The organism is Streptomyces sp. WG5 (genome assembly GCF_049974565.1).
Lineage (GTDB): Bacteria > Actinomycetota > Actinomycetes > Streptomycetales > Streptomycetaceae > Streptomyces.
In genome coordinates, this window is the sequence record NZ_JBNGGC010000012.1 from 113,196 (window position 1) to 170,158 (window position 56,963).

General features: G+C 68.8%; 53 protein-coding genes, 1 pseudogene and 1 riboswitch (2 of these 55 cut by a window edge). Of the genes and pseudogenes, 25 read left to right on the forward strand and 29 right to left on the reverse strand.

From position 1 onward, the window contains the following. Positions 1-672: the 5' portion of a precorrin-4 C(11)-methyltransferase gene (cobM, locus tag ACP4IX_RS14975; RefSeq protein WP_426555868.1), read on the reverse strand. 123 nt of this gene lie to the left of the window's left edge; 672 of the gene's 795 nt are visible here — the first part of the coding sequence; its start codon is at positions 670-672; its stop codon lies beyond the left edge, outside the window. Between the two features lie 287 nt (positions 673-959). On the opposite strand from cobM, the gene ACP4IX_RS14980 reads away from it, so the two are divergent. Further along, complete coding sequence (locus ACP4IX_RS14980) at positions 960-1,688, forward strand: ZIP family metal transporter (RefSeq protein ID WP_426519335.1); 729 nt, start codon at positions 960-962, stop codon at positions 1,686-1,688. 23 nt (positions 1,689-1,711) lie between these two features. Here ACP4IX_RS14980 and cobI read toward each other — a convergent pair whose 3' ends face one another. From cobI to ACP4IX_RS15025, 9 genes are all read right to left on the reverse strand, one after another. Further along, positions 1,712-2,443: a precorrin-2 C(20)-methyltransferase gene (gene cobI, locus ACP4IX_RS14985; protein ID WP_426519337.1), complete on the reverse strand. Its 732-nt coding sequence runs from the start codon at positions 2,441-2,443 to the stop codon at positions 1,712-1,714. Further along, entirely contained in the window at positions 2,440-3,840 is a 1,401-nt protein-coding gene (locus ACP4IX_RS14990) for a cobyrinate a,c-diamide synthase (RefSeq protein ID WP_426555764.1), read from the reverse strand. The genes cobI and ACP4IX_RS14990 overlap by 4 nt, the downstream gene beginning before the upstream one ends. After that, positions 3,837-4,445, reverse strand: coding sequence for a cob(I)yrinic acid a,c-diamide adenosyltransferase (gene cobO, locus ACP4IX_RS14995; RefSeq protein WP_426519341.1), 609 nt, complete (start codon positions 4,443-4,445; stop codon positions 3,837-3,839). The genes ACP4IX_RS14990 and cobO overlap by 4 nt, the downstream gene beginning before the upstream one ends. Next, positions 4,445-6,460 carry a putative cobaltochelatase gene (locus ACP4IX_RS15000; protein ID WP_426519343.1) on the reverse strand — a complete coding sequence of 672 codons (2,016 nt, stop codon included), beginning with the start codon at positions 6,458-6,460 and terminating at the stop codon, positions 4,445-4,447. Before ACP4IX_RS15000 ends, cobO begins: the two co-directional genes overlap by 1 nt. Then, positions 6,457-10,110: a cobaltochelatase subunit CobN gene (gene cobN, locus ACP4IX_RS15005; protein WP_426555765.1), complete on the reverse strand. Its 3,654-nt coding sequence runs from the start codon at positions 10,108-10,110 to the stop codon at positions 6,457-6,459. The genes ACP4IX_RS15000 and cobN overlap by 4 nt, the downstream gene beginning before the upstream one ends. After that, positions 10,107-11,615 carry a cobyric acid synthase gene (locus tag ACP4IX_RS15010; RefSeq protein WP_426555766.1) on the reverse strand — a complete coding sequence of 503 codons (1,509 nt, stop codon included), beginning with the start codon at positions 11,613-11,615 and terminating at the stop codon, positions 10,107-10,109. The genes cobN and ACP4IX_RS15010 overlap by 4 nt, the downstream gene beginning before the upstream one ends. Then, a complete protein-coding gene (locus ACP4IX_RS15015) occupies positions 11,612-12,577 on the reverse strand; it encodes a cobalamin biosynthesis protein (protein WP_426555767.1) in 966 nt (321 codons plus the stop codon). The genes ACP4IX_RS15010 and ACP4IX_RS15015 overlap by 4 nt, the downstream gene beginning before the upstream one ends. A gap of 102 nt (positions 12,578-12,679) precedes the next feature. Continuing rightward, positions 12,680-12,818, reverse strand: a riboswitch (cobalamin riboswitch). Positions 12,819-13,052: 234 nt separating this feature from the next. Further along, positions 13,053-13,274 (reverse strand): hypothetical protein, encoded by a 222-nt coding sequence (locus ACP4IX_RS15020; RefSeq protein WP_426519351.1) that lies wholly within the window; start codon positions 13,272-13,274, stop codon positions 13,053-13,055. A gap of 34 nt (positions 13,275-13,308) precedes the next feature. Continuing rightward, positions 13,309-14,544: an anion permease gene (locus tag ACP4IX_RS15025; RefSeq protein ID WP_426519353.1), complete on the reverse strand. Its 1,236-nt coding sequence runs from the start codon at positions 14,542-14,544 to the stop codon at positions 13,309-13,311. 224 nt (positions 14,545-14,768) lie between these two features. Here ACP4IX_RS15025 and ACP4IX_RS15030 point away from each other — a divergent pair, with 224 nt between their 5' ends. The 6 genes from ACP4IX_RS15030 (at position 14,769) to ACP4IX_RS15055 (ending at position 21,816) form a co-directional block, all read left to right on the forward strand. Beyond that, positions 14,769-15,452, forward strand: coding sequence for a class II aldolase/adducin family protein (locus tag ACP4IX_RS15030; protein ID WP_426555768.1), 684 nt, complete (start codon positions 14,769-14,771; stop codon positions 15,450-15,452). Between the two features lie 370 nt (positions 15,453-15,822). Next, positions 15,823-16,950 carry an alpha/beta hydrolase gene (locus tag ACP4IX_RS15035; protein ID WP_426555769.1) on the forward strand — a complete coding sequence of 376 codons (1,128 nt, stop codon included), beginning with the start codon at positions 15,823-15,825 and terminating at the stop codon, positions 16,948-16,950. Between the two features lie 168 nt (positions 16,951-17,118). Then, the gene (locus ACP4IX_RS15040; RefSeq protein ID WP_426519359.1) at positions 17,119-18,534 is read left to right on the forward strand and encodes a hypothetical protein; all 1,416 of its coding nucleotides are present in this window, start codon (positions 17,119-17,121) and stop codon (positions 18,532-18,534) included. A gap of 165 nt (positions 18,535-18,699) precedes the next feature. Continuing rightward, the gene (locus ACP4IX_RS15045; protein ID WP_426519361.1) at positions 18,700-20,298 is read left to right on the forward strand and encodes an ABC-F family ATP-binding cassette domain-containing protein; all 1,599 of its coding nucleotides are present in this window, start codon (positions 18,700-18,702) and stop codon (positions 20,296-20,298) included. Between the two features lie 334 nt (positions 20,299-20,632). After that, positions 20,633-20,854, forward strand: coding sequence for a helix-turn-helix domain-containing protein (locus ACP4IX_RS15050; RefSeq protein ID WP_053128672.1), 222 nt, complete (start codon positions 20,633-20,635; stop codon positions 20,852-20,854). Between the two features lie 158 nt (positions 20,855-21,012). After that, positions 21,013-21,816 (forward strand): enoyl-CoA hydratase/isomerase family protein, encoded by an 804-nt coding sequence (locus ACP4IX_RS15055; protein ID WP_426555770.1) that lies wholly within the window; start codon positions 21,013-21,015, stop codon positions 21,814-21,816. An 87-nt stretch (positions 21,817-21,903) separates the two neighbouring features. Here the strand turns inward: ACP4IX_RS15055 and ACP4IX_RS15060 are convergent, their stop codons facing one another. The 10 genes from ACP4IX_RS15060 to ACP4IX_RS15105 all read right to left on the reverse strand — a co-directional run bounded on the left by ACP4IX_RS15060 (position 21,904) and on the right by ACP4IX_RS15105 (position 33,512). After that, positions 21,904-22,659 (reverse strand): SDR family oxidoreductase, encoded by a 756-nt coding sequence (locus ACP4IX_RS15060; RefSeq protein ID WP_426519365.1) that lies wholly within the window; start codon positions 22,657-22,659, stop codon positions 21,904-21,906. A gap of 4 nt (positions 22,660-22,663) precedes the next feature. Continuing rightward, the gene (locus tag ACP4IX_RS15065) at positions 22,664-24,451 is read right to left on the reverse strand and encodes a glycoside hydrolase family 15 protein (protein ID WP_426519367.1); all 1,788 of its coding nucleotides are present in this window, start codon (positions 24,449-24,451) and stop codon (positions 22,664-22,666) included. Positions 24,452-24,516: 65 nt separating this feature from the next. Continuing rightward, positions 24,517-25,308 carry an SURF1 family protein gene (locus ACP4IX_RS15070; RefSeq protein WP_426519369.1) on the reverse strand — a complete coding sequence of 264 codons (792 nt, stop codon included), beginning with the start codon at positions 25,306-25,308 and terminating at the stop codon, positions 24,517-24,519. Positions 25,309-25,496: 188 nt separating this feature from the next. After that, entirely contained in the window at positions 25,497-25,730 is a 234-nt protein-coding gene (locus tag ACP4IX_RS15075; RefSeq protein WP_404033823.1) for a hypothetical protein, read from the reverse strand. Positions 25,731-25,832: 102 nt separating this feature from the next. Next, on the reverse strand, positions 25,833-26,819 hold the full coding sequence (locus tag ACP4IX_RS15080; protein WP_426555771.1) for a DEDDh family exonuclease: 987 nt from the start codon (positions 26,817-26,819) through the stop codon (positions 25,833-25,835). Between the two features lie 347 nt (positions 26,820-27,166). After that, complete coding sequence (locus ACP4IX_RS15085) at positions 27,167-28,174, reverse strand: CopD family protein (protein ID WP_426519373.1); 1,008 nt, start codon at positions 28,172-28,174, stop codon at positions 27,167-27,169. Between the two features lie 130 nt (positions 28,175-28,304). Then, positions 28,305-29,696 (reverse strand): CoA transferase, encoded by a 1,392-nt coding sequence (locus tag ACP4IX_RS15090; RefSeq protein WP_426555772.1) that lies wholly within the window; start codon positions 29,694-29,696, stop codon positions 28,305-28,307. Between the two features lie 7 nt (positions 29,697-29,703). Beyond that, positions 29,704-30,240 (reverse strand): hypothetical protein, encoded by a 537-nt coding sequence (locus tag ACP4IX_RS15095; RefSeq protein ID WP_426555773.1) that lies wholly within the window; start codon positions 30,238-30,240, stop codon positions 29,704-29,706. Between the two features lie 73 nt (positions 30,241-30,313). Next, positions 30,314-31,855 (reverse strand): S8 family peptidase, encoded by a 1,542-nt coding sequence (locus tag ACP4IX_RS15100; protein ID WP_426555774.1) that lies wholly within the window; start codon positions 31,853-31,855, stop codon positions 30,314-30,316. 82 nt (positions 31,856-31,937) lie between these two features. Then, positions 31,938-33,512 (reverse strand): S8 family serine peptidase, encoded by a 1,575-nt coding sequence (locus ACP4IX_RS15105; RefSeq protein ID WP_426519381.1) that lies wholly within the window; start codon positions 33,510-33,512, stop codon positions 31,938-31,940. A gap of 264 nt (positions 33,513-33,776) precedes the next feature. On the opposite strand from ACP4IX_RS15105, the gene ACP4IX_RS15110 reads away from it, so the two are divergent. The 3 genes from ACP4IX_RS15110 (at position 33,777) to moaA (ending at position 36,937) form a co-directional block, all read left to right on the forward strand. Continuing rightward, positions 33,777-34,133: a DUF485 domain-containing protein gene (locus ACP4IX_RS15110; RefSeq protein ID WP_426519383.1), complete on the forward strand. Its 357-nt coding sequence runs from the start codon at positions 33,777-33,779 to the stop codon at positions 34,131-34,133. Continuing rightward, positions 34,130-35,764 (forward strand): solute symporter family protein, encoded by a 1,635-nt coding sequence (locus ACP4IX_RS15115; protein WP_426519385.1) that lies wholly within the window; start codon positions 34,130-34,132, stop codon positions 35,762-35,764. The genes ACP4IX_RS15110 and ACP4IX_RS15115 overlap by 4 nt, the downstream gene beginning before the upstream one ends. A 183-nt stretch (positions 35,765-35,947) precedes the next feature. Then, a complete protein-coding gene (gene moaA / locus ACP4IX_RS15120) occupies positions 35,948-36,937 on the forward strand; it encodes a GTP 3',8-cyclase MoaA (protein ID WP_426519387.1) in 990 nt (329 codons plus the stop codon). Positions 36,938-36,944: 7 nt separating this feature from the next. On the opposite strand, the gene ACP4IX_RS15125 is transcribed toward moaA, so the two are convergent. Continuing rightward, positions 36,945-37,178 carry a hypothetical protein gene (locus tag ACP4IX_RS15125; protein ID WP_426519389.1) on the reverse strand — a complete coding sequence of 78 codons (234 nt, stop codon included), beginning with the start codon at positions 37,176-37,178 and terminating at the stop codon, positions 36,945-36,947. A gap of 279 nt (positions 37,179-37,457) precedes the next feature. Then, positions 37,458-37,856 carry a DUF3099 domain-containing protein gene (locus tag ACP4IX_RS15130; RefSeq protein WP_426519391.1) on the reverse strand — a complete coding sequence of 133 codons (399 nt, stop codon included), beginning with the start codon at positions 37,854-37,856 and terminating at the stop codon, positions 37,458-37,460. A gap of 261 nt (positions 37,857-38,117) precedes the next feature. Here ACP4IX_RS15130 and ACP4IX_RS15135 point away from each other — a divergent pair, with 261 nt between their 5' ends. Further along, positions 38,118-38,399, forward strand: a complete 282-nt coding sequence (locus ACP4IX_RS15135) for a GlsB/YeaQ/YmgE family stress response membrane protein (RefSeq protein WP_361737914.1) — start codon at positions 38,118-38,120, stop codon at positions 38,397-38,399. Positions 38,400-38,506: 107 nt separating this feature from the next. Here the strand turns inward: ACP4IX_RS15135 and tyrS are convergent, their stop codons facing one another. The 3 genes and pseudogenes from tyrS to ACP4IX_RS15150 form a co-directional block, all read right to left on the reverse strand. Next, positions 38,507-39,775, reverse strand: coding sequence for a tyrosine--tRNA ligase (tyrS, locus tag ACP4IX_RS15140; protein WP_426555775.1), 1,269 nt, complete (start codon positions 39,773-39,775; stop codon positions 38,507-38,509). Positions 39,776-39,836: 61 nt separating this feature from the next. Continuing rightward, a complete protein-coding gene (locus ACP4IX_RS15145) occupies positions 39,837-41,231 on the reverse strand; it encodes a metallopeptidase TldD-related protein (protein ID WP_426555776.1) in 1,395 nt (464 codons plus the stop codon). After that, positions 41,228-41,497: pseudogene (locus ACP4IX_RS15150) on the reverse strand (metallopeptidase TldD-related protein); the annotation flags it as partial. The gene ACP4IX_RS15145 and the pseudogene ACP4IX_RS15150, both read right to left, overlap by 4 nt. 136 nt (positions 41,498-41,633) lie before the next feature. Here ACP4IX_RS15150 and ACP4IX_RS15155 point away from each other — a divergent pair. The 14 genes from ACP4IX_RS15155 to ACP4IX_RS15220 all read left to right on the forward strand — a co-directional run bounded on the left by ACP4IX_RS15155 (position 41,634) and on the right by ACP4IX_RS15220 (position 51,646). After that, complete coding sequence (locus tag ACP4IX_RS15155) at positions 41,634-41,855, forward strand: hypothetical protein (RefSeq protein ID WP_426555777.1); 222 nt, start codon at positions 41,634-41,636, stop codon at positions 41,853-41,855. A 418-nt stretch (positions 41,856-42,273) separates the two neighbouring features. After that, entirely contained in the window at positions 42,274-42,450 is a 177-nt protein-coding gene (locus ACP4IX_RS15160; protein ID WP_426555778.1) for a hypothetical protein, read from the forward strand. Between the two features lie 221 nt (positions 42,451-42,671). Further along, positions 42,672-42,842 carry a hypothetical protein gene (locus ACP4IX_RS15165; RefSeq protein ID WP_426555779.1) on the forward strand — a complete coding sequence of 57 codons (171 nt, stop codon included), beginning with the start codon at positions 42,672-42,674 and terminating at the stop codon, positions 42,840-42,842. A gap of 2,168 nt (positions 42,843-45,010) precedes the next feature. Then, positions 45,011-45,139: a hypothetical protein gene (locus ACP4IX_RS15170; RefSeq protein ID WP_426555780.1), complete on the forward strand. Its 129-nt coding sequence runs from the start codon at positions 45,011-45,013 to the stop codon at positions 45,137-45,139. A gap of 75 nt (positions 45,140-45,214) precedes the next feature. Then, positions 45,215-45,532 carry a hypothetical protein gene (locus ACP4IX_RS15175; protein ID WP_426555781.1) on the forward strand — a complete coding sequence of 106 codons (318 nt, stop codon included), beginning with the start codon at positions 45,215-45,217 and terminating at the stop codon, positions 45,530-45,532. A gap of 94 nt (positions 45,533-45,626) precedes the next feature. Beyond that, positions 45,627-45,905 carry a hypothetical protein gene (locus tag ACP4IX_RS15180; protein WP_426555782.1) on the forward strand — a complete coding sequence of 93 codons (279 nt, stop codon included), beginning with the start codon at positions 45,627-45,629 and terminating at the stop codon, positions 45,903-45,905. A gap of 205 nt (positions 45,906-46,110) precedes the next feature. Then, a complete protein-coding gene (locus ACP4IX_RS15185; RefSeq protein WP_426555783.1) occupies positions 46,111-46,296 on the forward strand; it encodes a hypothetical protein in 186 nt (61 codons plus the stop codon). A gap of 178 nt (positions 46,297-46,474) precedes the next feature. Next, positions 46,475-46,654: a hypothetical protein gene (locus tag ACP4IX_RS15190; protein ID WP_426555784.1), complete on the forward strand. Its 180-nt coding sequence runs from the start codon at positions 46,475-46,477 to the stop codon at positions 46,652-46,654. Between the two features lie 42 nt (positions 46,655-46,696). After that, positions 46,697-47,041 carry a hypothetical protein gene (locus ACP4IX_RS15195; protein ID WP_426555785.1) on the forward strand — a complete coding sequence of 115 codons (345 nt, stop codon included), beginning with the start codon at positions 46,697-46,699 and terminating at the stop codon, positions 47,039-47,041. Positions 47,042-47,394: 353 nt separating this feature from the next. Continuing rightward, the gene (locus tag ACP4IX_RS15200; protein ID WP_426555786.1) at positions 47,395-47,628 is read left to right on the forward strand and encodes a hypothetical protein; all 234 of its coding nucleotides are present in this window, start codon (positions 47,395-47,397) and stop codon (positions 47,626-47,628) included. 764 nt (positions 47,629-48,392) lie between these two features. Then, complete coding sequence (locus ACP4IX_RS15205) at positions 48,393-48,776, forward strand: hypothetical protein (RefSeq protein WP_426555787.1); 384 nt, start codon at positions 48,393-48,395, stop codon at positions 48,774-48,776. A gap of 321 nt (positions 48,777-49,097) precedes the next feature. Then, positions 49,098-49,331, forward strand: a complete 234-nt coding sequence (locus tag ACP4IX_RS15210; RefSeq protein ID WP_426555788.1) for a hypothetical protein — start codon at positions 49,098-49,100, stop codon at positions 49,329-49,331. A 569-nt stretch (positions 49,332-49,900) separates the two neighbouring features. Continuing rightward, positions 49,901-51,223 carry a DUF3987 domain-containing protein gene (locus ACP4IX_RS15215; RefSeq protein WP_426555789.1) on the forward strand — a complete coding sequence of 441 codons (1,323 nt, stop codon included), beginning with the start codon at positions 49,901-49,903 and terminating at the stop codon, positions 51,221-51,223. A 201-nt stretch (positions 51,224-51,424) separates the two neighbouring features. After that, the gene (locus ACP4IX_RS15220) at positions 51,425-51,646 is read left to right on the forward strand and encodes a hypothetical protein (RefSeq protein ID WP_426555790.1); all 222 of its coding nucleotides are present in this window, start codon (positions 51,425-51,427) and stop codon (positions 51,644-51,646) included. Between the two features lie 1,199 nt (positions 51,647-52,845). Here the strand turns inward: ACP4IX_RS15220 and ACP4IX_RS15225 are convergent. From ACP4IX_RS15225 to ACP4IX_RS15240, 4 genes are all read right to left on the reverse strand, one after another. Continuing rightward, positions 52,846-53,919, reverse strand: a complete 1,074-nt coding sequence (locus ACP4IX_RS15225) for a peptidoglycan-binding protein (protein ID WP_426555791.1) — start codon at positions 53,917-53,919, stop codon at positions 52,846-52,848. Further along, complete coding sequence (locus ACP4IX_RS15230) at positions 53,919-54,227, reverse strand: hypothetical protein (RefSeq protein WP_426555792.1); 309 nt, start codon at positions 54,225-54,227, stop codon at positions 53,919-53,921. Before ACP4IX_RS15230 ends, ACP4IX_RS15225 begins: the two co-directional genes overlap by 1 nt. A gap of 92 nt (positions 54,228-54,319) precedes the next feature. Further along, entirely contained in the window at positions 54,320-55,789 is a 1,470-nt protein-coding gene (locus ACP4IX_RS15235) for a glycosyl hydrolase family 28-related protein (RefSeq protein ID WP_426555793.1), read from the reverse strand. Positions 55,790-55,914: 125 nt separating this feature from the next. After that, a protein-coding gene (locus ACP4IX_RS15240) for a hypothetical protein (protein WP_426555794.1) crosses the window boundary here: on the reverse strand, positions 55,915-56,963 show its 3' portion. Its footprint extends 13 nt past the window's final position; 1,049 of the gene's 1,062 nt are visible here — the last part of the coding sequence; its start codon lies beyond the right edge, outside the window — the gene reads right to left on this strand; its stop codon occupies positions 55,915-55,917.

The following is a 56,963-nucleotide window of genomic DNA, read 5'->3' on the forward strand; positions in this document are numbered from 1 at the left end:
GACCAGGAACAGCGTGTGCTTCCAGAGCTTGTGCTCCTTGACCGTCTCCTCCAGCGTGCCGATCGTGCACCGCACGACCAGCTCCTCCGGCCACGTGGCCTGGTACGCGACGACGACCGGCGTCTCGGTGGGGTAGCCGCCCTCCAGCAGCTCCCGCACCAGCTGGCCGCTGCGGGCCGCCGACAGGAAGATCGCCATGGTGGTGCCGTGCTTCGCGAACTCGCGGACCTCCTCCCCGGGCGGCATCGGCGTCTTGCCGCCGCCGAGCCGGGTCAGGACGACGGACTGCGCGACCTCCGGGACGGTCAGCTCCCGCTGCGCGAGCGCGGCGACCGCGGAGAAGGCGGAGACGCCGGGCACGATCTCGGTCGCGATGCCGATCTCCGCGCACCGGTCGAGCTGTTCCTGCGTACCGCCCCACAGGGCCGGGTCGCCGGAGTGGATGCGGGCCACCCGCAGCCCCTCCCGACGCGCCCGCCGGTAGACGGCGACGACGTCCTCCAGCGACATCGTCGCCGAGTCCAGCACCTCCGCGTCCCCCCGCGCGTGCTGGAGGACCTCCGCCTGGACCAGGCTCGCCGCCCAGATCACGACGTCGGCCTCGGCGATGGCACGCGCGGCGCGGAACGTCAGCAGGTCGGCGGCGCCGGGGCCGGCACCGACGAAGGTCACCTTGCCGCCGGGGGCCTCGGCCGCGGCAGCCGGGGCGGCCGGAGAAACCTCGGAAGCCTCGGTGGCCACGGAAGCCTCGCAAGTCACGGAAGCCGTCGACGTAGTCACGGAGGCTTCGGGAGTCACGGAAGCCGTCGAAGCAGTCACGGAGGCTTCGGGAGTCACGGAAGCCTCGGGAGCCGCGGAAGCCTCGGGAGCCATGGGAATCGGTCCTCTCCTACGCATATTTACTGCGGTTGCTGCTGTGGTGCGCACGGATACGCGCTCTGATCGGATAGCAAGGGCCCATGGCGGTCTTCGTAGCGCTCGGCGCGTTCCTGATGACGCTGGCCGGCGGCTGGACGGCACAGCGCGTGACCGACCGGCGCCACCTGGTCCTGGGCCTGGCCGGCGGCCTGATACTGGGCGTGGTCGGCCTCGACCTGCTGCCGGAGGCGCTTCAGGCGGCGGGCGGCGAGGTGTTCGGCGTGCCCGAGGCGCTGCTGCTCTTCGTCGCCGGATTCCTGCTCGCGCACCTCGTGGAACGCCTGCTGGCCGCCCGCCGCGCCGCGCACGGCGCCGACGAACACGGACAGCGCTCGCCCCAGGTGGGCCTGACGGCCGCCGCCGCGATGGTCGGCCACAGCGCGATGGACGGCGTGGCGATCGGCGCGGCCTTCCAGGTCGGCGGCGGGATGGGCGCGGCGGTCGCGATGGCCGTGATCGCCCACGACTTCGCGGACGGCTTCAACACCTACACGCTGACCAGCCTGTACGGGAACGCCCGCCGCCGCGCGATCGCGATGCTGGTCGCCGACGCCCTGGCACCCGTGGCCGGGGCCGCCTCCACCCTGCTCTTCACGATCCCGGAAGGCGCGCTCGGCGCGTATCTCGGCCTCTTCGGCGGCGTGCTGCTCTACCTCGCCGCCGCCGAGATCCTCCCCGAGGCCCATCACGAGCACCCCGCCCGCCCGACCCTGCTGTGCACGGTCGCCGGCGCGGCCTTCATCTGGCTGGTGGTGGGCATCGCCGAGTGAGCGGCGGCCTCCCGGACGGACGGTCACAGCTTCCCGCCCCGCCCGCCCTCGCGCCGGGCGGGCGCGATGAGCGTCGACAGATAGGGCAGCGGCGCCCCGTCCAGGTCCGCCGCCGCCCGCAGGGACTCCTCCGGCAGCCCCAGCGCCGACCCCCACACGGCGTCGTCCAGCCGCCCGGTCTCCCGCAGCGCCTCGGCGACCTCGGCGGCCTGCCGGCCGAACTTGTAGGCGACGACCGTGCCGGGCCCGTTCAACGCGTCCTTGAGCACGGCGGACCCCGCGGTGACCGGCACCAGGGTCAGCGGCTCGGTGCCCTCCGTCAGCACGGCACCCGACCGCGCCGCGAGGTCCTGCATGGCGGTGATGCCGGGCACGGTCTCCACGACGGTGCCCGGCACGAGGCCGCCGACGGTCTGCGCGAGATAGGTGAAGGTCGAGTACACGTTGGGGTCGCCGATGGTGGCGAAGGCGACGCGGCCGTGCTCCCGCAGCAGCCCGGCCACCCGCTCCCCGGCCGCGTCCCAGGCCGCCTCGCGCCGCGCCCGGTCGGTGCGCTCGTTGAGCGCGAACACGACCCGTACGACCTTCTCGGCGCCCACGTAGTGCAGCACGGTGGCCTCGGCCCGCCCCCGCTCTCCCGTGTCCATCACGGGTACGACGACGACGTCGGCGGCCCTCAGCGCGTTGACCCCCTTGACGGTCACCAGCTCCGGGTCCCCGGGCCCGACTCCCACACCGATCAGCCTGCTGCTCATGACGTCCGGCACCTCTCCACGAACCGACGGGCGACACCGGGCTCGGACGCCCAGTGCGTGTGCAGATAGCTCGCGTGCACACCGCGCTCCACAAATCCCTCGACGCGCCGCTCGGGCGCCCGTATCCCCCACGCCGGCGCCGCCCCGGCCCCCGGCTCCACGACCGTCCGGTGGAACTCGTGCCCCCGCATCCGCGTCCCCGCGACGGCCAGCGCGCCGCCGGACACGGCGACGGCGTCCCGGTAACCCAGCGTCAGCCGCTCCGACATCCGCGCGGACGCGTCCAGCACCCCGCACATGGGCAGCCCGTCCAGCTCCCGGCACAGGTACAGCAGCCCCGCACACTCGGCGGCGACCGGCGCGCCGCTCAGCGCCAGCCCGGCGACGGACTTCCGCAGCCCTTCGTTGGCGGACAGCTCCGCGGCGTACACCTCGGGGAACCCGCCTCCGATCACCAGCCCCCGGGTCCCCTCGGGCAACTCCTCGTCCCGCAGCGGATCGAAGACGACGACCTCGGCCCCGGCGGCGGCGAGCAGCTCGGCGTGCTCGGCGTACGAGAACGTGAACGCCGCCCCACCGGCCACAGCGACCACCGGCGCGCGCGGGGGTTCCTCCACCGGGGGAGCCGCGGGGAGCACCTCGCCCGCGTCCCAAGCCGCGCAGGAGAGCGCCCCGGCGCCGCGCGCCAGCGCGACCAACGCCTCCAGGTCGCACCCGTCGGCGACTTGCGCGGCCATCGCGGCAACGGCCTCGACCGCCTGCGAACCCCGCTCGGCGACCGGTACCAGTCCCAGGTGCCGCGACGGCGTCTCGACCTGGGCGGCCCGCCGCAGGACCCCGAGCACCGGCACCCCCGCCGACTCCAGCGCCTCCCGCAGCAGCGCCTCGTGCCGGTCCGACCCGACCTTGTTGAGGATCACGCCCCCGACCCGCACCTCCGGGTCCCAGGACGCGAACCCGTGCACCAGCGCCGCCACCGACCGCGACTGCGACGACGCGTCGACGACGAGTACGACGGGCGCCCGCAGCAGCTTGGCGGCCTGGGCGGTGGACGCCAGCTCGCCTTCGCCGGCGGCCCCGTCGTAGAGCCCCATCACGCCCTCGACGACGGCGATGTCGCAGCCGCGCGCCCCGTGCAGGAACAGCGGCCCGACCAGCTCGGGTCCGCACAGGTAGGCGTCCAGGTTCCGCCCCGTCCGCCCGGTGGCGAGCGCGTGGTAACCGGGGTCGATGTAGTCGGGGCCGACCTTGTGCGGGGACACGGCGAAGCCGCATGCGGCGAGAGCGGCCATCAGCCCGGTGGCGACGGTGGTCTTGCCGCTGCCCGAGGAGGGGGCGGCGATGACCAGCCGGGGCACGGACGCGGCCGGCGAGGAGGGCGGAGCCGGCGAGGTCACCACTCGATGCCCCTCTGCCCCTTCTGCCCCGCGTCCATCGGGTGCTTGACCTTGGACATGTCGGTGACGAGGTCGGCGAACCCCACCAGCTTCTCCGGAGCGTTCCGCCCGGTGATCACGACGTGCTGCGTCCCGGGCCGCTCCCGCAGCACGGACACGACCTCGTCGGTGTCGATCCACCCCCAGTGCATCGGGTAGGCGAACTCGTCCAGCACGTACAGCCTGTACGTCTCGGCGGCCAGGTCGCGCTTGACCTGCTCCCAGCCCTCCCGGGCCTTCTCCTCGTTGGTCGAGTTGTCACCCTGGATGTCCCGCTGGACCCAGGACCAGCCCTCGCCCATCTTGTGCCAGTCGACGGACCCGCCCTCACCGCTGGCGCCCAGCACCCGCAGCGCGTTCTCCTCGCCGACCTTCCACTTCGCCGACTTGACGAACTGGAACACCCCGATCGGCCACCCCTGGTTCCAGGCCCGCAGCGCCAGCCCGAAGGCGGCGGTGGACTTGCCCTTGCCGATGCCCGTGTGCACGACGACCAGCGGACGATTACGGCGCTGACGCGTCGTCAGGCCGTCGTCCGGTACGACACTCGGCTGTCCCTTCGGCACTACGCGGCCCTCCTCGTTCCTTGCACGTCCCTGACCAGCCCGGCGATCGAATCCGCCCGCAGCCCGTCCAGCGTCACCGCCGTACCGCCCAGCTCACCCGCGAGCCGCCCGGCCAGCCCGAGCCGCACCGGCCCCGCCTCGCAGTCCACGACCACCGAGGCCGTGCCCTCGGCGGCGAACAACCGGGCCGCCCGTCCGGCGAGGGCGACCGGCTCGGGGCCGCCGGTGGCCCGCCCGTCGGTCACCACGACCACCAGCGCCCGCCGTGCGGGGTCCCGCAGCCGCTCCACCCGCAGCACCTCATGGGCGCGCAGCAGCCCGGCCGCCAGCGGCGTCCGCCCGCCCGTCGGCAGCGACTCCAGCCGGACCGCCGCGGCGTCCACCGAAGACGTCGGCGGCAGCGCCACGTCGGCCGCCGACCCGCGGAAGGTCACCAGCCCCACCTTGTCCCGCCGCTGGTAGGCGTCCAGCAGCAGGGACAGCACGGCGCCCTTGACGGCGCTCATCCGCTGCCGCGCGGCCATCGACCCGGAGGCGTCGACCACGAACAGCACGAGGTTGCCCTCACGCCCTTCCCTCGTCGCCTGTCGCAGATCGTCGCGCCGCACCACCAGCCCCGGGCCGCTGCGCCCCCGCGCCCGCTGGTGCGGGGCGGCGGCCTGCACGGTCGCCGCCAGGTGCAGCTTGGTCAGTGCCCCCTGCGGCCGGCGGGCCCCGGTCGTCCGCCCGTGCTCGGTCCGCGCCCGCGACCGCCGCCCGGCGGCCCCCTCGCCCAGCCCCGGCACGCTCAGCACCTTGGCGCGGAACGGCTCGGCGGCCCGTACGGGGGACTGCTCACCGGCACCACCGGAAGGCCGCGGCTCCCCGCCCTCCCCGGCCTCGGGGCGCGCGGCGGCGTCACCGTCACCGGCCGGGGCGTCGTCGGGCTCCGGCTGACCACCCGGGCCGCCGGGACCGTCGGGGCCCGGGTCGGGATCGTCGTCCCCGCCGCCGTCCCCGTCCTGCCCGCCGAACTCCTCCATCGTCTCGTCGAGCTTGTCCTCGTCGAGGCCCGGCGCGTCGAACGGATTGCGCCGCCGCCGGTGCGGCAGCGCCAGCAGCGCGGCCTGCCGCACGTCCTCCGCGAGCACGTCCGTCCGCCCGGCCCAGGCCGCCAGCGCGGTCGCGGTCCGCGCCATCACGATGTCGGCGCGCATGCCGTCCACCTCGAACGCGGCACAGGTCGCCGCGATCTGCCGCAACGCCCCGTCCCCGAGCCGCACCGACGGCAGCAGCTCCCGCGCCGCCACGATCCGCGCCCGTACGGCGGCCTCCTCGTCCGCCCAGCGCGCGGCGAAACCGGCCGGGTCGTCGTCGTACGCCAGCCGGCGCCGTACGACCTCCACCCTCAGGTCGGGCTCGCGCGAGGCGGCGACCTCGACGGTGAGGCCGAACCGGTCCAGCAACTGGGGCCTCAGTTCGCCCTCTTCAGGATTCATGGTGCCGACGAGCAGGAACTTCGAGGCGTGCCGCACCGACACGCCCTCGCGCTCGACGTACGAGGCGCCCATCGCCGCCGCGTCCAGCAGCAGGTCCACCAGGTGGTCGTGGAGCAGGTTGACCTCGTCGACGTACAGGATGCCCCGGTGGGCGTCGGCCAGGAGGCCCGGCTCGAAGGCCTTCACGCCCTCCGCGAGCGCCCGCTCGATGTCCAGGGCGCCCACCAGCCGGTCCTCGGAGGCGCCGACGGGCAGCTCGACCATCCGGGCCGGCCGGGAGCCCGAGGCGCCCGGCTCGTGCGGTCCGTCCGGGCAGCCGGGGTCGGGGGAGTGCGGGTCGCAGGAGAAGCGGCACCCGGAGACGACGTCCACCTCCGGCATCAGCGCCGACAGCGCACGCACGGCCGTGGACTTGGCGGTGCCCTTCTCGCCGCGCACCAGCACGCCGCCGACCGCCGGGGAGACGGCGTTCAGCAGCAGCGCGAGCCGCAGGTCGTCCTGCCCCACGACGGCCGTGAACGGGAACGGGGTACTCACTTCTCGTCGCCCTCCAAGTCGCCCTCGAGCTCCAGATAGGTGGCGCGCAGCCGCTCCAGGGTCTCCGCGTCCGGTTCGGCCCACAGGCCGCGGTCGGCCGCTTCCAGCAGCCGCTCCGTGATGCCCCGCAGCGCCCACGGGTTGGACTTCTTCATGAAGTCCCGGTTCTCCGCGTCGAAGACGTACTCGGCGCTGAGCTTCTCGTACATCCAGTCGTCCACGACCCCGGCCGTGGCGTCGTACCCGAAGAGGTAGTCGACGGTCGCCGCCATCTCGAAGGCGCCCTTGTAGCCGTGCCGGCGCATCGCCGCCATCCACCGCGGATTGACGACCCGCGCGCGGAAGACCCGGTGCGTCTCCTCGCCCAGCGTCCGCGTCTTGACCTGGTCGGGAGTGGCCGAGTCGCCGACATACGCCTCGGGGGACTCCCCGGTGAGGTGCCGCACCATCGCCACCATGCCGCCGTGGTACTGGAAGTAGTCGTCCGCATCCGCGATGTCATGTTCGCGCGTGTCGACGTTCTTCGCCGCCACCGCGATCCGCCGGAACGCCGTCTCCATGTCCCCGCGCGCCGCCCGCCCGTCGAGTCCCCGCCCGTAGGCGTAGCCGCCCCACACCGCGTACACCTCGGCGAGGTCCGCGTCGGAGCGCCAGTTGCGGGCGTCGATCAGCGGCAGCAGCCCGGCACCGTACGCGCCCGGCTTGGAACCGAAGATGCGCGCGGTCGCCCGGCGCCGGTCGCCGTGCTCGGCGGTGTCCTCGTCGGCGTGGGCGCGCACGTAGTTCTGGTCGGCGGGTTCGTCCAGCTCCGCGACCGCCCGCACCGCATCGTCGATCAGCCCCACGACGTGCGGGAACGCGTCGCGGAAGAAGCCCGAGATGCGCACCGTGACGTCGACGCGCGGCCGGCCCAGCTCCGCCGGGGGCACGATCTCGAAGCCGGTGACCCGGCGCGACGCGTCGTCCCAGACCGGACGGCAGCCCAGCAGGGCCAGGATCTCGGCGATGTCGTCGCCCTGGGTGCGCATCGCGGACGTGCCCCACACCGTGAGGCCGACGGACTGCGGGTACTCGCCGGTGTCGCTCAGGTACCGCTGGATCAGCGAGTCGGCGAGGGACTGGCCGACCTCCCAGCTCAGCCGGGACGGGATCGCCTTCGGGTCGACGGAGTAGAAGTTCCGGCCGGTCGGCAGGACGTTGACCAGGCCGCGGGTCGGGGAGCCCGACGGTCCGGCCGGGACGTAGCCGCCGTCCAGGGCCCGCAGGATGTGCCCGATCTCGTCCGTGGTCCGGGCGAGCCGCGGCACGACCTCGGTGCAGGCGAACTCCAGCACGGCCACCGCGTCGGGCAGTTCGGCGCGCAGCACCTCGCGCACCAGGGCCGGTACGGCCGCGGTGTCCCACGCCCGCGCCTCCATGCCCTCCGCGAACCGCCGGCACAACTGCTCCAGCAGGTCGATCGCGTCGGCGGCCGACCGCGCCGGGCCGTCCACCAGGTCCGTCAGCTCCACCGGCACCTTCACGGGAGCGCCGGGCTCGGCCAGCAGCTCCTTCTCCACCAGCCCGAAGTGCTCGGCGAGGGACGCCCGCAGACCCGGCAGCGCGTTCGCCTGCCCGCCCCACACCTGCGAGGCGCGCAGCACCGCCAGCACGAGGTTGACGCGCGGCTCGCCGACCGGGCCGCCGCCCAGGATGTGCAGGCCGTCGCGGATCTGCACGTCCTTGATCTCGCACAGGTAGCCGTCGATGTGCATGACGAACTCGTCGAACGCGTCGTCGTCCGGCTGGTCGTCCACGTGCAGGTCGTGGTGGAGCTCGGCCGCCTTGACCAGCGTCCAGATCTGCGCGCGGACCGCCGGTGCCTTCACCGGGTCCAGGTCGGAGACGAGCGCGTACTCGTCCAGCAGCTGCTCCAGCTTGGCCAGGTCGCCGTAGGTGTCGGCACGCGCCATCGGCGGCACGAGGTGGTCGACGACCGTGGCGTGTCCGCGCCGCTTGGCCTGGGTGCCCTCGCCGGGGTCGTTGACGATGAACGGGTAGATCAGCGGCAGGTCGCCCAGCACCGCGTCCGGCGCGCAGCCGGCGCTCAGCCCGAGGCCCTTGCCGGGCAGCCACTCCATCGTGCCGTGCTTGCCCATGTGCACGATCGCGTCGGCGCCGAAACTGTTGTCCAGCCAGCGGTACGCGGCCATGTAGTGGTGCGACGGCGGCATGTCGGGGTCGTGGTAGATCGCGATCGGGTTCTCGCCGAAGCCGCGCGGCGGCTGGATCATGACGACGACGTTCCCGAACTGGAGCGACGCGAGCACGATGTCGTCCCCGTCCACGTACAGCGAGCCCGGCGGCTCGCCCCACGCCTCCCGCATGGCTCCCTTGAGGTCCGGGTCGAGCTTCTCGAACCACGCCCGGTAGTCGGCCAGCGGCACCCGCGCGGGCGCGGCGGCCAGCTGGTCCTCCGTCAGCCACTCGACGTCGTGGCCGCCCGCCTCGATGAGCCGGTGGATCAGCTCGTCGCCGCCGGACGGGTACTCGGTCAGCGCGTACCCGGCGTCCCGCAGCGCGTCCAGGACCCGCACCGCCGACGCCGGGGTGTCGAGACCGACCGCGTTGCCGACGCGGGAGTGCTTGGTCGGGTACGCGGTGAAGACCAGCGCGAGCTTCTTGTCGGCGTTCGCCTTGTGCTTCAGGGCCGCGTGCCGTACGGCGATCCCGGCGACCCGGCCGGCCCGCTCGGGGTCGGCGACGTACACCGGCACCTCGTCCGGCCCCTGCTCCTTGAAGGAGAACGGCACCGTGACCAGGCGCCCGTCGAACTCCGGGATGGCGACCTGCATCGCCGCGTCCATGGGGGAGAGGGCGGCGTCGGACGCCTCCCACGCGGCGCGCGACGAGGTCAGGCAGAGCCCTTGCAGCACCGGGACGTTCAGGTCGGCCAGCGCGCCGATGTCCCAGGCCTCCTCGTCGCCGCCCGCCGACGCCTGCGAGGCGTGCGTGCCGCCCGCCGCGAGGACGGTGGCGACCAGGGCGTCGGCCCGGCCCAGCAGCTCGTACAGCCCGGCGTCCGCGCCGCGCAGCGAACCGCAGTACACGGGCAGCGCGTTGGCGCCGTGGGCCTCGATCGCGTCGCACAGCGTGTCGACGAAGGCGGTGTTGCCGCTGAGCTGGTGGGCGCGGTAGAAGAGCACGCCGACCGTCGGGCGGCCCTCGGTGAACGCCCGCTCGCCGTGGAGGCCGTACTCCGGCATCTTCTCCGGCTCGTCGAAGCCCTCGCCGGTCAGCAGCACCGTGTCCGACAGGAAGCGCGCCAGCTGCGTGAGGTTGGCGGGGCCGCCCTCGACGAGGTAGCGCAGCGCCTCCGCCACGACCCCGGCCGGCACCGACGACTCCGCCATGAGCTCCGCGTCCGGCACGCTCTCGCCGCCGAGCAGGACGGTCGGGACGCCGGCGGCCTTCAGCGCGGCGAGCCCGTCCTCCCAGGCGCGCTTCCCGCCGAGCAGGCGTACGACGGCGACGTCCGCGCCCTCGACGAGCCCCGGCAGCTCCTCCGTCACGTCGACCCGGGTCGGGTTGCCGATGCGGTAGGCGGCGTCCGACGCTCGGGCCGCCAGCAGGTCCGTGTCGGCGGTGGACAACAACAACACTGTGCTCATGCGGGCGCTCCTGGTGGAATGAAGGGCAGTCCTCGGGGCGCGCCGGACTCGATGAGCCGCCACAGCGCGTCCGTGTCCGCGTGCTGGTCGATGAGGTCGCCGAGCCGGTCGAGCTGCTCCTCGCGGAGCGCGGCGAACGAGGTGTCGGGAGCCGGTACGAAGCGGCGGCCCGCGGCGGCGGCCACCTCGCGCAGGAACGCCCTGCGGAAGCCGTCCGACTCCAGTGAGCCGTGCCAGTGCGTGCCCCAGGCCTGGCCGACCCGGCAGCCGTCCAAGAAGGGCTCGCCCCCGGTCACTTCGGCGACCCCGTGGTGGATCTCGTACCCCTCGACGTGTTCGCCGAGGGCCTCGCCCACCGGCCGCGTGAGGGTCTTCTCGCGCGCGAACCGCACGCGCACGGGCAGCAGTCCGAGCCCGTCCACGTGCCCGGCGCGGGACTCGACGTCGTCCTCGATGTGCTCGCCGAGCAGCTGGAAACCGCCGCAGATGCCGAGCACGGGCCGCCGCTCGGCCACCCGGCGCGCGATGGCGTCCGCGAGCCCCCGCTCCCGCAGCCACTCCAGCGCCCGGACCGTCCCCCGCGTCCCCGGCACGATGACGAGATCCGCGTCGGCCAGCTCCTCCGGCCGGTCCACGAAGCGCACCACGACACCCGGCTCGGCGGCCAGCGCGTCGACGTCGGTGAAGTTGGACATCAGCGGGACCGCGCAGACGGCGACCCGCAGCACGTCCTCGCCGACGGGCGGCGTGACGACCGACTCCCGCACCGTCCCCCGCAGCGAGACGCGCAGCCCGTCCTCCTCGTCGATGCCGAGCCCGTGCCGGAAGGGCAGCACGCCGTACGTCCGCCGCCCGGTCAGGCCGTGCAGCATCTCCAGCCCCGGCTCCAGCAGCGAGACGTCACCGCGGAACTTGTTGACGAGGAACCCGGCGACCAGCGCCTGGTCCTCGGGCGCCAGCAGCGCCACCGTGCCGAAGAAGGACGCGAAGACGCCCCCGCGGTCGATGTCGCCGACGACGAGGACGGGGAACCCGGCGCCCCGGGCGATCCCCATGTTCACGATGTCGGTCCGGCGCAGGTTGATCTCGGCCGGACTGCCCGCCCCCTCGCAGATCACCGCGTCGTACGTGGCCCGCAGTTCGGCCAGACAGTCCAGCACGGTGCCGAGCAGCCGCTGCTGCCGTCCGCCGTGGTAGCCGCGGGCGCTCATCTCACCGACCGGCTTGCCGAGCAGCACGACCTGGCTGCTCTGCTCGCCGCCCGGCTTGAGCAGCACCGGGTTCATCTGCGCGGTCGGCTCCACGCGGCACGCCTGGGCCTGCATGGCCTGCGCCCGCCCGATCTCGGCGCCCTCGCGGGTGACGAAGGAGTTCAGCGACATGTTCTGCGCCTTGAAGGGCGCGACCTTGACGCCCTGACGCACCAGCCAGCGGCAGATCCCGGCGGTGACGACGCTCTTGCCGGCGTCGGAGGTGGTGCCGGCGACGAGGAGGCCACCGCTCATGAGTCACGTCCCTGTGTGAGTACCCGGCGGCCGAGCAGCCGCGCGCCCGCGCACACGCCGAGCGCCAGCCAGCCCACGCGCCGGGAGAGCCGCACGGCACGGTCGATGTCGCCACCACCGGCCCGGACGGCGCGTCCCGCCGCCCCGTTGAGGACGGGCCGGTGCTCGACCCGCCCGCCGTAGGAGAGCGTCCCGCCGAGCCGCACGCCCAGGGCGCCCGCGAAGGAGGCCTCCACGGGACCGGCGTTGGGGCTCGGGTGCTGCGCGGCGTCGGCGCGCCAGGCCCGTACGGCACCCCGCGGATCGCCGCCGGCCACGGTGGCCAGGACGGCGGTCAGCCGGGCGCCGGGCCACCCCGCGAGGTCGTCGAGGCGGGCCGAGGCCCAGCCGTAGCGGCGGTACTCGGTCGACTTGTGGCCGACCATCGCGTCCAGCGTGTTCACGGCCCGGAAGCCGACCAGCCCCGGCACCCCGGCCACGGCACCCCACACCAGGGCGCCCACCACCGCGTCCGAGGTGTTCTCGGCGACGGACTCCACGACGGCCCGGGCGATCCCGTCGGCGTCCAGCGCCTGCGGGTCCCGCCCGCACAGGTGCGGCAGCCGCGCGCGGGCCGCCTCGACGTCGCCGGCCTCCAGGGCACGGCCGATGGCGCTCGCCTCGCGGGCGAGCGAGGTGCCGCCGACCACCGACCAGGTGGCGGCGGCGGTCAGCGCGACGGAGGCGGCGGGGGAGCGGCGTACGGCGCGGGTGGCGGCCAGCCCGAGGGCGGCGGCGCCACCGGCGCACACGGCGGTGTGCAGCGCGCCCCACCCGCGGTGGTCACGCCACAGCACCCGTTCCACGGCACCGGCGGCACGGCCGAACGCGGCGACCGGGTGTCCGCGGCGCGGATCGCCGAGGAGGAGGTCACCGAGGAGGCCGGCGGCGGCGCCGTACGCGAAGACGCGTTCGGCACGCACGGGGCTCAGCCGGTCACACGGTCAGGGAAGAACCTGGTGCTGAACGTCGATCGGCAGCCGAGCATGGCGGTATGTCCTCACTCAGGGTGTCCGCGCCCTGGTTCGAAGAGACCGGCGGTGAGAGTTCCTGGCTCCCGGGGATCCTTCCCCGGTCACAGTGGCGGGACCGCGCCGGATTCGCACCGGGCTTCCTCTCCTGCCGCCGTATTGGCTCCGGAAGTCCACCACGGCCCGCGAACACCAGTCAACCTGGCGTTGACCTGCGGCGGGGGAGTGTGCGAAGGCCCACACGCGGGCGGTGTGCGCCGGCACGAGAAGAAGGCGGGGCGCGGGACGGTCGGAGTCCGTCCCGCGCCCCGCCTCACGGGTGTGCGCGGAGGGTCGGGTGACGTGCGTCGGTCGTACGGCCCTCGCGGGCGGGCGGCCTTCGCGGTCGGGTGACGACCGTCGTGGACCGGGCGACGACCGGCGTGGGTCAGGCGACGATCAGATAGATCCCGTACGCCACCGCCGCCGCGCAGGCCGCGAAGCACGCGTACGCGCCGGTGACCGCGAGGGCCGCGGAGCCGCCCTGCGCGGCGGCCCGCTCCTGGCGGGAGAGGCCGGTGATGCCGAGGGTGAACAGGCCCACCAGGACCACGGTGGCCACGAGGCTGACCCCGAAGACGGAGCCGAGAGCTGCCCAGTCGATGCTCATGGAGGTTCGCTTCCTTCGTACCCGGGGCGCGGGCTCAGACGGTGGTGGTGGCCGACGGGGCCTTGGAGTCGGACGCGGAGGCCGCGACGGTGCCCGCCAGGTCCTCGGTGACGCCCGCCGGGGGCGGGGACACGGCGGCCATCGCCGTGGTCACCACACCGGACGGCTCGGGCTCGTCGACGACGTTGGTGTGGTCGACGACCTCGCGCCGGGAGACCTTCCAGATGGCGGCGCTGGAGGCGACCAGGAAGACGGCGACGAGGGCGGTGCCCCAGTCACCCAGGCCGCAGACCCACTCGGCGATCGCGGCGACCAGGGCCGCGGCCGGCAGGGTCAGACCCCAGGCGACGAACATCCGGGTGGCCGTGGACCAGCGCACCACGCCGCCCTTGCGGCCGAGGCCCGCGCCCATCACCGCGCCGGAGACCGAGTGGGTGGTGGAGAGGGAGAAGCCGAGGTGCGAGGAGGCCAGGATGACCGTGGCGGCACTGGTCTGTGCGGCGAAGCCCTGCTGCGGCTGAAGGTCGGTCAGGCCCTTGCCCATGGTGCGGATGATGCGCCAGCCGCCGAGGTAGGTGCCGAGCGCGATGGCGACGCCCGCGGAGAGGATGACCCACAGGGGCGGGTCGGAGTCGGGGGCGAGGGAGCCGCCGGCGACCAGGGCCAGGGTGATGATGCCCATCGTCTTCTGCGCGTCGTTGGTGCCGTGCGCCAGCGAGACCAGCCCGGCGGAGGCGATCTGCCCGGCGCGGTAGCCCTTCGCGGCGGCCCGGCCGTCGGCCTTGCGGCCGAGCTTGTACGTCAGTCGCGCGCCGAGCAGCGCCGCGACTCCCGCGACGATCGGGGCGGCGATCGCCGGGATCAGCACCTTGGTGACGAGCGCGTCGCCGTTCACCGCGCCGACGCCCGCCGAGGCGACCGCGGCACCGATCAGGCCGCCCATGAGGGCGTGCGAGGAACTGGACGGGAGCCCGACCAGCCAGGTCAGCAGGTTCCAGAGGATCGCGCCGACCAGGGCGGCGAAGATGACCTCGGGACGGATGCCGGTCTCGTCGACGAGACCCTTGGAGATCGTGTTGGCGACCTCCACCGAGAGGAAGGCGCCGACAAGGTTGAGGACGGCGGACATCGCCACCGCCACCTTGGGCTTGAGCGCACCGGTCGAAATGGTCGTTGCCATCGCGTTCGCGGTGTCGTGGAAACCGTTCGTGAAATCGAACGCGAGTGCGGTTACCACCACAATCGCGAGGATCAGCGAGAAGCTTTCCATTTACCCAGGCAATCGTTCGAGGTCATTGGCTGGACGAACGTAGGTAACCAGAGTGAACGGAAGATGAACTGGGCTGGGCGCCACAGTGACCGGAACCGGCGCCTCCCCCTCCCTCTGCGTGTCCGGTCCGATGCTCTCCGGAGACGTGCCTGGCAGGATCGCCGCGAGGCCGGCCGGCGGCGGCACGGCAGGGGGCTCCAGATGCCCGGAAGGAGACGGTGACTGTGACGTATTCGCGGGTCACAGAGGTGCGGGGCGACGAGGAACGGTCCAGGGAGGCCGCCTGGGAGGCACTCGTCGCGACGGCCCGGCGGACGGTGGCGGACGGGCTGGTGGTCGGCACTTCCGGCAACGTATCGGTACGCGTCGACGACACGGTGCTGGTCACTCCTTCGGGTGTGCCCTACGACCGTTTGGCCCCGGGTGACGTGACCGGCGTCGACCTCGACGGGCGGCAGGTGCTCGGCACGCTGGTGCCCACCAGCGAACTGCCCCTGCACCTCGCCGTGTACCGCGCCACCGACGCCCGGGCCGTCGTCCACACCCACGCCGTCCATGCCACGGCGGTCTCCGTCCTCGTCCCCGAGCTCCCGCCGGTCCACTACATGACCGCCGCCCTCGGCGGCCCCGTCCGGGTCGCCCCCTACGCGACCTACGGCACCGACGAACTGGCCCGCAACATGCTCGATGCCCTCACCGACCGCACCGGCTGCCTCCTCCAGAACCACGGCACGATCACCTACGGCACCTCCCTCGGCCAGGCGTACGACCGCACGGCCCAGCTGGAGTGGATGTGCCGCCTCTGGCTGACGGCCTCCTCCGTGCCGGGCCGCACACCGTCGCTGCTGACGGACCACCAGCTGACGGAGGTGACGGAACGGCTCCGGGGGTACGGGCAGCGGGGCTGACGAACGGGCGGTCGGCCACCGGTACGGAGGGCCCGTCCACCGGCAGAGGGCCCGTCCACCGGCAGAGGGCCCGTCCACCGGCAGAGGGCCCGTCCACCGGCACGGAGGAGGCCCGTCCACCGGCACGGAGGAGGCCCGTCCACCGGCACGGAGGCCGGCCACCCGGTCGCCGGTACGGGGCCCGGCCGCTGTTCCGTCGACGGAACCCGGCTCCGGCGTTCCGGCACGGCGCGTACCGCGCGGCTTCGGGGGTACCGGCAAGCAGGACCGACTCATGGCTCCCGGCCCGGCAGGCGCCCCCGGCGGGGCACGTCACCCCCCGCCGCCCGCCCCACTGGCCGCCCGAGGACTCCCCCAGGAGACTGGCCCCATGCGCACTGTCACAGCGACGGCCGCCGCCGTCACCGCAGCCCTGGCGGCCGGAGCGGCGAGCGTCGTCGCCGGCCGGCTCGCCGCCGACGTCGCGCTCAAGGCGCCCCCCGGCAGGCCCCTGCCCACCGAGCCCCGGCTCACCGTGCACGGCACCGCCGCCGGGCAGATCACCCTCACCCGGGATCTGGCCGCGCTGCGCCCCGGCCGCTACGGCCTCGCCGGGGACGGCTCGCACGCGGTGGTCGGCGAGGTCCTCGACACGGCCGAGCACGGCGCCGACACCGTCGTACGCCGCCTCGAACGCGTCACGCACGGCACCCTCGCGGCCGGCGACCGGGCCTGGTTCACCCCGAACCTGTACGTCGGCGATCCGGGCACCGCCCTGGACCTCGAACACGCCGACGTCGAGGTCCCCGGCGAACTCGGACCCCTCCCGGCCTGGTTCCTGCCCGGCGCCCGCCCGACCTGGATCATCGCCGTGCACGGCCTGGGCGCCACCCGCGAACACGCCATGAACCTCATGGCCCCCCTGCACCGCCGGAACGTCCCGGTGCTCGCCCTCGCCTACCGCGGCGACGCCGGCGCCCCGCCCTCGCCGGACGGCCTGCACCACTTCGGCGAGACCGAGTGGCGCGACGTGGACGCGGCCGTCCGCTACGCCCTCGGCCACGGCGCCCGCCAGGTCGTCCTGCTCGGCTGGTCCACCGGCGCCACCATGGCCCTGCGCACCGCCGCGCTCTCCGGCGTACGCGACCGCATCGCGGGACTCGTCCTCGACTCACCGGTGCTCAGCTGGGAGACCACCCTGCGCGCCCTGGCCGCCGCCCGCCGAACGCCGGGCGCCCTCCTGCCGCTCGCCGTCCGCGCCGCCCAGGGCCGCGCCGGGCTGCGCGCCGACCACGACGCCGCGACCGCCGGCCTCCACCGCCCGGCGGTCCCGACCCTGATCTTCCACGGCCCCGGCGACGCGGTGGCCCCCTGGCGGCTCTCCCGCCGCCTCGCCGACACGCACCCGCGCCTGGTCGCCCTGCACCCGGTCGAGGGCGCTGCGCACGGCGCCATGTGGAACGTCGACCCGCACGACTACGAAGAGACCCTGCGCCGCTTCATGACCCCCCTGGTGTGATCCCGCCGCACCCACGCGCCGGCGTGGGCCCGCCCGGTTCCGTTTAGCGTCGTACCACTGGCCTGATCCGATGCCGGACGGCGTGCCGCACCCGTGCGTCCGCCGTCCCCGGCGTCAGTCGCGGCATTCCGTTTGGGTTTTCGGACCGTCAACCGGAAGACTGCACCCGTGACGTCCCGTATCCCGCGCGACTCCAGGCTTCGACTCGTCCGCCCCCGACCCCTGGCCGCCGCCCCCCCAGCGATGAACCAGCGGCGTCCGCGCCGCGCCGCGCCGCGACCCCCGGAGGGCACGCCGGCCCGGTCGGAGTTGGCCAGAATGGCGCGCTCCGGTCTGGCCGACGCGGCCCGTGTCGCCCGCTGGGCCGACACCGCCCTCGGCGGCGCCACCGCCGACGGCAAGGCCACCCTCTCCGACGCGACCGCCGACCACGCGGCCCGGGAACTGGGCCTGACGGCGGCCAAGGTCCGCGCCGACTGGGACACCGCCCGTCTCGCCGGACTGGTCGAGGTGCACGGCGGCAGAGCCCGCCCCGGCTGGCGGCTGCGCGCCTGGAACCGCGACGACAGCGCCGTACTGCGCGGCTGGGTCGCCCTCTTCGACGCCTGGTCGCTGGCCCACCCGGAGCCCGCCGGGCAGGAGCCGGCCGCCGTGGCCGAGGTCATCTCCGCGATGCCCCAGGTGCTCTCCTTCCTCCAGCTGTCCGCGGGGCCCGTCCCGGTGGAGCAGCTCCTGGACCTGCTGGAGCAGCGCGTCAGCGAACTGCGCACGGAGCGCTGCGAGGTGCCCTACGGCCCCCGTCTCGAGCCCGGAACGCCGCAGACCGCCGCGGTCGCGCCGCCCCCGGACGCCACCGCCGACACCCCGCTCGCCCCCCTCCTCGACTGGGCCCTGCACGCCCTCGCCTCCGTCGGCGCCCTCACCTGCGGCGACGGACAGGCCACGCTCACTCCGCTCGGCAGCTGGGCGGTCTGGGTCAAGCTGGAGCAGATCTGCGTCGCCGCGCAGAGCCCCGCCGGCAACATCGAGCAGTCGGCCGAGGACATGCTCCGCGGCTGCGCCCAGCTCCGCCCCAACGCCGCGCGCGCCGAGTACCGCGCCTGGCTCGCCGCGCGCCCCGTCGGCAGCGCCGTCGCCGAACTGCTCGGCGGTGCCCGCGGCGAGGACGCCCTGCTGCGCGGCCTCGCCTTCGAGGCGCTGCGCGTGGTCGGCGCGCCCGCCGAGCCCGACGTCCGGGCCGTCCTCGACGAGCCGACCCTGCGGCCCTACGCCCTGTTGTGGCTGGCCGAGCACGACGGCGCCGACCCCGAGGACGCCCACGAGGTCCTCACCCGCCAGGAGGCCACCTGGCTGTGGGTCGACACCGCGGCAGCCGTCGCCGACCACGGCGAGGCCCCGCTGCTCGTGAGGCACCTGGAGTCCGCGGTGCAGTCCACCGTCCCGGCCCTGCTGGACGAGGTCCGGGCCGTCGGCCACCCCCGCACCGTGCAGGTCCTGGTCGCCCTCGCCGCCGCACACCCCGACCCCGCCCTGGCCAAAGCCGTACGCAGGGCGGCCTTCCAGGTCCACACCGGGGGCAGCTGACCACGCGGAGCACCCGCGGCCACCGGACCGCGGACACCCGAACCCGTGAAAAGCGTTTGCACGGCCCCGTTAGACTGGCCCCCATGGCCATTCTCCTCGCGCATTAGACGGCGGGAAACGTCCTCAGCCGCCCATCCCGCCACCCACCCGCTCAGGAGTCTGACCGTGATCTCCGCCTCCGGCATCGAGCTGCGCGCCGGTGCCCGCGTCCTCATCGAAAGCGCCACCTTCCGCATCGCCAAGGGCGACCGCATCGGCCTGGTCGGCCGCAACGGCGCCGGCAAGACCACCCTCACCAAGGTCCTCGCCGGCGAGGGCCAGCCCGCCGCCGGCGCCGTCACCCGCTCCGGCGAGGTCGGCTACCTCCCGCAGGACCCGCGCACCGGCGACCTCGACGTGCTCGCCCGCGACCGCGTCCTGTCCGCGCGCGGCCTGGACGTCCTGATCCGCAAGATGCGCGAGAACGAGCAGCGCATCGCCAACGGCCAGGGCGCCACCCGCGAGAAGGCGCTCAAGCAGTACGAGCGCCAGGAGACGGAGTTCCTCACCAAGGGCGGTTACGCCGCCGAGGCCGAGGCCGCCACCATCGCCGCCGCGCTCAACCTGCCGGACCGGGTGCTCGGCCAGCCCCTGCACACGCTCTCCGGCGGTCAGCGCCGGCGTATCGAGCTGGCCCGGATCCTGTTCTCGGACGCGGACACCCTGCTGCTCGACGAGCCGACCAACCACCTCGACGCCGACTCGATCGTCTGGCTGCGGGACTACCTCAAGACCTACCGCGGCGGCTTCATCGTGATCTCCCACGACGTCGACCTGGTCGAGACGGTCGTCAACAAGGTGTTCTACCTGGACGCCAACCGCTCCCAGATCGACGTCTACAACATGGGCTGGAAGCTCTACCAGCAGCAGCGCGAGGCCGACGAGAAGCGGCGCAAGCGCGAGCGGCAGAACGCGGAGAAGAAGGCCTCCGCGCTGCACTCGCAGGCCGACAAGATGCGCGCCAAGGCCACCAAGACCGTCGCCGCGCAGAACATGGCCCGCCGCGCGGACAAGCTGCTGGCCGGTCTGGAGGCGGAGCGGAAGTCCGACAAGGTCGCCAAGCTCCGCTTCCCCGAGCCGGCGCCCTGCGGCAAGACCCCGCTGATGGCCGAGGGCCTGTCCAAGTCGTACGGCTCCCTGGAGATCTTCACCGACGTCGACCTGGCCATCGACAAGGGCTCCCGGGTCGTCATCCTCGGCCTCAACGGCGCCGGCAAGACCACCCTGCTGCGGCTCCTCGGCGGTGTCGAGAAGCCCGACACCGGCCAGGTGATCGAAGGCCACGGCCTCAAGCTCGGCTACTACGCGCAGGAGCACGAGACCCTCGACCCCGAGCGCACCGTCCTCGAGAACATGCGCTCGGCCAACCCCGACCTCGATCTCGTCGAGGTCCGCAAGACGCTGGGCTCGTTCCTGTTCTCGGGCGACGACGTCGACAAGCCGGCCGGTGTCCTGTCCGGCGGCGAGAAGACCCGCCTCGCGCTGGCCACCCTCGTGGTGTCCTCGGCGAACGTGCTGCTGCTCGACGAGCCGACCAACAACCTCGACCCGGCCAGCCGCGAGGAGATCCTCGGCGCGTTGCGCACCTACAAGGGCGCTGTCGTCCTGGTCACCCACGACGAGGGTGCCGTCGAGGCGCTCCAGCCGGAACGGATCATCCTGCTTCCGGACGGTGTCGAGGACCTGTGGGGCGCCGACTACGCGGACCTCGTCGCCCTGGCTTGATCGAATGAATGATCCACTGGGTATGGATCATTCGGCCGATCCGTGATCCACCATCTGTGTGAGATCTCCTCATCACGAGGTGTGTCCTACACCGATGTCGCGGCCGGGCCCCCATTGCCGGGGGCCCGGCCGCGACACCTTTCTGACCTGGAACTTCGCGGAAAAACCCGTTCGGCCGTACGGGCACGATCCTCTGGAATCGTGGATTCCGTATGTGGGGACTCGCTCCTGTCGTCACAACCTTGTCTCATCGACCTTGCCGAATGGGTGGCCATGAAGCCCTGGAGGGGTGATCATGAGGAGACCAGAGCGCACTTCCCATGAGGAGGCACGGGTGGCCGAGACTCTGAAGAAGGGCAGCCGGGTGACCGGCGCCGCGCGCGACAAGCTCGCGGCAGACCTGAAGAAGAAGTACGACGCCGGTGCGAGCATCCGGGCGTTGGCCGAGGAAACCGGCCGCTCGTATGGCTTCGTGCACCGCATGCTCAGCGAGTCGGGTGTCACGCTGCGAGGGCGTGGCGGGGCTACCCGGGGCAAAAAGGCCACAACGGCCTGACGTCCCGGGCGACCCCTCGGCTCCGAAAGTGAAGGTGGTCACCCGGTCGGTCGCCAGACCGTCCGGGTGGTTACTGTGCAGTCACTCAGCTCCGCCGCCGTACGGCGCCCAAGCCGGCGCACGGCGGGGACGACGACCGCACCTTCCGGAGGCGCCCCATGGCTTCGCCCGCCCACGACCCCGCTCCCGCGCTCGACACGGACGGCGTGCGGCTCACCGTCGACGACGCGATCGCCACGGTGACGCTGACCAACCCGGCCAAGCGCAACGCGCAGAGCCCCGCTCTGTGGCGGGCGCTGACCGAGGCCGGCCGGCTGCTGCCGGGCTCCGTCCGGGTCGTGCTGCTGCGGGCCGAGGGCACGTCCTTTTCGGCCGGGCTCGACCGGCAGGCGTTCACACCCGAGGGCTTCGACGGCGAACCGTCGTTCATCGACCTCGCACGGGGTGGCGACGCCGAGCTGGACGCGACCATCACCGAGTACCAGGAGGCGTTCACCTGGTGGCGGCGCAGCGACATCCTGTCGGTCGCCGCCGTCCAGGGGCACGCCATCGGGGCCGGCTTCCAGCTGGCCCTCGCCTGCGACCTGCGGGTCGTCGCCGACGACGTGCAGTTCGCCATGCGCGAGACCAGCCTCGGCCTCGTGCCGGACCTGACGGGCACGCATCCCCTGGTGTCCCTGGTCGGCTACGCCCGCGCGCTGGAGATCTGCGCGACGGGCCGCTTCGTCATGGCCGAGGAGGCGGTGAACACCGGGCTGGCCAACCTCGCCGTGCCCGCGGACCAGCTCGACGGCGCCGTGCACGACCTGGCGGCGGCGGTCCTGGCCGCACCGCGCGACGCGGTCATCGAGACCAAGGCGCTGCTCCAGGGCGCCCAGGGCCGGGACTACGAGGCCCAGCGCGCCGCCGAGCGGGCCGCGCAGGGACGCCGGCTGCGCGACCTGGCCGGACTCGGGGAGTAACCCGGGCGCGACCACACCGGGGCGAGCCCGCACCCGGCCCGCGGTGACGGGCTCAGTACCCCAGTGGGATCACCGGCGTACCGGAACCTAGAAGCCCTGCCGTACCCCGCCGTCCACCGGCAGCATCACGCCCGTCACGTACGACGCCGCGGGGGACAGCAGGAACGCGGCGGCGCGGCCGAACTCCTCCGGGGTGCCGTAGCGGCGCAGCGGGATGCGGGACTCGGCGGCCGCCCTGGTCGCCTCCGGGTCGGCGGACATGCCGTCCAGCTCGCGCACCCGGTCCGTGTCGACGCGGCCCGGCAACAGGCCGACGACACGCACACCACGCGGGCCCAGCTCGTCGGCGAGGGACTTGGCGAAGCCGGCCAGCCCCGGCCGCAGGCCGTTGGAGATGGTCAGGCCGGGAATCGGCTCGTACACCGAGCCCGACAGCACGAAGCCGATGACACCGCCCGGCTCCAGTTCCGCCGCCGCCGTCCGGGCCAGCCGCACCGCACCCAGGAACACCGTCTCGAACGCCGCCTGCCACTGCTCGTCCGTGGTGTCGGCGACGAACCCGGGCGGCGGCCCGCCCACGCTGATCAGTACGCCGTCGAAGCGGCCGAAGCGCTCACGGGCGGTCGCGACCAGCCGGCCGGCGGCTTCCGGGTCGGCGTTGTCGGCGGCCACCCCGACCACGTCCGGCCCCAGCGCGGCCGCCGCCTCGGCGACGCTCTTCTCGTCCCGCCCCGTGACGACGACCTTCGCGCCGTCGGCGACCAGCTCGCGCGCGGCGGCGTTGCCCAGGCCCCGGGTGGCTCCCGTGACGACGTACACCCGGTCCTTCAGTCCAAGATCCATGGCCCTATCCTGCCCCCTCGTCCCCGAACAGGGCGAGGGCGGTGTTCACGAGGCCGATGTGGCTGAACGCCTGCGGGAAGTTGCCGAGCTGGTGGCCGGACGCCGGGTCGTACTCCTCGGCCAGCAGCCCCACGTCGTTGGCGAGCCCCACCAGCCGTTCGAACAGCTCCCGGGCCTCCTTCGTCCGGCCGGTCGCGTGCAGCGCGTCCGCGTACCAGAAGGAGCACACCAGGAAGGTCCCCTCGCTGCCCGGCAACCCGTCGACGGGCTCCCCCTCGGTGCTGTAGCGGCGTACCAGGCCGCCCCGGGTCAGCTCCTCACCGATCGCGTCGACCGTGCCGACGACCCGCGGGTCGTCCGGCGGCAGGAACCCCACGCGCGGGATGAGCAGCAGCGAGGCGTCCAGCTCCCGCGAGCCGTAGGACTGGGTGAAGGTGTTGCGCTCCGGGTCGTAGCCCTTCTCGCACACCTCGCGGTGCACCTCGTCGCGCAGCGCGCGCCAGCCGTCCGGGTCGCCACCGCTCAGCTCCGGATGCTCCTCGAGCGTGCGCACGGCCCGGTCGAAGGCCACCCACGTCATCACCTTCGAGTGCACGAACTGCCGGCGCCCCCCGCGCACCTCCCACAGCCCCTCGTCGGGTTCGCGCCACGCCGTGGCCAGGAAGCGCATCAGCGCGCACTGCAGCTCCCACATCTGCGGCTGCGGGTGCATGCCCGCCAGCCGGGCCAGTGACAGGGAGTCCATGACCTCGCCGTACACGTCCAGCTGGAGCTGGTTCACGGCGTCGTTGCCGATCCGTACCGGCGTGGACTCGGCGAAGCCGGACAGCCACGGCAGCTCGAACTCCGGCAGCCGCCGCTCGCCCGCCAGTCCGTACATGATCTGCAGGTCCGCCGGGTTGCCCGCGACCGCGCGCAGCAGCCAGTCGCGCCAGGCCTCGGCCTCCTCCAGATACCCGGCCGACAGCAGGGCGCCCAGGGTGAGGGTGGAGTCCCGCAGCCAGCAGAACCGGTAGTCCCAGTTGCGTACGCCGCCCGGCTCCTCGGGCAGCGAGGTGGTCGGCGCCGCCACGATGCCGCCGGTGGGCTTGTAGGTGAGCGCCTTGAGAGTGATCAGCGAGCGGACGACGGCGTCCCGGTGCGGGCCGTCGTAGCCGCAGTGGGCGGCCCAGGCCCGCCAGTCCTCGACGCTGTGCTCCAGGGCGATGAACGGGTCGACCAGTGCGGGGCGGGGCTCGTGCGAGGGGTGCCAGGTGAGGACGAACGCGACCTTCTCGCCCGCGGCGACCGTGAACTCCGCGTGCGTCCCGAAGTCCTGCCCCCAGCTCCGCACCTCCGGTTCGCTGCGCAGCCACGCCGAGTCCGGCCCGGCGACGGCCACCCGGTGCCCGTCGGCCCGGCGCATCCACGGCACGATCGAGCCGTGGTCGAAGCGCAGCCGCAGCACGCTGTGCACGGTGACCTCGCCGCTCAGGCCCTCCACGACGCGCACGAGGTCGGGGGCGCGGTCGCGCTGGGGCATGAAGTCGGTGACCCGTACCGCGCCGTCCCCGGTCTCCCACTCGGTGTCCAGGACCAGGGTGTCCGGCCGGTAGGCCCGCCGGGTGCAGCGCTCCGCCCCCTTGGGGGCGATACGCCAGTGGCCGTTGTCCTCGTCGCCGAGCAGCTTGGCGAAGCAGGCGGCGGAGTCGAAGCGGGGCAGGCAGAGCCAGTCCACGGAGCCGTCCGTGCCGACCAGGGCCGCGGTCTGCTGGTCGCCGACGAGCGCGTAGTCCTCGATGTGGGGGTGCACGGGTTTCCGTCTTCCCGACAGGGAGCGGAGCAATCGGATCCGCCCGCGCGGCTCCCGTCGGGCGGCTACACCGGGGCGGGTTCCGCCCGCGCCGGTTCCGTGTCCCCGCCGGTCTCACGGTCGCGCTTCTCGCGGCGGACCAGGAACCACCAGCCGACCGGTACGGCCGCGGCGAACAGCCACCACTGGATCGCGTACGCGAAGTTCAGTGCGGCGTCCTCGTTGCCGGGCCTGCCGATCCGCTCCGGGGTGTCGCCCTCCGGCTCCGGCTCGATCAGGACGACGTATCCGCCGAGCACCGGGGCGTCCAGGCGCTCGGCCTGCTGCGCGCTGTTGATGAGCATGATCTGCCGGTCCGGCAGACCCTCGAGGTCCTTGATGCCGCTCGCTTCGGTCGTCTCGTCGGGCATCAGCCGCCCGGTGACGGTGATCTCTCCCCGGGGTGGCGCGGGGACCTCGGGGAACGCGGTCTGGCTCGGGCCGTCCGCGGGGATCCAGCCCCGGTTGACCAGCAGGACCTCGCCGTCGTTCAGCACGAACGGGGTCAGCACGTGGTAGCCGATGTTGTCGTCGGAGTCGGTGCGGCGGCGGACGACGACCTCGCGGTCCGTGTCGAAGTGCCCCTGCGCGGTGACGGTGCGGTACCGCTCGCGCGAGGTGATCTTCTTGCCGGGAGCGGTCAGCGACTCGGCGGGCACCGGCGCCGCGTCGAGCGCCTGCGCGACCAGGTCGTTCCGGGCGGTGCGTTCCTCGTAGCGGTCCATCTGCCAGAAGCCCAGCCAGATCATCGTGGGGACGAGCAGCACGGCGACCAGCGTGAGGATCACCCACTGGCGGGACAACAGGAAGCGGTACACGCGTCGACGGTACCTTGGCCGGGATCGGCCCTCGCGGGGAGGTCCCCGCGAGGGCCGGACCCCCGCGCCGGAGGGAGTGCGCGACCGATCCGCGGCGCCGTGGGGTCCGCCGCGGGCCGTCCCCCGCGTCGGCGGGGAGCACGTGCGACGCGTGGTCCGGTGACGGCCTCGCCGGGCGGGCGAAGCGCTCAGACCTTGTCGACGATCCCCGCCCTCCCCTCCGCGCGGGCGCAGTGGGCGCCGCAGTACCAGTGGCCCTCGACCTCGACGCCCTGGCCGATGATCTGCACCCGGCAGTGCTCGCAGATGGGGGCCATCCGGTGGATCGCGCAGGAGAAGCAGTCGAAGACGTGCACCGCTCCCTGGGCGTGGACCTCGAAGGTCATTCCGTAGTGGTTGCCGCAGACTTCACATGTCGCCATGCGCCACAGGGTGAGCCGTCACCGCGACGCGGGCGAGCGGGCGCCGGGCGAGTCGCCCGGAATCACCCGTCCGTACGGCTCGGGTACGGCTCGCGTACCCGCTCAGCCGTCCGCGGGCTCGACGTCCGCGAGGAGTTGCCCGAACGCGGCCTCGTCCACCACCGGCGTGCCGTACTGGCGGGCCTTGACCACCTTCGACGTGCCCGAGTCCGGATCGTTGGTGACCAGCAGACTGGTCAGCCGGGACAGGCTGGTGGCGACATGCAGTCCGGCCTCGGTCGCGCGGTCCTCCAGCAGGTCCCGCTCGACGGAGGTGTCACCCGAGAAGGCGACCCGCATGCCCTGTTTGAGGCGTTCGCCCTCTTCGTACCGGCCGGGGTTGGGATAGGGGCACGCGGGCCTTTTGCGGGAGGGGCGCCAACCGGTCTGCCGGTGGCCGCCGTGGCCCGCCTGCTGTCCGATCCGGGGAGCGGGCCGGTCCGACCACTCGGTCAGCGGCCGGCACTCGTGCAGCGGCAGCCGTACGCCACCCGCCGCCGCGGCGAGCAGGCTCGGCCGGAACGCCTCCGCCAGCACCCGCGCGTCGTCCAGCGCGTGGTGCGCACGCTGCTGTACGACGCCGAAGTGGGCGGCCAGCGACGCCAGCTTGTGGTTGGGCAGGGGCAGGCCCAGCTCCTTCGAGAGCGCGATGGTGCACAGCCGTTGGCGCACCGGCGCCTCGCGCTTCGCCCGCGCGTACTCGCGGGCGATCATCTGCCAGTCGAAGACGGCGTTGTGCGCGACGAGTACACGCCCGTCGAGCCGGGCCGCGAACTCCTCGGCGACGTCGGGGAAGAGCGGCGCCCCCCGGAGCGCCTCGCTCGTCAGGCCGTGTATCCACACCGGGCCCGGGTCCCGCTCGGGATTGACCAGGGTGTACCAGTGGTCCTCGACCTCACCGCGGGCGTCCAGCCGGTAGACGGCCGCGGAGATGATGCGGTCGTCGCGGGCCAGGCCGGTGGTCTCCACGTCAACGACCGCGTACCCCTGCGGGTACGCGGCCGGCCACGTCGTGGCGGACGACGCTGCGGTCGTGTGGTCTTCGAGCATGGTCCATGAGGATACGGGCCGCGACTGACACTCCGGTCCGGCAGGTGTCCCGCGCCGCCCGGCGAAACGGTTCCGCCGCCAAGTTCCGTACGGCGCGCGAGGGATACGGCGGGAAGGGGGCGGGGAGGCGGGTACGGGGCGCCCTCACGGGGCACGCGACATACCCGACGGCGTCCCCGTGTGTGACGCAACCCACGCCCGGCGAGGCCCTGACGGGCCGTGGCGCTGCCGGTCGTCCGGCAGGTCACGGACGCCGGTCACCATCGGACCGGGGACGGGTCACCACCGGATCAGTGGCGGGACCACCACGGGGTCGCCACTGATCCGGCAGCGGGACCACCACGGGGTCACCACCGGATCGGTACCGGAAGGGCCGTCAGGAGCCCGGACACCGCGACCACCACGCCCAGCGCGACGACCTCCGCGCGCGCGGGGGAGCAGGCTGTCAGGGGGTCGGCCGCGCGGCTCAGCCGGATCCTGGCCCACAGGGCGAGGGCGGCGACGGCGGCCACCAGAATCACCTTGGCGAGCAGGACCCGCCCGTACGCCGTGTCCGTCAGCTGGTCCGCGATCGTGTCCGGCGGCATCCGGCGCAGCGAACTGCCCACCCCGGTCGCCGTGATGGCCGCCAGCAGAACGGCCGCCACGCGCGCGTAGAGACCCAGCAGGGCCGGACCCGCCTCGGCGCCCCGCCACTGCCGCAGGGTCCGCAGCGCGTACAGCAGACCGCCCACCCACAGCGACGCACACGTCAGATGGACGAGGGTCAGGCCGGAGCCGATCAGCGGGCTGTACTCCGTCGTGGGGTGCGCGCGCAGGGCCTCCGCGACGACCACGGCGGCCAGCGGCCAGACCTGGAGGCCCGGCCGGCGCGAGGTGGCGCACAGGCCGGCCGCGAGGAACGCGTTGACTTCCAGGAGCGCGAGCTTGCCGTCACGGGACTCGTAGAGGCCGCCCACGTCGATGTCGGCGACGCTGTCCGGCACCAGATTGCCCGTGGCCACGACCGACGCCAGACCGAGTGCCGCGACGAAACCGGCGGCGGCGGCGTACGGCGACCAGCTGCGGGGCCGCTGAGCGGGAGCGTCGGGGAGCGACCGGGCCAGCCGGTTCACGAAGAGCTCGCCGATCGGCACGCTCAGCGCGGCGAAGAGCACCGTGCGCAGCAGTGCTATGCCGCCGGTGCCGGGTGCTTCGTCCTCCCCGGTGCCGTGCAGGGCGGGGGACGGGCCGAGGACGGGTATCAGGGCGGCCAGCACCACCAGCACGAGCACGGCCGCGGTCCGGACGGTGCCGGAGGGCCGCGCGTGCTGTCCGGTGCCGGCGGTCCTGGACGGAGGTCTTGTCAAGGTCACCTCGAGATCTTCACCAGCTCCCCAGAGCCGGGCAAGTTCCGGAAAATAACTGGCGGTCCGGCATTCCGTACATGAGGACGTTTTCGGCCGCCGTACGGTTCGGGGAGGCCGGGAAGGGATGAGGAACGCGTCACACCCACCGCGCGGTGTCCGCGCCGCACGGTCCCGGCGGCCGGGCCCAGTCGGCCGGGCCGCCCGTGAAGGACACCGGCGGCAGGGCGTACCGCAACCGCCCCAGTGGACTGTCCCGTTCGGCGAGCCAGGGCCCCGGTCCCGGGTACGCCGCGTCGCCGGCGCCCTCCGCGGCATCCGGCCGGATCCGGTCCGTCAGCCAGCGGGCGGTCCGCGCCAGCGCCACCCGGACGTACCGGCTGCCGCCCTCGTACGACTGCTCGGTCAGCGCCCGCAGCACCCCGGCCGCCAGCAGGTACCCGGTGCCGTGGTCGAGGGCCTGCGCGGGCAGCGCGCCCGGCCGCTCGGAGGTCCTCTCCACCGCGGCGATCCCGGTCGCCACCTGCACCAGGCTGTCGAAGCCGCGCCGCCCGGCCCACGGCCCGTAGGCGCCCCACGCGGACAGCTGCGCCACGACCAGCCCCGGCCTGCGCGCGGCGAGCGCCTCGGGGGACAGCCCGAACCGGTCCAGCGCACCCGGCCGGTACCCGGTGACGACGACGTCGGCCGCACCGAGCAGCTCCTCGAACGTCCCGTGACCGTGACCGTCCGACAGGTCCAGCGTCGCGGACCGCTTCCCGAAGCCGGTGTCGGCATGCTGGTCGGACAGTTCCGGCAACCCCGGCGGATCCACACGCAGTACGTCCGCACCGAGCAGGGCGAGCGTGCGGGTGGCGACCGGCCCCGCGACGACCCGGGTCAGATCGAGGACACGCAGCCCGGCGGCGGGCAGCAGGGGAGACGACGGGGAGGACGCGGGAACCGACGTGCCCGCGCGCGCGGGCGAGGCGTCCAGCCGTCCCCGCTCCACCAACGGCCGCCGGGCCACGGCCCCGCCCTGCCCGGACGCCGCCCACTGTTCGGGCGTCCGCAGCGCGACGGCCAGCCCGCCGGCCGCGTACACGGTCTCCTGCACCTCCCACGCGGACCGCCCGGCGAGCGCCGACCCCACCGCGCCCACGTCCTCGGGCACCCCCAGCGCGCCGAGCAGCCGCTCCCGGTGATGCGGATAGTTCGCGTGCGTCCGCACCCACCCGTCGGCCGTCCGCCACAGCCGCGACAGCGGTGCGAACGGCACCGGCTCCCGCCCGCCGACCCGCAGGTGCCGCTCACTGGTGAAGGCCGCGGCGACGGCCCCGTCGTCCACCCGCACCCCGGGCACCTCCGCGAGCCCGGCCCGCCGCGCCCCCAGCTCGGCCGCGGCCAGCGCACACGCGCCGACACAGGCCCTCGCCGACTCCCGCACCGGAAGCCGCGCGTCGAGCGCCCCACGGCGTACGACCTCCGACACCCGGGACAGCAGCGCGGGATCGCCTCCCAGCGCCGGCCACACCTGCTCGATGGCTCTCATGGGAGCACTATGCGGCGCCGGCCACGCCGGGGACAGAGGCGGCCGACCACCTCAGCCGCACCTCCGTGCGCACGTCCGTGGGACGCAGCTCCCACCCCTGGGCGAGGGCCACCTCGGCGACGTACCGCCCGCCCGCACCACCGTGGTCACGACGCGGTATCTCGCATTCCACGGGGGATTCCCCGCCCTCCGGGTCCGTCGCGCGGGCGGTCCAACGGGCGACCGTCCTGTCGACGCGCGCCCTGTAGTACGCGGTGCCCCCCTCGTGCCGCAGCTCCGGCCGGCTCACGCACCAGGAGCCCAGCCGCGCGATCGCGCCCAGGGTGTCGTCCATGAACCTCATGCAGCCGTCCCCGAAGCCCTGCCGGAGCGCCGTGACCGCGTCGGTGAACAGACCCACCACGAAGAGCACGACCGCGACGGCCGGCCACACCACGCACAGCAGCGGGAAGAACACCAGGGTCGCGGCGAACCGCAGGGCCAACCGCCACCGTGGCCGCACCGGTCCGGGCGCCCAGCTCTGGGGGTACTCGGATGTGCTCATGGCGAAAACCCTGCCGTACGCGCGTGGAGCGGGCCGGGAGTCCGCCCCGGCCCGCTCCACGCGCGCGTGCCGGTTACCGGGTCACCGCGTCCAGCGCGTCGGTCGTGCCCCAGCCGTAGAAGCCGTTGCGGTTCTTCGAGCCCTCGCACACCGCGTCGACCTTGCCGTCGCCGTCGATGTCGTACGGCTTGGTGCACGGCGTGGCGTCGGCCTGCGCGTACAGCAGGGCCTTCACCATGGCCGGGGAGGCGTACGGGTGCGTCGACTTGATCAGGGCGGCGACACCCGCGACGTGCGGCGACGCCATCGACGTACCGGCCATGTAGCCCCACCTGCCGCCGGGCAGCGTGCCCAGGATCAGACCGCTGGTGGCGGGCGGTGCCGGCGTCTGGTAAGCCGTCGAGTCACCGCCGGGCGCGGCGATGTCGACGACACCGAGGCCGTGGTTGGAGAAGGACGACTTGAGACCCTTCGCGCCGGTCGAGGCGACCGTCACGACGCCGGGCAGCTGGGTCGGGATGTCGAGGCACTCGGACGGGTCGACCACCCGGTCGCCGGGCGTGGTGTCGTTCGGGGAGGACGGGTCGGTGATCTCGTCGGCCGCGAGGTCGTAGTTCTCGTTGCCGGCCGCGGCGACGTTGACCGTGCCCCTGCGCTCCGCGTACCGCGAGGCGCGGGTGACGGCCTCCAGGAGCGCCTTCTGGTCCGGGTCGTCCTTGCAGTTGAAGTACCAGGGGTCGGTGTAGTAGCTGTTGTTGGTCACGTCGACGCCGTGCTCGGCCGCCCACATGAAGCCGCAGACCACGGCCTCCGTGTAGAAGAAGCCGTCGGGGTTGGACACCTTGATGCCGGAGACCTTCACCCCGGGCGCCACCCCGGTCATGCCGACGCCGTTCTTGGCGGCGGCTATCTCCCCGGCCACGTGCGTGCCGTGGGGGCTCTCCGCCGCGCTCGGCCGCCAGGCGCCGTCGCTGGTGTCCGGCTTGCCGGAGACGCAGTTGACGGAGGCGTCCCGGTCGAAGTTCGGGGCGATGTCCGGGTGGGTGTCGTCGACGCCGGTGTCGATGACGGCGACGGTCACCTTCTCGCTGCCCAGCGACCTCTCGTGCGCCTTGTCCGCCTTGATGGCGGGCAGGTCCCACTGGAGGGGCTGCAGCGGGTCCTGCCCCTCGACGGCCTCGGCCGCCGCCGCCGCTGCGGCGATCTCCTGGCTGCTGAGCACCTTCGGCGCGCCCGTGTCGGTCGTGGCGGCCGAGGGCAGCGGCGCCGTGCGGGTGGCACCGGCCGACTGCACGCCGCGCACCTTGCGGATGGTCTTGGCGAAGTCCGGGTTCGAGGAGTGGACGACGATCACGCCGATCCGGTCGTACGACGTCACGATCATGCCGCCGGCCTTGGCTATCGCCCGCTTCACGTGCGCCGAGGGGCCGTGCCCGGGGCGGACGTTGACGACGTGGCTGAGGGACGACGACGTGTCGGCCGCGACCGCGGGAGAGGCCTGAGCGCTCTGCGCGGCGGAGGCCGGGACGCCCGGCAGGAACGCGAGGGACGCGGCCACGGCCAGGCCGGCCGGGATCGCGAGGGCGCGGCGGTGACGCGGGTGGGGCGCTGTCATGTGCGATGTCTCCAGTTGTTTCGAGGAACGTCGTGAGCGTGGCGGGGACACAGGAGCAGGCCTGCGGAGCCGGACGGGCGGATCACTTCACCGCGCGCAGCGCGTTGACGATGCCGAACCCGTAGAAGCCGTTGACCCGCTCGCCGCCCTCGCACGTGGCGTCCTGCGCGCCGTCGCCGTCCTGGTCGTAGGAGGCGGGACAGCCGGGGTTGTCCGCCTGGGCCTTCAGCAGCCGCTGCAACTGCGCCGGGGACGCCCACGGGTGCTCCGACTTCAGCAGCGCGGCGACGCCCGCGGCGTGCGGCGAGGCCATCGAGGTGCCCTGGAGCCAGGCGTACTCGTTGTTCGGCATGGTCGACAGGATGCGGCCGTTCTTCGACGGCGTGTCCGGGATCTGGTAGCGCGCGTCACCGCCCGGCGCCGCGATGTCGACGACACCGTTTCCGTACGTGGAGTAGTACGACTTCTCCTTGTCGACGCCCGTCGCGCTGACCGTCACGATGCCCGGCAGCTGCGTCGGCACGTCGAAGCACTCGTGCGGGTCGATGGTCCGCGTCACCGGAGTGGTGTCGTTCGGGCTGGAGTCGTCGACGATCGCGTCCGCGTCCAGGTCGTGGTTGGAGTTGCCCGCGGAGGCGAGGTGCAGGGTGCCCTTGCGCTGGGCGTACAACTGGGCCCGGTTGACCGCGTCGACGATGGCGCGCTGGTCGGGGTCGTCCATGCAGTTGTACAGCCACGGGTCCACGTAGTAGCTGTTGTTCGTGATCTCGACGCCGTGGTCGGCGGCGAACATGAACGCGCAGACGACGTTCTCGGGGTAGAAGAGCCCGTTGTCCGGGTCGCTCACCTTGATGCTGGAGACCTTCACGCCCGGCGCGACACCGGCGACGCCGATGCCGTTGCGGGCGGCGGCTATCTCACCGGCCACATGGGTGCCGTGGTAGTCGTCGGCGGTGTACGGCCGCCAGGCGCCGTCGCTGGTGTCCGCCTTGCCGCCCACGCAGTTGGCGGACTGCGAGGCGGAGAAGTTCGGGGCGAGGTCGGGGTGGGTGTCGTCGACGCCGGTGTCGATCACGGCGACGGTGACCCGGGAACTGCCCGGGTTGATCTTCGCTGCCTTGTCGGCGCCTATCGCGCGCAGGTCCCACTGGTCCGCTTCCAGCGGCTCGCCGGCCCCCGCGGCCCGGGACGCCTTCGCCGTCCTCGCGGCCTGCTCGTCGGTGAGCACCTGGGCGGCGCCCTGGTCCGTCGTCCCGGCGGCGGTCAGCGGCGCGGTGCGGGTCGCGCCCGCCGACTGCACCCCGCGCGCCTTCCGTATCCGCTCACCGAAGTCCGGGTTCGCCGAGTGGACGACGATCACGCCTATCTTCTGGTACGTGGCCACGACGCTGCCGTCGGCCTCGGCTATCGCGCGCTTCACCGACGCGATCGTGCGGTGGTCCGTCCTCGTGTTGACGACGTACGCCAGGCCGGGCGCGTCCCCGGACCGGCCGGCCCGTGCGGTCTGTGCGGCGGCGTCCGCCTGCGGGGCGGCCGAGGCGGCCGCCGGGAGGAAGCCGAGCGACGCGGTCAGCGACAGTACGACGGGTACGGCGAGGGCGAGTCGCCGTCTGGAACGCGAGGACCGCGACGAACGCGGCGAAGACAGATGATCCATGGGGTCTCCACATCATCCGGAAACGAAACCGGCCCGAGACACAGGTGGTGCTCGGGCAGGTACATGACGGAGTGGTGCAGGGCGAAGTTATCCCCCGCAGTCCCTGGCCAGCAATGACCCGCCACGGATGACTTCGGAAAGTGCTCCGGGTGTTGAACCGGTCCCCGTGGGGCGCCGTGTCGTTGGACAGGGAGCCCGAGCACGACCAGGCCCCTGTGAAACACCGAGGTCCAAGCCGTCATGTCCGTCGTACGAGGAGACTCCGTGGCCACCGACGCACCGCCCCCCTCGAAAGAGGAACGCCCACTTCCCTCCGCCGAGGAGTTCTCCGAAGTGCAGCAGAGCGCTGAGTTCGCCGAACTGCGCCGCTCCTTCCGCTCCTTCGCCTTCCCGCTGACGATCGCCTTCGTCGCCTGGTACCTGCTGTACGTGCTGCTGTCGAACTACGCCGGCGGCTTCATGGGCACCGAGCTGTTCGGCAACATCAACGTCGCCTTCGTCTTCGGCATCGCCCAGTTCGTCACCACGTTCCTCATCGCCTGGTGGTACTCGCGGTACGCCGCCGCGAAGCTCGACCCCAAGGCCGAGGCCATCAAGACCCGGATGGAGGGCGGCGCATGAGCCCCGCACAGACCGTTCTCGCCGCCGAACTCGCCGCCAACGAGGCCAGCGAGCACCGGCCGCTCATCATCACGCTCTTCGCGCTCTTCGTCGTCGCGACGCTCGGCATCACCGTCTGGGCGGGCCGCCAGACCAAGGACGCCGCCGACTTCTACGCGGGCGGCCGGTCGTTCAGCGCCTTCCAGAACGGCCTCGCCGTCTCCGGCGACTACATGTCCGCCGCTTCCTTCCTCGGCATCGCCGGCGCCATCGCCCTCTTCGGCTACGACGGCTTCCTCTACTCCATCGGCTTCCTGGTCGCCTGGCTGGTCGCCCTGCTCCTGGTGGCCGAGCCGCTGAGGAACTCCGGCCGCTACACGATGGGCGACGTCCTCGCGTACCGCATGCGCCAGCGCCCCGTGCGTACCGCCGCCGGCACCTCCACGATCGTCGTGTCGATCTTCTACCTGCTGGCCCAGATGGCGGGCGCGGGCATCCTCGTCTCGCTGCTGCTCGGCATCACCTCCGACGCGGGCAAGATCCTCATCGTCGCCCTCGTCGGTCTCCTGATGATCGTGTACGTCTCCATCGGCGGCATGAAGGGCACCACGTGGGTCCAGATGGTCAAGGCCGTGCTGCTGATCGGCGGCACCATCCTGATCACCTTCCTGGTGCTGCTGAAGTTCAACTTCAACATCTCCGACCTGCTGGGCACCGCCGCGGAGAAGAGCGGCCACGGCGCGGCCTTCCTGGAACCCGGCCTCCAGTACGGTGCCAGCGGCACCACCAAGCTCGACTTCATCTCCCTGGGCATCGCCCTGGTGCTCGGCACGGCCGGCCTGCCGCACATCCTGATCCGCTTCTACACGGTGCCCAACGCGAAGGCCGCCCGTAAGTCCGTGAACTGGGCGATCGGCATCATCGGCGCCTTCTACCTGATGACCATCGCGCTCGGCTTCGGCGCCGCCGCGCTCGTCGGGCCGAAGGAGATCACCGAGTCCAACCCGTCCGGCAACACGGCCGCGCCGCTGCTCGCCCTGCACGTCGGCGGCGTCGACTCGGCCTGGGGCGCGATCCTGCTCGCCACGATCTCGGCGGTGGCCTTCGCGACCATCCTCGCCGTCGTCGCCGGCCTCACCCTCGCCTCGTCCTCGTCCTTCGCGCACGACATCTACGCCAACGTCATCCGCAAGGGCCAGGCCACCGAGAAGGAGGAGATGCGGGCGGCCCGCTGGGCGACCGTCTTCATCGGCATCGTCTCCATCGCCCTCGGCGCCCTCGCCCGCGACCTGAACGTGGCCGGCCTGGTCGCCCTGGCCTTCGCGGTCGCCGCCTCCGCGAACCTGCCGACGATCCTCTACAGCCTGTTCTGGAAGCGGTTCACCACCCAGGGCGCCCTGTGGTCGATCTACGGCGGTCTGATCGTCGCCGTCGGCCTGGTGCTGTTCTCGCCCGTGGTCTCCGGCGACCCGAAGGCGATGTTCCCGGACGTCGACTTCGCCTGGTTCCCGCTGAAGAACCCGGGCATCATCTCCATCCCGTTCGGTTTCCTCATGGGCTGGCTCGGCACGATCCTGTCCAAGGAGAAGGCCGACGAGGCGAAGTACGCGGAGCTGGAGGTCCGGTCCCTGACCGGCACCGGAGCGCACTGAGCCACGCACGGGCCCCGCACCGGGCCACCGCGGACGCGGCCGCTCGTAGATCTCTACGACGCGGCCGCGTCGCACGTCGTGGGATCGGGCCGCTGTCGATGTCGGACCGGTCACGTAGGCTCGCAGGTGTCGGAGGAGAGAAGTGGAAGGCTCCGCCGATCCGCGTCGAGGGAGGGGGCCCACGTGCTCATCGACACCTACGGCCGAGTGGCCACCGACCTGAGGGTCTCGCTGACCGACCGCTGCAATCTGCGCTGCACCTACTGCATGCCCGAAGAGGGCCTGCAGTGGCTGGCCAAGCCCGACCTGCTCACGGACGACGAGATCGTCCGCCTCATCGGCATCGCCGTCACCTCCCTCGGTATCGAGGAGGTCCGCTTCACCGGCGGCGAGCCCCTGCTGCGTCCCGGCCTGGCCGGCATCGTCGAGCGCGTCGCCGCCCTGGAGCCGCGCCCCCAGATGTCCCTCACGACCAACGGCATCGGCCTGCGCCGCACGGCACCGGCCCTGAAGGCCGCGGGCCTGGACCGGGTCAACGTCTCGCTGGACACCCTGCGCCCGGACGTCTTCAAGACCCTCACCCGCCGGGACCGCCACAAGGACGTCCTGGAGGGCCTGGAAGCCGCCCGTGAGGCCGGACTGACCCCGGTCAAGGTGAACTCGGTCCTGATGCCGGGGCTCAATGACGACGAGGCCCCCGACCTGCTGGCCTGGGCCGTCGAGCACGACTACGAGCTGCGCTTCATCGAGCAGATGCCGCTGGACGCCCAGCACGGCTGGAAGCGCGAGGGCATGATCACCGCCGGTGACATCCTCGCCTCCCTGCGCACCCGTTTCGAGCTGACCGCCGAGGGCTCCGGGGAGCGCGGCTCGGCCCCCGCCGAGCGCTGGCTCGTGGACGGCGGCCCGCACCGCGTCGGCGTCATCGCCTCCGTCACCCGCCCGTTCTGCTCGGCCTGCGACCGCACCCGTCTGACCGCCGACGGCCAGGTGCGCACCTGTCTCTTCGCCCGCGAGGAGACCGACCTGCGCGCCGCCCTGCGCTCCGACGCCCCCGACGAGGAGATCGCCCGCATCTGGCGACTGGCCATGTGGGGCAAGAAGGCCGGCGCCGGCCTCGACGACCCGTCCTTCGTCCAGCCCGACCGGCCGATGTCGGCGATCGGAGGCTAGGACGGGCTCACGGACGTTCCCGGGGGCCCGCGGGGGCTTCCCAGTCGGCCAGCGGGACCACGTCCTTCAGGAAGCCCCGCACGTCGAGGAACCGGGACAGATGCTCCCGGTGCTCGTCGCACGCGATCCACGTCTTGCGGCGCTCCGGCGTGTGGATCTTCGGGTTGTTCCATGCCAGCACCCACCCGGCGGCGGCGCGGCAGCCCTTGGCGGAGCAGATCGGGGTGGTTTCGTCACTCACAGCTTCGTCTCACAACTACCGAAAACAACTACGGAACAACCGGGGGAACAACCGCGGCAGCGACCGCGTCACCACCACGGAACATGCAGGAAAAAGGCGACGCCGAGCAGCCACGGGGGGAGCTGCCCGGCGTCGGTCCGTCGCTCCGACGGGGGATGCGGAGCGAGTACGAAGTATGTCACGGGTCACCCATGACCCGGCACCGGAACAACACGATTCATCTGAGCATTTCTTCGGTCTGGCGCGGAATCGACGTTCCCCTCCGGGAGCGTCCCGCGGTCACGTCCGGCCGCGCGGCTCACCGGCCGTGCCCGCCCCCGGACCGGGCACGGCGTCCTCCGGGACCGATTCCGCCGAGCCGTCGTCGGCACGCGGCGGCATGATCATCGGCGGCGTCGGCGCCGTCACGAACGTCGACGGCAACGATGGCGCGTTCTCACGCCCGGCGTTCGCGATCACGACCGCGATGTACGGCAGGACCACCCCGAGGACCAGGGCCACGATCGCGACGTGCCGTTCCACGTTCCAGAGACAGGCCGCGAGGACCACCGACACCGTACGGACCGACATCGAGATGACGTAGCGGCGCTGCCGCCCGCGCACGTCCTCCTGAAGACCCGTCCGGGCCCCGGTGATCCGGAACACCTCGGCACTGCCGCCGGCACTCTGCTTCCGCATCTGGTTCCACCATCCGCCCGCATCGGACTCTCCCCGCCCCGCTCCCGTCCGCGGCCGCTCGGGGACACCGGTCCCGGACAGCTCTCACGTTACGCCGCACCTGCGCCGCTTACGAGACCGGGGCCACCCCGGGACCGCGCACCCGGCGTGCGCCGCACTCCGTAGTCCGGTACCCCGTTCGGCCGTACCCGGCATGCGCCGTACGCGGTACGGCCGAAGACTGGCGCTAATGCTCGCGTAGAGCCGTATGAGGAGGCAGGCATGGGCTGGTTGTGGGCGATCATCGTCGGATTCGTGCTCGGTCTGATAGCCAAGGCGATCATTCCGGGAAAGCAGCACAGCCCCCTGTGGCTGACCACCATCTTCGGCATGCTCGGTGCCATCGCGGGCAACGCGATCGCGCGGGCGGCCGGCGTGGACGCGACCTCCGGCATCGACTGGTGGCGGCACGTCTTCCAGCTGGTGGCCGCGATCGTCATCGTCGCCGTGGGCGACGCGATCTACATGGCGGTGCGGGGCAACAAGCGGCGCGAACGGGCCTGACGGCCCGCACCACCCCCGCACGGCGGGGAAGGGGCGGCCTCCGGCAAGCCGCAGGGCACCGGAAACCGCCCCTTCCGCACCCGCCCGGGCGCGGGTCGTACGCGCGCTCAGGCGCCGGTGACCTCCACCGCGGCCAGGTTCTTCTTGCCGCGGCGCAGCACCAGCCAGCGCCCGTGCAGCAGGTCCTCCGGGGCGGGGACCGCGTCCTCGCCGGTGACCTTGGCGTTGTTCACGTAGGCGCCGCCCTCCTTGACCGTGCGGCGCGCGGCGGACTTGCTGGCGACCAGGCCGACCTCGGCGAACAGGTCGACGACCGGAGCCGGCTCGGCGACCTTGACGTGCGGCAGCTCGGAGAGGGCCGCGGCCAGCGTCCGCTCGTCGAGCTCCGCCAGGTCGCCCTGGCCGAAGAGGGCCTTGGACGCGGCGATCACGGCGGCCGTCTGGTCGGCGCCGTGCACCAGCGTCGTCAGCTCCTCGGCCAGCGCGCGCTGCGCGGCCCGGGCCTGCGGACGCTCCTCGGTCTGCCGCTCCAGCTCCTCCAGCTCCTCGCGGGAGCGGAAGGACAGGATGCGCATGTACTTCGAGATGTCCCGGTCGTCCGCGTTCAGCCAGAACTGGTAGAACGCGTACGGCGTGGTCATCTCCGGGTCCAGCCAGACGGCGCCGCCCTCGGTCTTGCCGAACTTGGTGCCGTCCGCCTTGGTCATCAGCGGCGTCGCGTAGGCGTGGACGGTCGCGTCCGGCTCCAGGCGGTGCAGCAGGTCGAGGCCGGCCGTGAGGTTGCCCCACTGGTCGCTGCCGCCGCCCTGGAGGGTGCAGCCGTACCTCCGGTAGAGCTGGAGGAAGTCCATCGCCTGGAGGAGCTGGTAGCTGAACTCCGTGTAGCTGATGCCCTCGGAGGACTCCAGGCGGCGGGCGACGGAGTCCTTGGTCAGCATCTTGTTGACCCGGAAGTGCTTGCCGATGTCCCGCAGGAACTCGATCGCCGACAGGCCCTCGGTCCAGTCGAGGTTGTTGACCATCAGGGCCGCGTTCTCGCCCTCGAAGGACAGGAACGGCTCGATCTGGCCGCGCAGCCGCTCCACCCAGCCCGCGACGGTCTCCGGCGGGTTCAGCGTGCGCTCGGCGGTCGGCCGCGGGTCGCCGATCTGGCCCGTCGCGCCGCCGACCAGCGCCAGCGGCCGGTGACCGGCCTGCTGGAGCCGGCGCACGGTGAGCACCTGCACCAGGTGCCCGACGTGCAGGGACGGCGCGGTCGGGTCGAAACCGCAATAGAACGTGACGGGACCGTCCGCGAGCGCCTTGCGCAAGGCGTCCTCGTCGGTGGACTGGGCGAACAGCCCACGCCACTTCAGCTCGTCGACGATGTCCGTCACGGTTCTCGTGTCTCCTACATACTCATGATCTTCGGCAGCCGGGTGACAGCCGCCTACGAGGTTATACGCCCTGGCTGACGGAGCTCATATTGAAATCGGGGACGCGCAGCGCCGGCATCGCGGCCCTGGTGAACCAGTCGCCCCATTCCCTGGGCAGCGTCTTCTCCGTGCGCCCGGCCTCCGCGGCCCGGCCCAGCAGGTCCACCGGCGACTCGTTGAACCGGAAGTTGTTCACCTCGCCGACGACCTCGCCGTTCTCGACGAGATAGACGCCGTCCCGGGTCAGCCCGGTCAGCAGCAGCGTCGCCGGGTCGACCTCCCGGATGTACCAGAGGCAGGTCAGCAGCAGTCCGCGCTCGGTGGACGCGACCATCTCCTCCAGGGAGCGGTCGGTGCCGCCGTCCAGGATCAGGTTGCCGATCGCGGGCGCCACCGGCAGCCCGGTCAGCCCGGCGCCGTGCCGGGTGGTCGTCAGCCGGTGCAGCTCGCCCGCGCGGATCCAGTCGGTCGCCGCCACCGGGAGCCCGTTGTCGAACACGGACTGGTCACCGCCGGAGGAGTGCGCGACCACGAACGGCGCGCTCTCCAGGCCCGGCTCGTGCGGATCGCTGCGCAGGGTCAGCGGCAGCTCGCCGAGCCGCTCGCCGACGCGCGTGCCGCCGCCCGGCTTCGAGAACACCGTGCGCCCCTCGGCCGCGTCCCGGCCCGACGCCGACCAGAACTGGTAGATCAGCAGGTCCGCGACCGCGGTCGGCGGCAGCAGCGTCTCGTACCGGCCCGCGGGCAGCTCCACCCGCCGCTCGGCCCAGCCGAGCCGTACGGCCAGTTCGGCGTCGAGAGCCGCCGGGTCGACGTCCTTGAAGTCCCGTGTGGAGCGCCCCGCCCACGCCGACCGGGTGCGGTCCGGCGACTTGGCGTTCAGCTCCAGCGTGCCGTTCGGCTGGTCGTGCCGCAGCCGCAGCCCCGTCGACGTACCCACGTACGTCGACGTCAGCTCGTGGTTGGCGAAGCCGTACAGTTCCCGGCCGCCCACCCGCGCGCGGGCGAACGCCTCACCGAGGGCGGGAGCGAAGTCGGCGAACACGGCCGACGAGGTCTCGGCGGGCGCGTCGGTGAAGTCGGGCGAGACCGGCACGCCCGTGACCAGCGGCTGCGCGTCCTCGGCCGGTCCGGCGCCGCGCGCGGCGGCCTCCGCGGCCCGCACCAGGGGCTCGAGCTCGTCCACGGTCACGGCGGACCGGGACACGACCCCGGACGCCGTGCCCTCCCGCCCGTCGACCGTGGCGACGACGGTGAGCGTGCGCCCGCGCGTGACGCCGTTGGTGGTGAGCGCGTTGCCCGCCCAGCGCAGGTTGGCGGTGGACTCCTCGTCGGCGATGACGACACATCCGTCCGCCCGGGACAGCTCCAGCGCCCGCTCGACGATCTCGTGCGGCTTGCTCGTGAGCGCGCTCATCGACCGGCCTCCTGGGTGGTGTTGAGGATGTTGACTCCCTTGAACAGGGCGGACGGGCAGCCGTGGGAGACGGCCGCGACCTGCCCCGGCTGGGCCTTGCCGCAGTTGAAGGCACCGCCCAGGACGTACGTCTGAGGGCCGCCGACGGCCGCCATGGACCCCCAGAAGTCGGTGGTCGTCGCCTGGTAGGCCACGTCCCGCAGCTGACCGGCGAGCCGCCCGTTCTCGATCCGGAAGAACCGCTGCCCGGTGAACTGGAAGTTGAACGACCAGATAGCTCCTACCTGTGTTTATGCAGGTCAGAAGGGGCGTTGGGTCTTTCGAGGACCCGTGTTCATACCGGTTGAAACTGGACTTCACGTGTACCCGTGCTGGCTTGGTGCTGGGTACGAAGGAGGGGTAATGACCAAGATCGTCAAGAACCTCTCGGTCATGAGGACCGAGGAGAGTGACAGGCACCTGAAGATCCTCATGCAAGCCGGCATGGGGCAGTCGGAGGCCACCCGATGGGCTCTGAGGTTCGCTGCTGGTGCTCTGGCTTACGCATGGATGAACGGCTACGAGGACCGCGGTACGGTCCCCCAGATGCTGGTGCAGTACAAGGTGAAGGAGGAGTCCTCATGAAGACTGAGATGAACTCCTGCCCCGGATGGGGCGAGGAGTGCGGGAACGAGATCCGGTCTGATGAAGACCTGTGCCCCGATTGCACCGTAGGTCGGCTGGAGACTCAGTCCCCCCGAGTACCGCAGTAGCAAGACAGCTCACAAGAACAAGGCCCCCTCTCCGGAGGGGGCCTTCTGCTGTCCTGGGCAAGAAGAAGACCCCCAGCCTCAGCCCCCGGCCTGAGGCCGGTAGCCCAGACGAGGAGTCCAGGGGTCTTCCAGGACGAGAGTAGCGACTAACTGACCTTTCGCCAACTACCTTGGTGAGTAGGCTTGTAGCTGTGCACCCAACAAGAGAGCGCGGTCCGCGGTGCTCCTGCTGTCCCCCTGAGATGGAGGCTCCTGCGTTGAGGCGTCAAGAAGGCACAAGGGAAGAGCTGGTGTCCGAGCTGAACGAGGACGCCGGCTACTGGGGTTTCATCGGCAACGAGGAGAACATCACCGCGGCTGTAGATGGGGCCAAGGCCCTGGAGGACGGGGCCTTCTCCGTCAAGGTCGGGCACACGATTTACTCCGTTGTGGGCGAAGAGAGTGACGAGGGCCACACGGAGCGCTAACCTGTTATGCAGAGGTCCGGCAACGGGCCGGACCCGGCAGCAAGTTGGGACAACTTCACATGACAGCCAGCGGACAACGCACATGCGTTGAGAAGGTCGCTGCATCCTCGCCCGCCCATGGTCGGGGGCAGACGACGCAGCTTCCCAGAATCACGATCAAGACGCCTCTGCCTGACGGGTGGGCCTCTTTCTGTTCGAAGCCGGACAGTAGAAACTCCTCCATGTGGTACGCCACGGCCCCCTATGGGGTTGAGGAAATCCGTCGCAAGTTCGGGGACGAGGCCACGGCAGCCCTGGAGTACACGGTTTCGGCCTTGACTTGGCGTGACCTCCATGCGGCTGTGGCCGAGCAGGTAGCCATGTATGAGGCTCTTGTCGAAGGCCTGGAGTGAGACTCCCCCAGGGCGATGCCCTTTGGATGTCCTGGGGCTCGTACTTGGAACACCTCCAGCCCCACGACGAAAAGCCTTGCCCCGTCTGTTTGGCCGGCTCCACCCCGAACGAGGGTTGTGCTGTAGGCCAACAGCTATGGGCGCAGTACAAGGAAGCGCTGACCCTTCACCGAACTGGAGTGACGAGGCAATGATCCACATACTGCTGACCCTTTCGGGTCTCATCAAGCCTGTCGGACTGACCTGCCCTGGCTGCGGGGGAACGATGACTCCGTATGGAGACAGGTACAAGTGCAACGCCTGTGGAGCCGTCCTTTAGGACGGTTTCGTGCGAGAGCCCCACATCCGGGGCTCTCGTAAGGCATCCTGAAGGAGAAGGAGGCACCACATGGAATGCCCGAAGTGTAGGTCCACCAATGTCACCTCTGCACAGCTTCTGTCTGGGGTGTGGAAGTGTACGGAGCCGGTCTGTGGAGCCACATTTAAGAGGGACGAGGTCTATAACCGTCTGCACCGTTCGAAAATGAACGGTGCTGGGGTGTAATAAACCCTCCCTGAACGACAAAGAGCCCCCTGCCTTTACGGGCAGGGGGCTTCTTTATGTCCGGGGCTAGTTAATTCATTCTTTCCTACGCCTAGCCGGCCTCTCGAAGGGCCGGCAGACACTTCTTTCATTCATTCTCGGCACTGGACAGGGTCTACGGTCGCCAGGCTTCGGGGCCTGGCTCCCTACACCTCCCAAGATCACTAAGGGGGGTATATTACTTTTCCCTACAATATAGATGTAGGGGTCATTACCCAGGGTTTTGTGACGTCGAACCTCGAAACTGAGACTCAGATCACATGGTTGAGGCTACTTCTTTCATTCATTTACAGCCTGGAGGGCGGGGGAGAGGCTCTTTGGAGCCGAGAAAGGGCCTGTAGGGCTCTCTAAGGGGCCGAAAAGGGGTCTAGAGGGACTTGGGCGGGGATAGGGCTGGGAGGCTCTCAGAGAGCCGTACAGAGCTTCATTACCCGTACACAATCGGAGGAAGGTGCCCCCGGCGGGTCCTTGTGTTACGAACATACGCATTACCCCAGGGGTGTGCACAGCAATGCAAATGAATGAATAAACGCCTGCCGGCTTGGTCTAATAGCATTCCAGCATTCAGGGTAGGCCGGCCTTGAATTGTTGTGTTCATTCATTCAATGCCAATAGGTAATAGGCGTCGGGGCATTCGAGGTGAACTACCTCTGCGCTGATACCTATGTGGTCATACCTACCTAGCCGGCCCCTAGAGACAGGCCGGCTCAGTGTGTCGAGTACACGAGATCAACTCGCAGCACATGCCCTCTGACCATAGGGTTTGACACACCACACCACAGGGGTATATACGCGCGCACGCGTCCCTCTATACAGGGGGTGCCTGTAGGAGGGGGCCTACAGCCGGCCCCCTGGACACCCACCCATGCATGAATGAAAGAAGTTTCGTCGAGTGGGTAGTTTCGAGACATGAGTCCGTGTAGTGTTCTCTGTGTCGGGCGGGGACGGCTAACCGGCGCCAACACTGTTGGTGCTCTAGCCAGGACCGAACGACGCAGGGCCCAAAGGACCACGCAACCTGAGAGGGTAAGCGGAAGCTGCGGAGTCTTCGATCTTTTTAACTGAACAGTGAAACCGCCAATAAGGTGCCTACAGCGTAGGCACTGACAAGCGGCCTACACCACACCCTGTCTAGGTACAGGCATCCGTCCCCCAGGACTATGTGAGGGAGTGTGGCGAGACTGCCTCCACTACGGAGGATGCCAGCATGCCGGACTCATCGCATGTAGTCAGGAGAGGATAGGCAAGAGGGGTGGCCGGCGACCCAGCCAACTAGGCCGGCACAGTAAGTAAGGATCATCGGATGCGCACACTGTGCGCGTCCTCTTGAACCCGCTTACTAAGGAGGGCACATGACGCTCGTATTGGCTTACGACGAAGACGGTATGGTGAGGGCTGAATGCCGCGTACCCGCCGAAGGTGACATAGAGTCCAGAGCAAGGGAGATGCTTCTGTTCCCGGAGGTACTCTATGTGGAGGCACACGTCATTAGTGATTCAGTCGTGTTCGGCAAGTAAGTAAGGTCTCACGGGCACTCGTTGGAGAGTACGAGTGCCCTACTGGACCCGCTTACATAGGAGGAACCATGGAAGACAGCAACACTGAATGGATGCGTAGCACCCTTACCGACTGGGAGCGCGATCTACTGTCTTTGGACATGAGTAGCATTCCTGTCCGCGGCATTACTGCTGACGAAAACGCTTCGCAGGAGTAGGTAAGCAGTATCGGATGTGCGGCCGGCATGAGCCGGTCGTACGTCCTCTTACTGTCGCCTACAGAGAGAGGGAGCATGGAAGACAAGACGCTGTGTGGAAACAAATGGAAGTACGCCAAAGACACCTGCGTATTGGAAAAGGGGCACGTTGGTACCCACCAAACCACAGAGAAGCGAGAAGCGTGGACCTTCTCTTGGTTCGATGATGAGGGGACGCCGACGGAAGAATGGGTGACTATCGTCGGCCACCCTGCAAGTGGGCTCCGGTACCAGGAATGGGCCGGCAAGGCACGGATCATTCAGGAGGGGCAGGAAATCGTGTCTCTCTCCACTGATCAAGACTCTGTGTACAAGCAGTACCGTAGCCGAGTAGAACGGGCAATCGGGGAGTAGGTAAGAAGCATCGGGTAGCCGGCCCACCTTGTGTGGTCCGGGTGCCCTTTTGTTTCCGCCTGAAGTTGTTTCGAGATATGGAAGGTGAGCAATCATGCTTGCTTGGATCATGGCACTGATCATGACGCTCGTGTTTGTTTCGGGCATCACGGGGATGAGCACCACGCCGGCCCCGAGCACGGCGCAGTACGCCGCGGACAACATCAGTGATGACGATGAGTGGGAGTCGTTCCACTCTGAGGCGTACGCGGAGCACAGCGAGGCGTTCACGGCTCTCTTCAACGGCTATGAAACCCGTTGGGCCAAGAATGGACGGCTGATGATCCGTAACGGAGACTCTGGACCGTACAAGTTCGTGAAGAGAGGGCAGTGAATGAGCGACAAAGACTGGTGTACCACTCATGGGGACTTTCGGATTTACGTAGGGCAGACGACTTACCGAGGGGAGATCCTCAACGTCTATGCTGACGAATGGACTCCCAACTGTCGACACTATGACGGAACCGGTTTGTTCGTGTCAGATGGGCACAGCCCTAACCCCTTTGTGGCATGACCTACAAGTTCACCAGGAAGGCAGCATGACGAGAATTCCCGCACTGAACACTTTGCTCACCGATGCGTTGCGTGAAGCACGGCGCCAACTGTTCAACGTGTATGAGCATCAGGACACTCCGGAAAACGTCAAGGAAGCTGCGGCCGTTCTGTACAACTTCTACGGGGCGGAGCTTGATGCCCGTATGGCTGCAAAGGGGGAGGGGCAGTAATGGTGAACCTGAGCAAGCCTTCTCTTCCCACGAAACCCGTTCCTGAAGACGTATTGGAGGCACGCCGGCACAAGGGCACACCCACTTCGTTGTGGGGTTGGGGTTACTACCTCAGGAACAATGACCTCCGTGACCTTCGCATCACCTATCAAGCACTCCAGATTGGCAGGAGGGGTAAGTGAACGCGTACTTCCTGGCATGGCTCATCGGTGTGGACGTGGCCGCGGTACTGGCATACCGCGAGGTTCAGTGGCCCATTCATTGGGTGGTCAAGGCACAGCATCGCATGCGCTCCCTGGGCATCACGTCGGAGCGTGATGCACTGGAAATGTTCCGTACACAGCACCTGTACGGCTGAATTCACCCGTCAAAGTTGTTTCGAGACATGAGAGGTACTGAAATGTTCCTGACCCTGATTAAGTGCGCTTTCGGCTGCAAGAACAAGTCGCCGGAGGACTTCGACCACGGGCACACCTACTACGGCGATCCCATTTGTTCCTGGTGTGCCGGCATGTGGGATCACGACACGGGCTGCTGTGTCCGTCCGAAGGTTTCTCTCGTCAAGAACCTGAGTGACTGGAAGTACTTCCGCAACGACGATGAACCCCCGACTGAGTACGAACTTGCATGGCGCCGTTGGCGCAACGGGGCTCGCGTTTCTGCGGAATGGGCGTACCACCTCCGGAACAACGATCTGCACGAACTTTCCGACTTCTTCCAGGAGCAGGCAAGGCGTGCTCGCTGAATCGGTGGAGTGAATGTAGGGGGCCGGATAAGTACCGGGCCGGCCCCCGCATTGACCTTATCGGCACAGCAGGAAGGCAAGAACATGCATTGGGCTTATGTCCAGTGGGAGCCGTGTTTCGAATTGCAGCACGAAACTGTGGTCAAGCAGGAACACAGTCACAAGAAATGCGCTGAAAACCATCCGGACATGGAAGTAGTCGTTGAATGCGACGTCCAACTTCCGGAGGTAATCCAGTCGGTTGTGTCGGGGGACAGTAAGGAATCCGTCCTTACCGCGGCACGGACCAAGGCCCTGGAAGACGTGCCTTACGGCGCCGCCTACAGCGTCCACTACATCGGGAGGGTCTGACCATGGCCTGGCAGTCAACCCCTGGAAATGCCCGTTGGTACGGGGAAGTTGTCTTTGAAGACGGGGACGGAGGGACTACGTACAACTACGGCTACAGCGCATCTCAGGAAGAGCCGGCCCCGGAAAGTCTGAGTGTCCTTTTGCCCAAGGGCGTGGAGGCAATTGAATACAAGATTCTTCCGACACCCAACAACGAAGCGTGGGAAGACTGGAATTCTCAGCAGGAAGGACAGTGATCATGCGGTACTTCTATTACGTGCCCGCGGACTACCAGGCTTGTGAAGAGCACATGGCAGAACAACTAGGACAGTGGTTTCCGGAAACCGGGGAAGACTGTAAGGGTTCGATGTGGAACTACACAGGTTGGGACTTGGACGAACTTGTCTCAGCACTTAAGGAGTCAAAGGAGTTGCTCCCCCAACACTTCAAAAGGTTGGGCGCCCTTAAGGGACCGGACGGAACGCACTGCAATTCCCTGCACTGATGAAATGAGTGTGGACAGCATGACGTCAGAAGACATAAACGCGCTCGACACTGAGTGCGACGGACTTTTCGGCATCCTTGACTCAGCAAAGCACAACGGGTGGACTCCCGACAGTGCAGAGTTAGTCGAGCACATCCGGGAATGTCGAGAATGCTTTGACCGCAACTTCGATTTGATCGGTTAGGGGCAAGCACCAATGCGTTACATCGCTACTGCTCTTGCGTCCATCGTCTTCTCTTCGGGAATCTCCGTAGGCATCACTCACTCGGTCATGAGTGAGCGTGCTCAGAAGTCGGTGGAACGTATGGAAAAGGAAGCCTTCAACGATGGCTTCCGCTACGGGGCATGCAACGAAGGTTTCGACGGTTGGGGTACACCCTGTAAGTAGTCGCACCCAAAGTTGTTTCGAGATATAGGCCCGGCTCACAGGCTGCGCCGCTGGGGCCGGATCAGTCAGCCGGCCCCCTCTTGCTGAGTCGCTAGGAATCGCTTAGCGCATGACAGGGAGATAAGGCAGTGCCCGACACAGATCAGAAGTACCGCGTAGCCACTTACAGCTATGCCTGTACGGCATACGTCCGGACGACGCTTCGATGCGCACTTGCGCTCCAGTCGGCACAGAACGTGTGGGACAACGAGGAACATGCCAACACTGCCCGCGGAATGATGGGGCCCGTTGGCTGGTCTGAGATTCTCTCAGACACTCAGGTGTGGGAATTGACCAAGCTGGAACTGATGACCATTCATCGAGCACTGGAATGGCGTAAGGCAAAGCGGGATGCCGGCACGGCAGACACTCACGTCAGTCACGTCATTCGTGCTGAGTGGTCATTCATCGAAGCGGAGATTACCCGCGTACTCCGTGCCGTTTGGCACTCTGAGGGAAAGTATTGGATGTGAGTGGCATGTCTCGGACCTACACCCTTTGGGGTTGGACTAGCAAATGGGTAGGGGTTACGCAAGCCCTACCCATTATGAACGGGAGTCTCCGGGAGTGTCGTTCGCGGGAACGGCAATTCAAGGCTGACTATTCGGATGCTCTGTCAGGGATCTATGGGCCGGGGGATGAGCCTAAGGGGCTCATCCTGCAAGTGGAAGAGAGGGTATGCGAATGAGCGGCATGAACAGGTGTGAGTACGGGGACGGGGAATGTTTCAACGCCTGCCAGTGTGGGTGTGAGTCCGGCAAGTATGAGTGTGGGTGTGAAGGGGAGGTAGACAAGTGAGTCTTATGAAGAGGTACGCGGAAGACATGGAAGCATTCACGATGCGGGCAATTGAGGTTGCCTGGCACAAGGACGCCGGCTATCGGGAGGCTGCATTCTCGGAGTTGCTCCGGGACTGTGAGACAGCAGCAAGGGTCTACGCCTCACCCGCGGAAGTAGCGGTTCTGTTCGTCAATCATGTGACGGATACCTACGCCGCAGAATTCATGGCACAAAGGGAAGCTGCCTGAGCCTCTCGTGTTCGTACGCAGTCCCCCTCCTAACCGCGGGGGGCTGCTTGCGTTCATGGTTGGTCAGACGAGAGGGAATCATGATGCCGAGAATCACCATCGAAGCATGCGCAGCGTGCCACAAGAAAGACGGGACCATACGAGCATCCGATGTAGAGATCTCATTGGATAAGAAGATTTGGTATCTCTGTACCGAGCACGAAAAGAAGTTGGCGCAGCAACTTACCCAAACCCTTGGGGAACCGTGCGAAATAGAGGGGGAGTAATGGATTTTGCCAGGGAACTAGACGAGACACTGACAACAGTTCAATCGTGGTGCACATGCCCAGACCCCTATTGGTGTGATGGTAGCGAGTTGTTCAATGAGGGGGACGACGAATGAGCATTACCAAGGGTGTCCGAGTAAGGCTGATGGACCCGGATGGAAGGTGCGAGGGGCGAGTACCCGCCGGGAGTTCAGGCACAGTCACATGGGCAGGGGACGACGTCTTCACAGTCAACTGGGATGGATGCTCAACGCACTTTACGGCAGAGCTGCTTGAGGACGAAAACGAGGAATGGAGGCGAGTATGAGCCTGGAAACGTTCAAGCCCATGGCCTATGGGCCCATAGGTGATGCTGTCATTGCCGCGGAACCTCACACCGAAGCGGACCCCGTAGGGGTGTACGCCGCGATCCTGGCACTGTGGTCTGGAGCCCTGAACGGGCTCGTTCGGATGAGCGATGACCGGCCCGTAGTCGTCTGGACTGTGCTCGCAGGGGAAAGCGCCCTAGGGGGCAAGGGAACGGCCCTGAGGGTGGCACGGAAGATGCTGGAACACAGCATCTCCGGATTCCTGGAGGCACGGACAGAAGGGGGAGTATCCTCCGGGCCGGCGCTCACTCAAAAGATGTGGGAAAAGCAGGAAGAAACAGAAGGCACGGAAGACGGTACGGATACTCGTGTCATCCTGATTGATCAGGAATGGACAGAGAATCTGCGCAAGCAGAATACGTGTCCTACCTTTGCGTCCCGCCTACGTACAAGTTGGGATGGAGATACGATCCGGCACAACACTACTAGAGTAAGCATGGTGGTGTACGATCCTCGTTTGGGTTTCCATGCTCACATCACCCCGGAAAATTGGGGCGAGTACATAAAGCCCCGAGACGCAAAGGGCGGTAGCTATAACCGCCTCTTGCCTGTCCTGGTGGAGTGCTCGAAGGTTCTGCCCTACGGGCACAAAGAGGTCTATCCGGATATTCAGGGGCTCACTGAAGCATACGATTGGGCCCGAAGGGGCCCAAGGCTCATGTCCCTCTCCCGTGAGGCTGCTCGCAGGTTCGATGAGCTACGAGCGCATTTCATGAACAAGATGGCAGACATGCCCAAACACATTACGTGCTATGTCGAACGGACCCCTGAACAAATCATCAGAGTTGCTGCTGTTCTCACTGCCACGGAACGGAAGACGACGATCAGCCGTAAGGCTATCGACGTAGCATGGGCGTTCGTGCAGTACAGCATGCGCAGCGTAGAGAAGTTGGTCCGGGAAGACACTAAGGCGTCGAGTAAGGCAGTCAAGACTCTGCCTGATCTCATCCGAGACAACCTCCGATTCTTCGGGGGCAAGGTGGACCACTCGTCTCTCATCAGACGATTGGGAAACCGAGCGAAGGCCGATGAGATCAAGACTGCCATTGCGGGTATGTCTGATATCAAGGTCATTACCGGGGTGACGTCCGGCCGTGGCCGGCCCGGGGTGGAATACCGATGGGCGGACAAGGAAGACGAGACAGCCGCGGTACAGGAAGAGCCTGCCCCTGTCATTCCGGAGCCTAGGCCGGCTCAGCCGGCGACCCTGGACAACCCGAATACCCAAGAACTGATGCTATCGGAGGGTTGGTTGTGAACCCTTCAGACATGCCTCGGAGCAAGCCTTGCCGGACCGTAGGAGGCACGACACAACGGGGGGTAGGCATGAAATACAGGGTTCTTGCGTGGATAGAGGCGATAGCACCTATCATCGTAGTAGGTAACGTCGTTGGGGTGCTGTACTACCTAGCGATTCACTGGCAGTAGAACGAACAGCACCACTAGGGGAGGCAAGATCGTGTACAGCATCAGGGACAGGCACACAGGAGAAGAGCACTACGGGGAGTCATGGGATGAAATTGCAAAACGCGTGTGGGGCCCCAAGGCTCGTGTGCAAGTAGGAGAGGCTGTCGGAGGGGAGGGTAGTGGTGTCCGCATGGGGATGATCGTAGAAAAGGAAAGCAAGGCTCACGGGGAAAATGCATTCTCCGTGATCGATACTGTAGTTCTGTACAAGTAGGGGGTAGTGGTGACAGGGAAATGGATTGCAACCGTCCGACGTACGTCGGACGGATTGACAAAATCCAAAAAGTACGATTCGGCGTACGAAGCGGCGGAACCGCTTGAGCGCGTCATCCTGGCATCAGGATGGACTTACCCCGATACAGCGCTTAATCCGGCCACGGAGCTAATCGCTGGAACGTACATCGTTATCGGGGGACATGAGTACTCCGTGAGGCGTGCTGAATCCTGACACACTGCGGAAACGAGAAAAACCCCCCGGCCAAATGGCCGGGGGGTTTTTTGTTTTCTCTCACTCTAGATCCGTCTCCACAGACCTAGTTCATGGGCCGGCTAGCGTCGCATGCAATGCGTAGCGACTACTCAGCCGGCGGAGTCTCCAGGTAGGCCCGGAGGGTCTTAGCATTCTCAACGCGTTGAGCAACCTCACCCGCAGCAAGAGCAGTAGTGGAAAGAGATACGGCCCATTGCCACGGAAGGGTGTCGAGTAGGGCTACGGCTACTGGAGCAATCGCAGCAACGACCGCGGACAGCCGTACGGCGTGGCGGAGCAGACCTTCTTTCATTCATTCACCCCCCTCAGTAGGTAGCCGAGACGTCACATGCCGCGGACGCGGTGAACTCAACTTGATCTCCGAACAGAGTGCGACTGAATCGACCGAACACCCTAGAGCCGGCTGCGGGAACCGTAGCCGTAAGGTCCGCTACAGCAAGCCCCTCTACAGTGGCGGAGGTCTTAAACGTAAGGGTGACTGCGGAAGCCCCAGGGTTGTCTACCGTGAGCTGAAGTCCAGTCGTGTTCGCCACGACGTTGCCCTCTACTAGGTCAGCAGCAACGGGAGTAGCGGCATTGACGCCGGCCTGAGAAACCCTAAGCGCATTTACAACAGTGGCCATAAGCATACTTCTTTCATTCCGAAGACATTAGCGGGAGAAAAGCAGGGGCGCCCCCAAAGGGCGCCCTTTTCTATTCACGGAATTGAGGGGAGGGGAGAGGCAGGCGGGGGAGTTCCCAGAACTTTCCGGAATCCCGAGAAAAGCGCTCAGGATTTTTGAGTACGGTTTCATGCTATGAGATTATTCAAATCTGCTGATATTTGAAACGCGGTAAGTGACTCGCGCGCGGGGGTGCCTGAGTGCAGACGCCCGTATGTGACTCGCGCGAGGCCGCGACCCCTCGAATCCGGCCACCTCGGTCTAAGCCTTCGGAACCTTCAGCCGATCCCAACTCGTCTTGCCAGGCCACCCATCAGCGTCAGAACCGCGGTAACCGAGCTTGAGCTGCCACTTCCGGTAGCTCTTCCTGTCGGACTCAGTCCACTGCTTACCAGGACCCACCCGGTAGGCAGAGCAGCCCTCCTGGACCAGGCGCTTGCCCATCCTCTCGACGAGATCCGCCTTCGGAGCCCTCTTGAAGTACGCAGCCCCGGGATACGGCTCGTAGGAGACGGACTTCGGCTTAGGGGTCGGCTTGCTCTTGGCAGGGACCTTCAGCTTGTCCCCGGGATGGATGACATACGGAGCCTTGAGACTGTTGGCCTTGGCCAGATCCCCCCAGTCGATCCCGAGCTTCTTACCGATCCGAGAGAGGGAGTCTCCAGCAAGAACGGTGTACGTGCTGCCCGTTGGCTTCGGGGCAGACGGCTTCTGGGGGTTGGTCGGCTTGGGCTTCCCCGCCAGGGTGGCTTCGATGTCTTCCCTGACATCGTCCATGTCCATCATGTGCCCCGGCTTGTAGCCCGGGTCCCACTTACCGGGAGAGCCGGACTCGCCATGACCGATGACGGAGTACTCGTTCCATCCGTGGAAGTCGAGTACCGCGGACGCAAGATTCAGAAGCGTCTTGTACTGAGCGTCAGTCATCGCGTGAGAACCTGAGTACCAGATTTCCACTCCATAGAAGCGGGCATTGAAATCGGTGTTGGACTCGTTGTCTACGGGAGCAGGACGCTCATCTATCACCGCGTCCAGGACGTCATCGTCTCCCATGCCGGCGTGGTTCGCCCGGCCCCAGCCGATCAGATGAACAGTGCCATCCTGAGCCAGGCCAAAGTGACACAGAGGACCGGGAAGGCTGCTGTAGCCGTTGTAGAGAAGCGCACGCTGGTCCTTAGCATCAGAGCCAGTGTGATGGACCATAAAGCCGTTGACAGGACCCCAGGCCCCCTTGTGGTTACGGTTGTGGTTGGACCAGTCTCGGTACTCCTTGAAGGGGACTCCCCACTTCTTGAGCTGAGACTTGATCTGAGACGGAGTCATAGGTGTAGCCATTAAAGCCCCCTCGTGTGTCGGAATTCTTCGACCTTTTCGGGGTCAAGGGCAGACAGAACGGCGACAAGGGTCCTGGTCTGCTTCTTCAGTTCCTCTAGTTCGTGCTTCACGCCGTTCAACTCGTCGATGAGCCTGTCAGCCCGGCTCTTCTGAGCCTCTGCCTCTTCTTTCCATGAGTTGGCAGCGTCTTGCCACACTCGGGCTGTGTTGGCCCGAGTTGAGTTCGTTCGGATCTGAGCAACGATTAAGGCGATGGCACCAGCGACACCGGCCAGCGGTCCGCCGTAGGTGCTGAGGATTTCGAGCATGGTCAGTGCCCCTCTTTTGTGTGACTCAAATGAGAGTCAGGCATACAAAAGGGCCGCTCCTTGAAGGAGCGGCCCCTATCCCGTCTTCAGTACTACGAGGGCACTCGATCCTCAGCAAAGTTGTTCCCTACTGTGGTGGTGATGGCAGTGAACCGGATGCGCTCGTTAACACCCTCCTGGAAAACCCCAGCGGTGAGGGCGTGGAGATAGGCCCCGATCACATTCACGTCCTTGGCGTTGGAAACCCTGACGCCATACTCGGGAGAGGTGTTAGCCGTACCTCCGTCATCCGTGCCTACATAGCATCCAAGGTTGGTAACCACCACAGGCGCCGTGTTGAGCAGAGCCAGGCCGGCATAACCTCCACCACCAGGACCGCCGTTACGGCCATCCCGACGAGTGTTGAGGGCATTGATGAGGAAGGGTCCGTTACCCGAAGCGTCGATCCGGACGCCATCCCAGCCGTTCCGGTCAGTGGAACAGCCAGTCATCGTCATGGACCCCGAGCCAGGCCAGTTGCCCCAGCCCCCCGTGATGTGGAAGCCATAGTTGCCACACCACTCAGCACGGGAGTGAGTGATGATCGTGTTAGCAGAATTGGAGATCTTGTAACCCGAAGACCAACACCCAATGACCTGACAGTCTTCAAGAGTGAGGTCCGTGTTCCGCTCGAACTGCATGCCGTTGACATGGCAGTTGTCCACCATGACCGAGTGGAGACGCCACGAGTACGGCCATTCATCAATGGCATTTCCCGCAGTGATGATGCCGTTGTTCGGCATCTGACGAATACAGACATCCCTCATCACGACATTCTGAACATTGCCCTTGGCATAAACGCCATCAAGGCCCCCGGTAGGAACCTGAGAGCCGTCCAGCATGAGGCTGAAGATGCGCTGCTCTCCATTGAGAGCCGGGTGGTCTCCGTCGTCCTCACCGATGATGGTGATCATTGCTCCTGTGGTAAAGGTCGGAGCAGCCTGGAGATAGCAAGGCCACTCATCACCAACCATCCCAGGACCCACCATGAGGTTGGAGTGCGATCCCATGAGAGTGACCCCACGAGGGAGGTCCAGGGGATAAGAGACGATGTAGACGCCCTTGGGGAAGTAGACGACACCGCCGTAGCCGGCAGCATCGATCGCAGCCTGAATAGCTGCGGTGTCATCAGTAACCCCATCTCCCTGGGCACCGTATGAAGCGGCCTTGACGTTCAGCCAGTCGACGGAGCCTCCTCCGTCTTCTCCAAGAGAGGCAGGAAGCTGAGCAGGAAGCACCTTTCCGTCAGGTCCAAGAGTGGCAAAGCCCTCGGGCATTGCCCTCTGAGCGTTGATCTCGTCAAGAGCATCCTGCTTCGATCTGTGAGGATCGTCTGCAACAAGGTGGTTGGCCAAGTCCGTCCCTGTGTTGACAGGGACCATAGCTACTCGGCCGGCTCCGAAGTCGGCGTAAAGCAGCGTGACTCCGTCAGGCCCGTAAAAGTGAGGCACCATACCCTGTGCGTCTGCTGTCAGAACCACGATGGGGTTACCACTTGCGTCCTGGAGATCGGTGATCTGCATTGCCTCAGCAGAGAGACCAGCCCAGACAGTACCCTGAGCCCCGGGAACTCGTGCCCCCGATATATCCTCGGCTACGTCTGCTGCTGTACCACCAAAAAGATTGCGAGCCATAAAAGCCCCTTCACTTAGTCAAACACGTTCGTTTCGTAGGTCCCCGAAAGTTCCAGGGTTGACCTACCTGGAATAAGTCTGAGGCCATCGAGATCCCCCCGACCGTTAGTAGGACTGGGAAGGTACAAGTAACAAGTTGTTCCGCCAGAAGTCGTTTTTCCCTTGACGTCCGCAAAGTTGGGCAGACCATCACGGACCTCCGGGTTGTCTAGGAACCCCTGGAACATACCGGGAATGGCATTAGACGCGGGAACAGGAAGGTTGGTCGCGATAACCCACCCACCGTTAGTGGCGCCGGTTGCCTTGGTCGACGTGTTACGGATTTTGATAGACACGTGAATCAACCCTGGAGCAATTATTCTCCAAGAGCCAGTGCGGTTAGCAGCAGGAGGCTTGTTGTTCACGGTAAAAATGTCTGGGGTGTACTTCCTCCGCTTACCAAGAGTCCGGGTGATCATGTCGCCTTCGAGACCTCGGTAACCTTCTTCATGCCCAGAATTGTTGTTGGTGTCCAAGTCCAGGGTGAAGCTGCCAACAGGCAGCGAGTCAGAGACTTCCTTACGCCACCAAGGCGTTGACACCGTGCTCGGGACATCGAAGCGCCGACGATCCGTCAGGAGTCTTGCTCCGTTATTGGCCTCCAGTTCAAGGCACCAGATCGGAGTTTCCCAGATGCCTCCAAGAACCCGCTGAATAGCGGGCTCAGGGGCAGCGGAAGCGGCCTGACCCGTAACGATGGCAAGATTCACTGAGCCAGTGGACATGTCCGTACGGATGACAATAAGGTCCTTCCGCGGAAGGGCTCCAGAGTTGGTCGGCAGACCATGAGTCCATGGGGCGTCGAGCTTGTAATAGAACCCGCCGTTCCAAGAAGAGCCAGGCTGCACCACCAGATCAGAACCCGAGATCACACAGTCAAAGGGGAGCTGCGAGGACTGATAGGTTGGGGCAGTGAGCTGGAAATCGATTCGGTCAGGTCCCCACAGGTGTGACATAGCCTGCCACTGAACTTGGGAGACCATCTTTCCGCCACCGCCGGCACTGTCCGCAGCAAACGGGTAGC

Bases quoted from the DNA above. Each gene is read 5' to 3' on its own strand.
- ACP4IX_RS14980 (WP_426519335.1), top strand. From the start codon at position 960: ATGGCGGTCTTCGTAGCGCTCGGCGCGTTCCTGATGACGCTGGCCGGC.
- cobI (WP_426519337.1), bottom strand. From the start codon at position 2,443: ATGAGCAGCAGGCTGATCGGTGTGGGAGTCGGGCCCGGGGACCCGGAG.
- cobN (WP_426555765.1), bottom strand. From the start codon at position 10,110: ATGAGCACAGTGTTGTTGTTGTCCACCGCCGACACGGACCTGCTGGCG.
- ACP4IX_RS15010 (WP_426555766.1), bottom strand. From the start codon at position 11,615: ATGAGCGGTGGCCTCCTCGTCGCCGGCACCACCTCCGACGCCGGCAAG.
- ACP4IX_RS15020 (WP_426519351.1), bottom strand. From the start codon at position 13,274: ATGAGCATCGACTGGGCAGCTCTCGGCTCCGTCTTCGGGGTCAGCCTC.
- ACP4IX_RS15025 (WP_426519353.1), bottom strand. From the start codon at position 14,544: ATGGAAAGCTTCTCGCTGATCCTCGCGATTGTGGTGGTAACCGCACTC.
- ACP4IX_RS15035 (WP_426555769.1), top strand. From the start codon at position 15,823: ATGCGCACTGTCACAGCGACGGCCGCCGCCGTCACCGCAGCCCTGGCG.
- ACP4IX_RS15055 (WP_426555770.1), top strand. From the start codon at position 21,013: ATGGCTTCGCCCGCCCACGACCCCGCTCCCGCGCTCGACACGGACGGC.
- ACP4IX_RS15060 (WP_426519365.1), bottom strand. From the start codon at position 22,659: ATGGATCTTGGACTGAAGGACCGGGTGTACGTCGTCACGGGAGCCACC.
- ACP4IX_RS15075 (WP_404033823.1), bottom strand. From the start codon at position 25,730: ATGGCGACATGTGAAGTCTGCGGCAACCACTACGGAATGACCTTCGAG.
- ACP4IX_RS15080 (WP_426555771.1), bottom strand. From the start codon at position 26,819: ATGCTCGAAGACCACACGACCGCAGCGTCGTCCGCCACGACGTGGCCG.
- ACP4IX_RS15090 (WP_426555772.1), bottom strand. From the start codon at position 29,696: ATGAGAGCCATCGAGCAGGTGTGGCCGGCGCTGGGAGGCGATCCCGCG.
- ACP4IX_RS15095 (WP_426555773.1), bottom strand. From the start codon at position 30,240: ATGAGCACATCCGAGTACCCCCAGAGCTGGGCGCCCGGACCGGTGCGG.
- ACP4IX_RS15100 (WP_426555774.1), bottom strand. From the start codon at position 31,855: ATGACAGCGCCCCACCCGCGTCACCGCCGCGCCCTCGCGATCCCGGCC.
- ACP4IX_RS15105 (WP_426519381.1), bottom strand. From the start codon at position 33,512: ATGGATCATCTGTCTTCGCCGCGTTCGTCGCGGTCCTCGCGTTCCAGA.
- ACP4IX_RS15115 (WP_426519385.1), top strand. From the start codon at position 34,130: ATGAGCCCCGCACAGACCGTTCTCGCCGCCGAACTCGCCGCCAACGAG.
- ACP4IX_RS15130 (WP_426519391.1), bottom strand. From the start codon at position 37,856: ATGCGGAAGCAGAGTGCCGGCGGCAGTGCCGAGGTGTTCCGGATCACC.
- ACP4IX_RS15135 (WP_361737914.1), top strand. From the start codon at position 38,118: ATGGGCTGGTTGTGGGCGATCATCGTCGGATTCGTGCTCGGTCTGATA.
- ACP4IX_RS15145 (WP_426555776.1), bottom strand. From the start codon at position 41,231: ATGAGCGCGCTCACGAGCAAGCCGCACGAGATCGTCGAGCGGGCGCTG.
- ACP4IX_RS15155 (WP_426555777.1), top strand. From the start codon at position 41,634: ATGACCAAGATCGTCAAGAACCTCTCGGTCATGAGGACCGAGGAGAGT.
- ACP4IX_RS15165 (WP_426555779.1), top strand. From the start codon at position 42,672: ATGTGGTACGCCACGGCCCCCTATGGGGTTGAGGAAATCCGTCGCAAG.
- ACP4IX_RS15170 (WP_426555780.1), top strand. From the start codon at position 45,011: ATGGAAGACAGCAACACTGAATGGATGCGTAGCACCCTTACCGACTGG.
- ACP4IX_RS15175 (WP_426555781.1), top strand. From the start codon at position 45,215: ATGGAAGACAAGACGCTGTGTGGAAACAAATGGAAGTACGCCAAAGAC.
- ACP4IX_RS15180 (WP_426555782.1), top strand. From the start codon at position 45,627: ATGCTTGCTTGGATCATGGCACTGATCATGACGCTCGTGTTTGTTTCG.
- ACP4IX_RS15185 (WP_426555783.1), top strand. From the start codon at position 46,111: ATGACGAGAATTCCCGCACTGAACACTTTGCTCACCGATGCGTTGCGT.
- ACP4IX_RS15195 (WP_426555785.1), top strand. From the start codon at position 46,697: ATGTTCCTGACCCTGATTAAGTGCGCTTTCGGCTGCAAGAACAAGTCG.
- ACP4IX_RS15200 (WP_426555786.1), top strand. From the start codon at position 47,395: ATGGCCTGGCAGTCAACCCCTGGAAATGCCCGTTGGTACGGGGAAGTT.
- ACP4IX_RS15215 (WP_426555789.1), top strand. From the start codon at position 49,901: ATGAGCCTGGAAACGTTCAAGCCCATGGCCTATGGGCCCATAGGTGAT.
- ACP4IX_RS15225 (WP_426555791.1), bottom strand. From the start codon at position 53,919: ATGGCTACACCTATGACTCCGTCTCAGATCAAGTCTCAGCTCAAGAAG.
- ACP4IX_RS15230 (WP_426555792.1), bottom strand. From the start codon at position 54,227: ATGCTCGAAATCCTCAGCACCTACGGCGGACCGCTGGCCGGTGTCGCT.
- ACP4IX_RS15235 (WP_426555793.1), bottom strand. From the start codon at position 55,789: ATGCAGATCACCGATCTCCAGGACGCAAGTGGTAACCCCATCGTGGTT.